General features: G+C 43.1%; 55 protein-coding genes (1 of these 55 running past the window's edge). 35 read left to right on the top strand and 20 right to left on the bottom strand.

Annotated elements, in window-relative coordinates:
• Both slyD and ygfZ read right to left on the bottom strand, forming a co-directional pair.
• Nucleotides 1-445, bottom strand: the 5' portion of a protein-coding gene (gene slyD, locus HJG39_RS14405) for a peptidylprolyl isomerase (protein ID WP_268410083.1). It extends 35 nt beyond the left edge of the window; 445 of the gene's 480 nt are visible here — the first part of the coding sequence; its start codon is at nucleotides 443-445; its stop codon lies beyond the left edge, outside the window.
• Nucleotides 446-520: 75 nt separating this feature from the next.
• A complete protein-coding gene (gene ygfZ / locus HJG39_RS14400) occupies nucleotides 521-1,459 on the bottom strand; it encodes a tRNA-modifying protein YgfZ (protein WP_268410082.1) in 939 nt (312 codons plus the stop codon).
• 96 nt (nucleotides 1,460-1,555) lie between these two features.
• On the opposite strand from ygfZ, the gene HJG39_RS14395 reads away from it, so the two are divergent.
• Both HJG39_RS14395 and HJG39_RS14390 read left to right on the top strand, forming a co-directional pair.
• Nucleotides 1,556-1,807 (top strand): FAD assembly factor SdhE, encoded by a 252-nt coding sequence (locus tag HJG39_RS14395; RefSeq protein ID WP_268410081.1) that lies wholly within the window; start codon nucleotides 1,556-1,558, stop codon nucleotides 1,805-1,807.
• Nucleotides 1,779-2,282 carry a protein YgfX gene (locus HJG39_RS14390; protein ID WP_268410080.1) on the top strand — a complete coding sequence of 168 codons (504 nt, stop codon included), beginning with the start codon at nucleotides 1,779-1,781 and terminating at the stop codon, nucleotides 2,280-2,282. The genes HJG39_RS14395 and HJG39_RS14390 overlap by 29 nt, the downstream gene beginning before the upstream one ends.
• Before the next feature lie 31 nt (nucleotides 2,283-2,313).
• On the opposite strand, the gene nadB is transcribed toward HJG39_RS14390, so the two are convergent.
• Nucleotides 2,314-3,927 (bottom strand): L-aspartate oxidase, encoded by a 1,614-nt coding sequence (gene nadB / locus HJG39_RS14385; protein WP_268410078.1) that lies wholly within the window; start codon nucleotides 3,925-3,927, stop codon nucleotides 2,314-2,316.
• Between the two features lie 643 nt (nucleotides 3,928-4,570).
• On the opposite strand from nadB, the gene rpoE reads away from it, so the two are divergent.
• The 10 genes from rpoE to HJG39_RS14335 all read left to right on the top strand — a co-directional run bounded on the left by rpoE (nucleotide 4,571) and on the right by HJG39_RS14335 (nucleotide 13,382).
• Nucleotides 4,571-5,149 carry an RNA polymerase sigma factor RpoE gene (gene rpoE / locus HJG39_RS14380; protein WP_268410076.1) on the top strand — a complete coding sequence of 193 codons (579 nt, stop codon included), beginning with the start codon at nucleotides 4,571-4,573 and terminating at the stop codon, nucleotides 5,147-5,149.
• 48 nt (nucleotides 5,150-5,197) lie between these two features.
• Complete coding sequence (locus HJG39_RS14375; protein ID WP_268410074.1) at nucleotides 5,198-5,881, top strand: sigma-E factor negative regulatory protein; 684 nt, start codon at nucleotides 5,198-5,200, stop codon at nucleotides 5,879-5,881.
• Nucleotides 5,808-6,866 (top strand): MucB/RseB C-terminal domain-containing protein, encoded by a 1,059-nt coding sequence (locus HJG39_RS14370; protein WP_268410073.1) that lies wholly within the window; start codon nucleotides 5,808-5,810, stop codon nucleotides 6,864-6,866. The genes HJG39_RS14375 and HJG39_RS14370 overlap by 74 nt, the downstream gene beginning before the upstream one ends.
• Nucleotides 6,863-7,348 (top strand): SoxR reducing system RseC family protein, encoded by a 486-nt coding sequence (locus tag HJG39_RS14365; protein WP_268410071.1) that lies wholly within the window; start codon nucleotides 6,863-6,865, stop codon nucleotides 7,346-7,348. The genes HJG39_RS14370 and HJG39_RS14365 overlap by 4 nt, the downstream gene beginning before the upstream one ends.
• Before the next feature lie 209 nt (nucleotides 7,349-7,557).
• The gene (lepA, locus tag HJG39_RS14360) at nucleotides 7,558-9,354 is read left to right on the top strand and encodes a translation elongation factor 4 (protein ID WP_268410070.1); all 1,797 of its coding nucleotides are present in this window, start codon (nucleotides 7,558-7,560) and stop codon (nucleotides 9,352-9,354) included.
• The gene (gene lepB / locus HJG39_RS14355) at nucleotides 9,354-10,295 is read left to right on the top strand and encodes a signal peptidase I (protein ID WP_268410067.1); all 942 of its coding nucleotides are present in this window, start codon (nucleotides 9,354-9,356) and stop codon (nucleotides 10,293-10,295) included. The genes lepA and lepB overlap by 1 nt, the downstream gene beginning before the upstream one ends.
• Nucleotides 10,295-10,981, top strand: a complete 687-nt coding sequence (gene rnc / locus HJG39_RS14350) for a ribonuclease III (protein ID WP_268410065.1) — start codon at nucleotides 10,295-10,297, stop codon at nucleotides 10,979-10,981. Before lepB ends, rnc begins: the two co-directional genes overlap by 1 nt.
• Complete coding sequence (gene era, locus HJG39_RS14345; protein WP_268410064.1) at nucleotides 10,971-11,897, top strand: GTPase Era; 927 nt, start codon at nucleotides 10,971-10,973, stop codon at nucleotides 11,895-11,897. Before rnc ends, era begins: the two co-directional genes overlap by 11 nt.
• 36 nt (nucleotides 11,898-11,933) lie before the next feature.
• A complete protein-coding gene (gene pdxH, locus HJG39_RS14340; RefSeq protein ID WP_268410063.1) occupies nucleotides 11,934-12,584 on the top strand; it encodes a pyridoxamine 5'-phosphate oxidase in 651 nt (216 codons plus the stop codon).
• Between the two features lie 3 nt (nucleotides 12,585-12,587).
• On the top strand, nucleotides 12,588-13,382 hold the full coding sequence (locus HJG39_RS14335; protein ID WP_268410062.1) for a TatD family hydrolase: 795 nt from the start codon (nucleotides 12,588-12,590) through the stop codon (nucleotides 13,380-13,382).
• A 26-nt stretch (nucleotides 13,383-13,408) separates the two neighbouring features.
• On the opposite strand, the gene HJG39_RS14330 is transcribed toward HJG39_RS14335, so the two are convergent.
• A complete protein-coding gene (locus HJG39_RS14330) occupies nucleotides 13,409-14,035 on the bottom strand; it encodes an AhpA/YtjB family protein (RefSeq protein WP_268410061.1) in 627 nt (208 codons plus the stop codon).
• Between the two features lie 153 nt (nucleotides 14,036-14,188).
• Here HJG39_RS14330 and serB point away from each other — a divergent pair, with 153 nt between their 5' ends.
• Nucleotides 14,189-15,256: a phosphoserine phosphatase SerB gene (gene serB, locus HJG39_RS14325; RefSeq protein ID WP_268410060.1), complete on the top strand. Its 1,068-nt coding sequence runs from the start codon at nucleotides 14,189-14,191 to the stop codon at nucleotides 15,254-15,256.
• Between the two features lie 60 nt (nucleotides 15,257-15,316).
• Here serB and HJG39_RS14320 read toward each other — a convergent pair whose 3' ends face one another.
• Entirely contained in the window at nucleotides 15,317-15,907 is a 591-nt protein-coding gene (locus HJG39_RS14320; protein WP_268410059.1) for a Yip1 family protein, read from the bottom strand.
• Between the two features lie 389 nt (nucleotides 15,908-16,296).
• On the opposite strand from HJG39_RS14320, the gene miaE reads away from it, so the two are divergent.
• Entirely contained in the window at nucleotides 16,297-17,058 is a 762-nt protein-coding gene (miaE, locus tag HJG39_RS14315) for a tRNA isopentenyl-2-thiomethyl-A-37 hydroxylase MiaE (protein WP_442781030.1), read from the top strand.
• Nucleotides 17,059-17,280: 222 nt separating this feature from the next.
• On the opposite strand, the gene lpxH is transcribed toward miaE, so the two are convergent.
• Both lpxH and HJG39_RS14305 read right to left on the bottom strand, forming a co-directional pair.
• Nucleotides 17,281-18,030: a UDP-2,3-diacylglucosamine diphosphatase gene (lpxH, locus tag HJG39_RS14310; RefSeq protein WP_268410147.1), complete on the bottom strand. Its 750-nt coding sequence runs from the start codon at nucleotides 18,028-18,030 to the stop codon at nucleotides 17,281-17,283.
• A gap of 72 nt (nucleotides 18,031-18,102) precedes the next feature.
• A complete protein-coding gene (locus HJG39_RS14305; RefSeq protein WP_268410058.1) occupies nucleotides 18,103-18,597 on the bottom strand; it encodes a peptidylprolyl isomerase in 495 nt (164 codons plus the stop codon).
• A 190-nt stretch (nucleotides 18,598-18,787) separates the two neighbouring features.
• On the opposite strand from HJG39_RS14305, the gene cysS reads away from it, so the two are divergent.
• Complete coding sequence (gene cysS / locus HJG39_RS14300; RefSeq protein WP_268410057.1) at nucleotides 18,788-20,167, top strand: cysteine--tRNA ligase; 1,380 nt, start codon at nucleotides 18,788-18,790, stop codon at nucleotides 20,165-20,167.
• 223 nt (nucleotides 20,168-20,390) lie between these two features.
• Here the strand turns inward: cysS and dxs are convergent, their stop codons facing one another.
• Genes dxs through HJG39_RS14285 form a run of 3 tightly spaced genes read right to left on the bottom strand, consistent with a single transcriptional unit; the run spans nucleotide 20,391 to nucleotide 23,433 of the window.
• On the bottom strand, nucleotides 20,391-22,265 hold the full coding sequence (dxs, locus tag HJG39_RS14295) for a 1-deoxy-D-xylulose-5-phosphate synthase (RefSeq protein WP_268410056.1): 1,875 nt from the start codon (nucleotides 22,263-22,265) through the stop codon (nucleotides 20,391-20,393).
• A gap of 20 nt (nucleotides 22,266-22,285) precedes the next feature.
• Nucleotides 22,286-23,170, bottom strand: coding sequence for a (2E,6E)-farnesyl diphosphate synthase (gene ispA / locus HJG39_RS14290; RefSeq protein WP_268410055.1), 885 nt, complete (start codon nucleotides 23,168-23,170; stop codon nucleotides 22,286-22,288).
• Nucleotides 23,170-23,433 carry an exodeoxyribonuclease VII small subunit gene (locus HJG39_RS14285; RefSeq protein ID WP_268410054.1) on the bottom strand — a complete coding sequence of 88 codons (264 nt, stop codon included), beginning with the start codon at nucleotides 23,431-23,433 and terminating at the stop codon, nucleotides 23,170-23,172. Before HJG39_RS14285 ends, ispA begins: the two co-directional genes overlap by 1 nt.
• 351 nt (nucleotides 23,434-23,784) lie before the next feature.
• Here HJG39_RS14285 and pomA point away from each other — a divergent pair, with 351 nt between their 5' ends.
• The 3 genes from pomA (at nucleotide 23,785) to thiI (ending at nucleotide 27,045) form a co-directional block, all read left to right on the top strand.
• A complete protein-coding gene (gene pomA / locus HJG39_RS14280) occupies nucleotides 23,785-24,552 on the top strand; it encodes a flagellar motor protein PomA (RefSeq protein WP_268410053.1) in 768 nt (255 codons plus the stop codon).
• A gap of 2 nt (nucleotides 24,553-24,554) precedes the next feature.
• Nucleotides 24,555-25,487: a flagellar motor protein MotB gene (locus tag HJG39_RS14275; protein ID WP_268410146.1), complete on the top strand. Its 933-nt coding sequence runs from the start codon at nucleotides 24,555-24,557 to the stop codon at nucleotides 25,485-25,487.
• Between the two features lie 88 nt (nucleotides 25,488-25,575).
• Nucleotides 25,576-27,045, top strand: coding sequence for a tRNA uracil 4-sulfurtransferase ThiI (gene thiI, locus HJG39_RS14270; protein ID WP_268410052.1), 1,470 nt, complete (start codon nucleotides 25,576-25,578; stop codon nucleotides 27,043-27,045).
• Nucleotides 27,046-27,155: 110 nt separating this feature from the next.
• Here the strand turns inward: thiI and HJG39_RS14265 are convergent, their stop codons facing one another.
• From HJG39_RS14265 to HJG39_RS14250, 4 genes are all read right to left on the bottom strand, one after another.
• On the bottom strand, nucleotides 27,156-28,070 hold the full coding sequence (locus HJG39_RS14265; RefSeq protein ID WP_268410051.1) for a ketopantoate reductase family protein: 915 nt from the start codon (nucleotides 28,068-28,070) through the stop codon (nucleotides 27,156-27,158).
• Nucleotides 28,048-28,437 (bottom strand): hypothetical protein, encoded by a 390-nt coding sequence (locus tag HJG39_RS14260; protein WP_268410050.1) that lies wholly within the window; start codon nucleotides 28,435-28,437, stop codon nucleotides 28,048-28,050. The genes HJG39_RS14265 and HJG39_RS14260 overlap by 23 nt, the downstream gene beginning before the upstream one ends.
• Before the next feature lie 230 nt (nucleotides 28,438-28,667).
• Nucleotides 28,668-29,369, bottom strand: a complete 702-nt coding sequence (locus tag HJG39_RS14255; protein WP_268410049.1) for a TIGR01621 family pseudouridine synthase — start codon at nucleotides 29,367-29,369, stop codon at nucleotides 28,668-28,670.
• Between the two features lie 3 nt (nucleotides 29,370-29,372).
• Nucleotides 29,373-29,915, bottom strand: coding sequence for an Hpt domain-containing protein (locus tag HJG39_RS14250; protein WP_268410048.1), 543 nt, complete (start codon nucleotides 29,913-29,915; stop codon nucleotides 29,373-29,375).
• Between the two features lie 276 nt (nucleotides 29,916-30,191).
• On the opposite strand from HJG39_RS14250, the gene HJG39_RS14245 reads away from it, so the two are divergent.
• The 3 genes from HJG39_RS14245 (at nucleotide 30,192) to HJG39_RS14235 (ending at nucleotide 35,661) form a co-directional block, all read left to right on the top strand.
• Complete coding sequence (locus HJG39_RS14245; RefSeq protein WP_442781029.1) at nucleotides 30,192-33,071, top strand: M16 family metallopeptidase; 2,880 nt, start codon at nucleotides 30,192-30,194, stop codon at nucleotides 33,069-33,071.
• Nucleotides 33,072-33,328: 257 nt separating this feature from the next.
• On the top strand, nucleotides 33,329-34,915 hold the full coding sequence (gene gshA / locus HJG39_RS14240; RefSeq protein ID WP_268410046.1) for a glutamate--cysteine ligase: 1,587 nt from the start codon (nucleotides 33,329-33,331) through the stop codon (nucleotides 34,913-34,915).
• 161 nt (nucleotides 34,916-35,076) lie between these two features.
• A complete protein-coding gene (locus HJG39_RS14235; protein WP_442781028.1) occupies nucleotides 35,077-35,661 on the top strand; it encodes a transglycosylase SLT domain-containing protein in 585 nt (194 codons plus the stop codon).
• A 4-nt stretch (nucleotides 35,662-35,665) separates the two neighbouring features.
• On the opposite strand, the gene smrB is transcribed toward HJG39_RS14235, so the two are convergent.
• Nucleotides 35,666-36,223, bottom strand: a complete 558-nt coding sequence (gene smrB, locus HJG39_RS14230) for an endonuclease SmrB (RefSeq protein ID WP_268410044.1) — start codon at nucleotides 36,221-36,223, stop codon at nucleotides 35,666-35,668.
• Between the two features lie 192 nt (nucleotides 36,224-36,415).
• Between smrB and prmB the strand changes: the two genes are divergently transcribed.
• From prmB to HJG39_RS14215, 3 genes are all read left to right on the top strand, one after another.
• Nucleotides 36,416-37,333: a 50S ribosomal protein L3 N(5)-glutamine methyltransferase gene (gene prmB / locus HJG39_RS14225; protein ID WP_268410043.1), complete on the top strand. Its 918-nt coding sequence runs from the start codon at nucleotides 36,416-36,418 to the stop codon at nucleotides 37,331-37,333.
• Between the two features lie 79 nt (nucleotides 37,334-37,412).
• Complete coding sequence (aroC, locus tag HJG39_RS14220; RefSeq protein WP_268410042.1) at nucleotides 37,413-38,510, top strand: chorismate synthase; 1,098 nt, start codon at nucleotides 37,413-37,415, stop codon at nucleotides 38,508-38,510.
• A gap of 39 nt (nucleotides 38,511-38,549) precedes the next feature.
• Nucleotides 38,550-39,701, top strand: coding sequence for an MFS transporter (locus HJG39_RS14215; protein WP_268410041.1), 1,152 nt, complete (start codon nucleotides 38,550-38,552; stop codon nucleotides 39,699-39,701).
• Here HJG39_RS14215 and HJG39_RS14210 read toward each other — a convergent pair.
• The 3 genes from HJG39_RS14210 to HJG39_RS14200 form a co-directional block, all read right to left on the bottom strand.
• Nucleotides 39,690-40,871, bottom strand: a complete 1,182-nt coding sequence (locus tag HJG39_RS14210; RefSeq protein ID WP_268410040.1) for a retropepsin-like aspartic protease family protein — start codon at nucleotides 40,869-40,871, stop codon at nucleotides 39,690-39,692. The genes HJG39_RS14215 and HJG39_RS14210 overlap by 12 nt on opposite strands.
• 134 nt (nucleotides 40,872-41,005) lie before the next feature.
• The gene (locus HJG39_RS14205; protein ID WP_268410039.1) at nucleotides 41,006-41,722 is read right to left on the bottom strand and encodes an FFLEELY motif protein; all 717 of its coding nucleotides are present in this window, start codon (nucleotides 41,720-41,722) and stop codon (nucleotides 41,006-41,008) included.
• 34 nt (nucleotides 41,723-41,756) lie between these two features.
• On the bottom strand, nucleotides 41,757-42,476 hold the full coding sequence (locus tag HJG39_RS14200) for a nitroreductase (protein WP_268410038.1): 720 nt from the start codon (nucleotides 42,474-42,476) through the stop codon (nucleotides 41,757-41,759).
• Between the two features lie 243 nt (nucleotides 42,477-42,719).
• Between HJG39_RS14200 and HJG39_RS14195 the strand changes: the two genes are divergently transcribed.
• The 6 genes from HJG39_RS14195 (at nucleotide 42,720) to HJG39_RS14170 (ending at nucleotide 46,951) form a co-directional block, all read left to right on the top strand.
• The gene (locus HJG39_RS14195) at nucleotides 42,720-43,274 is read left to right on the top strand and encodes an elongation factor P hydroxylase (RefSeq protein ID WP_268410037.1); all 555 of its coding nucleotides are present in this window, start codon (nucleotides 42,720-42,722) and stop codon (nucleotides 43,272-43,274) included.
• Entirely contained in the window at nucleotides 43,267-44,421 is a 1,155-nt protein-coding gene (locus HJG39_RS14190; RefSeq protein ID WP_268410036.1) for an ATP-NAD kinase family protein, read from the top strand. The genes HJG39_RS14195 and HJG39_RS14190 overlap by 8 nt, the downstream gene beginning before the upstream one ends.
• 47 nt (nucleotides 44,422-44,468) lie before the next feature.
• The gene (locus HJG39_RS14185) at nucleotides 44,469-44,753 is read left to right on the top strand and encodes a YfcL family protein (protein ID WP_268410035.1); all 285 of its coding nucleotides are present in this window, start codon (nucleotides 44,469-44,471) and stop codon (nucleotides 44,751-44,753) included.
• Nucleotides 44,754-44,852: 99 nt separating this feature from the next.
• On the top strand, nucleotides 44,853-45,482 hold the full coding sequence (locus tag HJG39_RS14180) for a FlgO family outer membrane protein (RefSeq protein WP_268410034.1): 630 nt from the start codon (nucleotides 44,853-44,855) through the stop codon (nucleotides 45,480-45,482).
• A 16-nt stretch (nucleotides 45,483-45,498) separates the two neighbouring features.
• A complete protein-coding gene (locus tag HJG39_RS14175) occupies nucleotides 45,499-46,272 on the top strand; it encodes a FlgO family outer membrane protein (RefSeq protein WP_268410033.1) in 774 nt (257 codons plus the stop codon).
• 1 nt (nucleotide 46,273) lies between these two features.
• Nucleotides 46,274-46,951 carry a FlgO family outer membrane protein gene (locus HJG39_RS14170; RefSeq protein WP_268410031.1) on the top strand — a complete coding sequence of 226 codons (678 nt, stop codon included), beginning with the start codon at nucleotides 46,274-46,276 and terminating at the stop codon, nucleotides 46,949-46,951.
• On the opposite strand, the gene mnmC is transcribed toward HJG39_RS14170, so the two are convergent.
• Nucleotides 46,948-48,996 carry a bifunctional tRNA (5-methylaminomethyl-2-thiouridine)(34)-methyltransferase MnmD/FAD-dependent 5-carboxymethylaminomethyl-2-thiouridine(34) oxidoreductase MnmC gene (gene mnmC / locus HJG39_RS14165; RefSeq protein WP_268410029.1) on the bottom strand — a complete coding sequence of 683 codons (2,049 nt, stop codon included), beginning with the start codon at nucleotides 48,994-48,996 and terminating at the stop codon, nucleotides 46,948-46,950. The genes HJG39_RS14170 and mnmC overlap by 4 nt on opposite strands.
• A 140-nt stretch (nucleotides 48,997-49,136) precedes the next feature.
• Between mnmC and fabB the strand changes: the two genes are divergently transcribed.
• On the top strand, nucleotides 49,137-50,348 hold the full coding sequence (gene fabB / locus HJG39_RS14160) for a beta-ketoacyl-ACP synthase I (protein ID WP_268410028.1): 1,212 nt from the start codon (nucleotides 49,137-49,139) through the stop codon (nucleotides 50,346-50,348).
• 100 nt (nucleotides 50,349-50,448) lie between these two features.
• On the opposite strand, the gene HJG39_RS14155 is transcribed toward fabB, so the two are convergent.
• Nucleotides 50,449-51,147, bottom strand: coding sequence for an SOS response-associated peptidase family protein (locus HJG39_RS14155; RefSeq protein ID WP_268410027.1), 699 nt, complete (start codon nucleotides 51,145-51,147; stop codon nucleotides 50,449-50,451).
• Nucleotides 51,148-51,418: 271 nt separating this feature from the next.
• On the opposite strand from HJG39_RS14155, the gene HJG39_RS14150 reads away from it, so the two are divergent.
• The 4 genes from HJG39_RS14150 to HJG39_RS14135 all read left to right on the top strand — a co-directional run.
• A complete protein-coding gene (locus tag HJG39_RS14150; RefSeq protein ID WP_268410026.1) occupies nucleotides 51,419-52,822 on the top strand; it encodes an alpha-amylase family protein in 1,404 nt (467 codons plus the stop codon).
• Between the two features lie 156 nt (nucleotides 52,823-52,978).
• Nucleotides 52,979-54,124, top strand: a complete 1,146-nt coding sequence (locus HJG39_RS14145) for a 4-phosphoerythronate dehydrogenase (RefSeq protein ID WP_268410025.1) — start codon at nucleotides 52,979-52,981, stop codon at nucleotides 54,122-54,124.
• Entirely contained in the window at nucleotides 54,124-55,140 is a 1,017-nt protein-coding gene (locus HJG39_RS14140; protein ID WP_268410024.1) for an aspartate-semialdehyde dehydrogenase, read from the top strand. Before HJG39_RS14145 ends, HJG39_RS14140 begins: the two co-directional genes overlap by 1 nt.
• 412 nt (nucleotides 55,141-55,552) lie before the next feature.
• Nucleotides 55,553-57,671 (top strand): FimV/HubP family polar landmark protein (locus HJG39_RS14135; RefSeq protein ID WP_326849263.1); only part of this gene is annotated, 2,119 nt, incomplete at its 3' end.

Below are 57,671 nucleotides of genomic sequence, written 5' to 3'. Positions count from 1 at the left end.
CGTGTGAAACTTCTTCGTCTGTGGCTTCGCGCACAGAGACAATTTCCACATCAAACGTTAACGGATGACCAGCAAGCGGATGGTTTCCATCAACGACAACATGGTCGTCGTTTACATCAATAATAATAACCGTTTGATCACCGTCGTCGGTGGATGCTCTAAACTGCATTCCAACCTGTGGTTCCATGCCTTCGAACATGTTTTTAGGTACAGCTTGAACTAAACCATCATGACGCTCACCATAAGCTTCTGAAGCAGGCACTTCAATGTGCATTTTTTCACCTGCTTCTTTGCCTTCAAGCGAGCTTTCTAAACCGCTAATTAACTGGCTATAACCATAGATAAATTGAAGTGGTTCGGCCTCCGCTGTGCTGTCGATTTCAACACCTTCGTTGCTAGAGACGGTATAATGGATGGCGACGACGGTGTCTTTTGCGATTTTCATGATAGTTTCCCGTTTTCGTATGTGTGCATGTAAGTGTAACTCATGCAGCTTGAGTTTTTTGGACTAATTTAGGCACTAGTCCAAGACGTAGGGCAGTTTTTGCAATGTAAAAACTGCCTCTGGATGATTCTGTAATCTAATATTTGAATCAGCTTCTAAATCGTTAGGCGTTACAGCAAACGCCCATGTTTTCCCGTGAGCTGATGCGCCATAAAGGCATGTGCCAATGCGTCGCCAGTTTTCACCAAGCTGTAGCTCAAAGGTATCACCTGATTCAATATTTACTTCTGACTCACTCAACAAAATAGCCCCCGCGCGTTTGTTTTTACCAAGATACTTGGTGCGAGCAACCACTTCTTGCCCCATATAGCAGCCTTTATTGAAGCTGATGGCATTAAGGGCTTGCAGGTTCATCATCTGAGGCACGTATTCTTCACTTTGTGCTTGTGCCAGTTTTGGGATACCCGCTTGAATATCCATGATGTCCCATTCATTTTCGGACATTATTGCCTGTTTTTGTAGTTCTGTGATTTCAGGTGCATCGTTTTCTAACAAGAATAGCCAACGAGATTCCGGTACATCAAAGCGAGTGACAGCACTATTATTGCAAATAGTGCTTTGTAAATGTGTTGACGGAAGCGGGGTAACTGATTCGGGTAATTCATCGCCGCTAACGCCAATAAGCTGATACTGATCGCTGACGTCATCAATAACGACTTTAGAAAACACCGCGTATTTTTTTAACTCTCGTAAGCTATTTTCTACGCAGCCAGAGTCGGTAATAAGAAGGTATTTTTCAGGGAACGCAATCACGTGGAATATTGCCAGCGTTTTGCCTTTCGCGTTGCATTGACACGCGAATTGACTGGTGCCAATTTCTAATTCATCAAGGTTAGCGGTTAATTGACTTTGCAGAAACTTTTGGCTGTCTTCGCCGGATATTTGAATAATAGATTTTTGGGTAATTGGGCAATGCATGAGTGTTCCTGATCTCGGATTTCGACGTATTGACATTGGTAACTGCTAGATATGGGGCTATAATCGCGACTCTCAACGGGTATTCCCTAAAATGCTGTTTAATAGTACAAATTTTGATAAGCGAAACCTTACATGTTGGATAAAAAAAGAATTGCCCGAATGCGTTGGGCCTGCCGCCGCGGAATGTTAGAACTGGATGTGTTGCTAGAGCCGTTTTTTGAAGAAGCCTTTGATGCGTTAAGCGATGATGACAAAATTCTGTTTGAACGCTTATTAACCAGTGACGACCCCGACTTATACGCTTGGTTTATGGGACATGCCAAGTGTGAAGATGAAGAATTAGCAAGGATGGTTAATGTTATTATCTCGCGCGTTAAAGTATAACGTTCGTATCAAACCTCGATTATATCGATTCACTTTTGTTAGTTTAATGGAGCTGATTTTCCTCGGCTCCGTTTGGACTTGGCAATTCAATTGGTTTACCGGGCAAGAATGGATTCAACTGCTTCTTACCCTATGCGTATTGTTGCATTGGTTTCAATCTTATCGTCACCAATTACATCATGCTGTTTCTGTGACGTTAAGCGAAGATGGACGTTGGGTGTTTGCGCCTCAAACAAAGCTGGCTTCAAGTGCTATAAAACATGGACACAAACACAGTCATTATTCAGGATTGCCAAGAGGCGAGCCCTTGCGTTTGTCGCGCTATTCAAAGGCAACAAGTTGGTTGTTGTGGATACATATTAAATACAATAAAAAACAACATTGGTTTTGGGTGTTTCGAGATGAGGTTTCAGACCATGATTATCGGCGCTTGTGCTTAGCTATCCGCTATTGTCAGCATCATAATGTCACGTAGCGGATAGGGCGCTAAATAGCGCAATTATGGCTTAAACATTTTTCGACTTTATTTCTTCGGGAGATAAAATCGTTGGGCTAGCGTTTTCCAGTTGCTCTGGATAATCCAGATTATAATGCAAGCCTCGACTTTCTTTGCGCTGCATCGCACTACGCACAATTAATTCAGCAACGGTGAGCAGATTACGCAACTCCAGTAAGTTATTGCTGACTCTAAAGTTCGCGTAATAATCCTGAATTTCTTGTTTTAACAACTCAATTCGGTGCATGGCGCGCTCTAAACGCTTGTTAGTACGCACAATGCCAACGTAATCCCACATAAATAGGCGTAGTTCGTGCCAGTTATGCTGAATAACCACTTCTTCATCTGAATCAGAAACACGGCTTTCATCCCACGGTTGAATGGTTTCTTGTGTGAGTGTTTCGTCTAATCGCGATAAAATACTATTTGCCGCTGAATGTGCAAAAACAACGCACTCAAGCAAGGAGTTGCTCGCCATTCGATTTGCGCCGTGAAGCCCTGTGTAAGCCACTTCGCCGACAGCATAGACATTGTTTAAGTCTGTTTTAGCGTTTAGGTCGGTCATCACGCCACCACAACTATAGTGCGCTGCGGGAACAACCGGTATGGGATCTCGGGTAATATCAATGCCTAGCGTTCGACACTTTTTATAAATATTGGGGAAGTGCTTGATAACGAACTCTGCTGGCTTGTGACTGATGTCTAAATACATGCAATCTGCACCTAACCGTTTCATTTCATAGTCAATAGCTCGAGCAACAATGTCGCGAGGTGCGAGTTCTAAGCGCTCATCAAAACGTTCCATAAAACGTGTGCCGTCAGCATGACGTAGGTATGCTCCTTCGCCGCGCAGTGCTTCCGTAATCAAAAAGTTTTTTGCTTGTGGATGATATAAGCAGGTCGGGTGGAATTGGTTAAATTCCATATTGGCTACACGACAACCCGCTCGCCATGCCATAGCAATACCATCACCACTGGCAATATCGGGGTTTGACGTATATTGATAAACCTTGCTGGCGCCACCTGTGCACAGTGCTGTAAAGCGGCTACGGATCACTTCAACTTGCTCAATTTCACGATTCCAAACGTAGCAACCTAAGCATTGCTTTTTGTCGTTTTTACTTGTGATTAAATCTATCGCATTGAAGCGCTCGAATAAGCGAATATTGGGATGCAACTGCACTGCATCAGAGAGGGTATATTGGACAGCTTTGCCTGTGGCATCGGCGGCATGTAAAATGCGTCGATGGCTATGACCGCCTTCACGCGTTAAATGATACTTGGTTTCACCTTTTGCATTAGTTTCTTCGTCAAAGTCAACGCCAGTATCAATCAACCATTGCATGCTATCTCGGGCGTTTTTCGCGGTAAATTCCACAACCTTGTGTTCACAAATACCCGCACCGGCTTCCATTGTGTCGGCAACATGAGAATCAATGGAGTCCGATTCATCGAATACCGCAGCAATGCCACCTTGAGCATATTTGGTGGAACCTTCTGATATTTTGCTTTTGCTTAAAACAATAACCTGACAATGTTTTGCGAGTTTCAAAGCGAGGCTTAAACCCGCCGCGCCACTGCCAATGACAAGCACATCGCAATTATATTCTGTGGTTTGCTTCATGTTTGGGAAACGTTTCCTTGGGGCGTATCATCATCCACGCCGTTTATATGCCGCCGATTTCGCTTGCTTCCTTTAATGTTAAGGCAACCAACACTTTTCCCCCTCAAGGGTCGCAAGGTAATATGTTATTTTCAGTTATTAACTATTACTGTTTATAGCGTTAGCGCACAAGGCAACGGCACTTTTAACGAACGCGCAATATTACCTTTAGAAATGGCAAAAGAAAAATTTATTACAAAGGGATGCGTTTAATGCACAAAAGCGCGTTTGAAAACCACTGTATACCTGTTCAAAACGATTCGTCACCTGTAGACATCCAAGCATAACTATTTCGCTTCGCGCTGTTTTATTTGCATGAAATCAACTTAAACCGAAAATTAATGCAATTTATTTTTACATTTTTCCGAACTTTCTGAAAAACACGTAGTCTACTAGATTGCTTACTTGAGCCAAACCACCTAAAAATAGAGTTAAGTCGCTGATAAATGTTGTGGTATGTGCCGGGTTAAACGTTGTAATGCGAGGGTTTTTAAATATACACTTCGCGCTACTTCCGATAGCTGTTCATTTTTGGTTTCAGCGACGATTTATTTTTCATCTCTATATCTTTGGGTGTACGAGTAACGAAGGAGTTTTGGCTCGAATGAGCGAGCATTTAACAGATCAACAGATTGTTGAAAAGGTACAAGCTGGAGATAAAGATGCTTTTGGCCTATTAGTGTCCAAGTATCAACATAAAGTCGTCCATATTGTATCGAGGTATGTAAAGCATTCCGGTGATGTCGCAGATGTTACTCAAGAATCCTTTATTAAAGCGTACCGAGCGTTGGCAAACTTTCGTGGGGAAAGTGCTTTTTATACATGGTTGTACCGCATTGCGGTCAATACGGCGAAAAATTATTTGACGTCGCAAAGCCGTAAAGCACCCACAAACGATGTTGACGCAGAAGAAGCAGACTTCTACGATGGAAGCGATTCGTTAAAGGAAAACTCGACACCTGAACGAATTCTACTGTCGGATGAAATAAATAGGCTATTATTTGCAACAGTGGAAAAGTTACCGGAAGATTTACGCATGGCGATTACCCTGCGTGAAATGGAAGGGATGAGCTACGAAGAAATTGCAAGTGTGATGGATTGCCCTGTAGGAACGGTTCGTTCGCGAATATTCCGCGCAAGGGAAGCCATCGACAAAGTAATTGAACCATTGCTGCAAAGGTAGGTTTTGTGTGCTAGATAATAAAAGTAAGAGCCGTAGCAACGAGGTATTATGACGCAACGTAAAATCGAGAGCTTGTCAGCGTATATGGACGGTGACAATCAGGACGAAGCTTTTCTCGAAGAAATTAAAAACGATGTCGATTTACAAGAGAAGTGGCACCGCTATCACATTATTAGGGATGGCTTGAAACAAGAGTTACCAACCGAGTTAAATTTAGATTTATCTGATAAAATCGCCCAAGCACTGGAAAGCGAACCTGCTCTTACGTCACCAACCGTGACGCCAGAAGTGTCTAAGCTGAAACCTGCCAGCCCAATTTCCTCTAAATTGAGAAAATGGTTGGGAGTGAAAGCGAGCAACGATGGTGCTGAAAAACGTTCTCCGAAGGTTCAGCAAACTGGGCAGTTTGCCATTGCTGCATCCGTTGCTATTGCGGTTATCTTAGGTTATCAACAATATAATCAACCCGTTGCTGAACAGCCATTCAACGCTGCTCCAACGATTCCTGTTACTGGAATTCAAGGTGGATTATCACCAGTGAGTTTAGAACAAACTCGCACTGTGCCTAGGACCGATGTTGTCGAACAAAGGCGTCGATTAAATGCGTATCTTAGTGATCATACGCAGCAAGTCCGTCGTAAGAATAATGTGGAGCCAAATGACAGTTCAACATCAGGGCATTCAGTCGACCAAAGGACTGAGCAGGATTCTCAAAACCCTGACAATAAGTAATCCCCGAATAAGGGCGGGCCTGCTCCTCGTTGTAGGTCTGCTCTTTGCTTCTCCGTCGTTTGCCAATGCCTCGGATTTAAACACATCCTCTTCGGCAACCGACTGGTTAAATCAGATGCGCGATAGTTTGCGTACCTTGAATTACCGCATCTCTTTTGTCGTCTCCCAAGATGGCGCACAAGCTGAACCTTATTTATGGCGGCACGGCTTAGTCAGTGGCATTGAAATGGAGCATTTGAGTTTGCTCAATGGCCCTGGGCGAGAAGCCTTCCGCGTAGGTGGGAAAGTCAGTTACTTTGAACCTGCAACCCCGCCTTATAGTATTCGCTCTCATTTTATTAATGGTCCTATTCCTTCGCAGTTTTTCATTGACCCAGAACAACTTGGTCATGCCTATGACATTGTATTAGTGGGGAAAAGCCGAGTTTCAGGTCTAGCTGCTCAGCAAATTCGTATTATCAGTAAAGATAACAGTCGTTACAGTTTTGTGGCGTGGTTAGATCAACAAACGGCATTGTTACTAAAGCTTGATATGCTTGATCTTGAAGGCAAACTGCTTGAACAAATGCAAGTGACCTCTTTACATCTTAGTGATGAAGCTGATGAATATTTCCATAAAATTGAGCAGGATAAGTTACCTGATATTACCATGGTGGGAGCCAACGAAATTGTTCGTCACCAATGGTCAATTAACTGGTTGCCTGCTGGCATGAGAGTGGTCAAGCGTGATGTGCATCGTTTGCCCGTGACGGGGCATGCTGTCGACTATGTGTTGTTAAGTGATGGTATGGTTGATGTGTCCGTTTATGTTCATCCTATTCAAGGCGCGGGCGCTGAAAAAGGGTGGTTAAGGCATGAGTCTACCACGCTGCTATCTTTGAATAATGGTAATGTCGAAGTGGCTGTGGTGGGCAAAATTCCACCTGAAACCGCCAATGCTATTGCCACTTCGATTCGGCCGAATACGAGGCAAAGAAGTCGATGATAGAAGAAATCGGAACGGTTAAGCAGGTGGATTCTGAGCATATTGTTGTTCAAACCCAATTGAAAAATGCGTGTCAGGCTTGTTCGCAAAAAAGTCAGTGTGGCACGGGCGTAATAGCTAGAGCCGTAGCGAAAAAACACAGCGACATTGCTTTTAGTGCCGAGGAACAAACACACCTTTATCAAGCAGGAGAGCAGGTAAGATTAGGCGTGAATGAGGAAAGCTTGTTAGCTGCGTCAGCCATTATGTATGTTTTTCCATTGATGGCACTCATACTGGGTGCTTTATTGGGTCAGTTGGTTTTGCCAGTTCTTGGCTTATCTGGCGAGGGGTTTATCATTGCCTTGGCGTTTCTTAGCATGTTAGGCGCTTTTAAGATAGTAAAAAAATGGACGCGACGTCAGTGTGCTGGTCGTTTTCAACCCATACTACTCGGTAAATTTAAGGAAAAGGAAGAAGCTTCAACGTTACCTCATACTTAATGTTCGAAATCCGCGCAGGTGAATAATTAACATTTTGTTTAGAAAACCTCTCACTAAAAACAGGATTCTTACTAGATGGTTGTCGCTTTGTTGTGCATAACCTAGTAAAATCGCCGCCATCCTTGCAGGGGTCGAACGCTATTAGAAGACCATCAAACAACTGCAACCATTATCGAATTTAAAGTATTTAGTCGGAACCCACTGAGTTCATGCAACATAAACATATACGTAACTTTTCTATTATTGCCCATATTGACCATGGTAAATCCACGTTATCTGACCGATTAATCCAACATTGCGGCGGTTTAGCCGAACGTGAAATGGCAGAACAAGTATTAGATTCCATGGATTTGGAACGTGAGCGCGGCATTACCATCAAAGCGCAAAGCGTTACCTTAAACTACACCGCTAAAAATGGTGAAACTTATCAATTAAACTTCATCGATACCCCGGGGCACGTTGACTTCACATATGAAGTTTCACGCTCATTAGCCGCTTGTGAAGGTGCGCTACTCGTTGTGGATGCCGGGCAGGGCGTGGAAGCGCAAACATTAGCGAATTGTTACACCGCGATTGAAATGGATATGGAAGTTGTTCCTATCCTTAATAAAATTGACTTACCCCAAGCAGACCCAGAACGTGTAGCAGCAGAAATTGAAGATATTGTTGGTATTGATGCCATGGAAGCGGTGCGTTGCTCAGCTAAAACGGGTGTCGGTATTGACGACGTGTTGGAAGTTATCGTAAATCAAATTCCTCCACCAGAAGGGGAGTTGGATGCGCCACTTAAAGCATTGATCGTGGATTCGTGGTTCGATAATTACCAAGGTGTTGTGTCTTTGGTGCGTGTAAAAGAAGGCATTTTACGCAAAGGCGATAAAATTAAAATTATGTCTAATGGTCAAGTACATCAGGCTGACCGCGTAGGTATTTTTACACCTAAAGCAACCGATTCGCAGGAGCTGAAAGCCGGTGAAGTAGGCTTTATTGTTGCTGGCATCAAAGAAATTCACGGTGCACCTGTTGGCGATACCATAACGCTTGCAAGATCACCCGCTGAAGGTGCTTTACCCGGATTTAAAAAGGTGAAACCTCAAGTATATGCTGGGGTTTTCCCAATCAGTTCTGATGATTACGAAGACTTCCGTGATGCGCTAGCAAAGCTTAGTCTCAATGATGCGTCTTTGTTCTTCGAACCAGAAAGTTCGGCAGCATTAGGTTTTGGTTTCCGCATTGGTTTCCTTGGCATGCTGCATATGGAAATCATCCAAGAGCGCTTAGAGCGTGAGTACAACCTTGACCTAATTACTACCGCACCAACGGTAGTTTACGAAGTTGTTACCACTGATGGGCAAACCATAAAAGTGGATAACCCTTCTAAGTTACCACCGGTCAACGAAATCGAAGAAATTCATGAACCTATTGTTGAAGCTAATATTTTGGTGCCGCAAGATTACCTTGGTAATGTTATTACTTTGTGTATCGAAAAACGCGGTGTTCAAAGCAATATGGTGTATCACGGGAATCAAGTTGCGGTAACGTATGAATTACCAATGGCAGAAGTGGTGCTGGATTTCTTTGACCGATTAAAATCAACTAGCCGTGGTTTTGCTTCGCTGGATTACAACTTCAAAAAATTCCAAACAGCAGACATGGTGCGCTTGGATATTCTAGTGAATGGTGAACGCGTTGATGCATTGGCAGTCATCACCCATAAAGATAACGCACAGTATCGTGGTAGAGAGCTTGTTGAGAAATTGCGTGAGTTAATTCCAAGACAAATGTTCGATATTGCGATTCAAGCGGCTATTGGAAACCACATTGTTGCGCGAAGCACGGTAAAACAATTGCGTAAGAATGTAACCGCGAAGTGTTACGGTGGTGACGTTAGTCGTAAGAAAAAGCTTCTTCAAAAACAAAAAGAGGGCAAGAAGCGGATGAAGCAAGTAGGTAATGTTGAATTACCGCAGGATGCTTTCCTAGCTGTTCTCAAAGTGAGTAAATAATGGCAAATTACTTTTCAATCTTATTGGTGATCGTAACGGCTGTAACGGGGTTAATCTGGTTGGCCGATGCGTTTTTGTGGGCGCCTAAGCGAAAGGAAAAAGTGGCAATTGCATTGGCTAATACCAATGGTGCGGTTGATGAGCAAACTCTCAAAGAAATCGCACCCTTGCCGTATATAGTTGATACTGCACAGCAAATATTTCCAGTTATTGCGTTTGTATTGGTGTTACGTTCCTTTTTATATGAGCCGTTCCAAATTCCCTCAGGTTCAATGAAATCGACGCTGCTAGTTGGCGATTTTATCTTGGTTGAAAAGTTTACTTACGGATTAAAAGATCCCGTCGCACGTAATAAATTTATTGAAGTGGGTGCGCCAGAGCGCGGTGATGTTGTGGTATTCAAGTACCCAGAAGATCGCAGCAAAGACTACATTAAACGCGTGATCGGCATGCCTGGTGACCGTATCACCTACAAAGATAAACAAGTGACAATCCAGTCTAACTGCGAAAATAATCGCTGTCAGGAAGAGTGGGTTGCTGACTTGGAATACGTAGATAACGGCACATTTACACAGATGTTGCAGGTTTCGGCAACGGAAATTCGGGAGTTTCCGTTAGAACGCTCTATTGAAGATTTAGGTAATGTTAAACACGAAATCTTACGCAACCCAGTCATTCCAACGCAAAGTCAGCGTTTTTATCGTCAAGATGGACAGCCGCTTGGCACTTGGGTTGTACCTGAAGGGCAATACTTTGTGTTAGGTGATAACCGCGATAACAGCCGTGACAGCCGGTATTGGGGGTTTGTCACCGATGATGACTTAGTCGGCAAGGCCGTTGCCATTTGGATTAGTTTTGAATTTGAGCGACCCAGCGATAGCATCTTGCCTTCTTGGGTTCCTTCTGGCGTTCGGTTTAATCGTATAGGCGGGATTGGTTAGTGGACTCTTTGCGTCCGTATAAGGCGTTATGTGATCGAATTGGTTATCAATTCAATGATCTAGAAAACTTAAAATTAGCGCTAACGCATCGAAGTGCGGGTAGCAATCATAATGAGCGCCTAGAATTCCTTGGCGATGCCGTATTGGGTATGGTTGTTGCCGATATTCTCTATCACAATTTTCCTAAAGTGCCGGAAGGTAAACTCACTCGAATGCGTTCGAGTTTGGTGAAAGGCGAAACCTTAGCTAAGCTTGCTAAACGGTTTGATTTTAGTGATGTATTGCAATTAGGGGCTGGTGAGCTAAAAAGTGGTGGCTTTTCCAATGAGTCAATCTTAGCAGACGCACTTGAAGCGATTATTGGTGCAATCTATTTAGAAGCTGGCATCGATACATGCTTCAAACTCATCAATACGTGGTTTACTGAACATCTCAATAATCTCGACCCTGATTATCATCCTAAAGACAGCAAAACGCAGCTTCAGGAATACCTTCAGGGCAGACAGCTACCTTTACCGGAATATATCGTGACCGATATTAAAGGCAAGGCGCACGAACAAACCTTTTTTGTTACTTGTAAAGTTGAAGGGGTAGCGAACTCTGTTCAGGCGACTGGGCGCAGTCGTAGAAAGGCGGAACAAGAAGCCGCTCGCTTAACCCTCGCGGAAATAATGAATGTCGAATAACATATCGGAAAATGAAGTATCCCATTGTGGCATGATAGCCATCGTGGGCCGTCCAAATGTGGGCAAATCTACACTTTTGAACCAAATCTTGGGCCAAAAAATCAGTATTACCTCTCGTAAACCTCAAACCACTCGACACCGTATTGTTGGTATCGATACTGAAGGTGCAAAGCAATCTGTTTATGTGGATACGCCGGGGCTACATAAGGAAGAAAAGCGGGCCATCAACCGTTTAATGAATCGTTCTGCTTCCAGCTCTTTGGGCGATGTCTCCTTGGTACTGTTTTTGGTTGAAGGTACACGTTGGACAGAAGATGATCAGTTGGTATTGGAGAAAGTAAAAGCATCGAATTTACCTTGTTGGTTGATCGTAAATAAAACCGACAAAGTAAAAGAGAAAGACGAGCTGTTACCGCATTTACAATGGTTAGGTGAACAAGCTGCTTTTGATAAAATTATTCCATTGTCGGCAAAACAACGTATTCAAGTGGAACGTTTGCGTCAGCAAGTTTTTGAAGTATTGCCAGAGTCAGAGCATTATTTCCCAGATGATTATGTCACAGACCGTTCGTCACGCTTCTTAGCTGCGGAAATTATTCGTGAAAAGCTGATGCGCTTTACCGGCGATGAGTTGCCTTATTCCGTCACGGTAGAAATAGAACAATTTAAACAAACCGAAAATGGCGTGTTTCGAATCAATGGATTAATTCTTGTTGAGCGCGAAACGCAAAAACGCATGGTTATCGGGAAAGGCGGCGCTCGCTTGAAAACAATTGGACAAGAAGCGCGTAAGGACATGGAAACCATGTTCGATACCAAAGTCTTTTTAGAGCTTTGGGTGAAAGTGAAAGCCGGTTGGGCTGATGATGAACGAGCCTTACGTAGTCTCGGTTACATGGATGATGGCAATCTTTAACGTCACCTATTGCGCCTTAATTTGGGAATTCCATTTATGATTGATAAACAAGCACTAGCTAATATTCGTCGTGAGTATACCAGAGGCAAGCTAAGTCGAAGCGCTTTACAAGGCGACCCATTAGTGCAGTTTGATTTGTGGTTAAAAGATGCGATTGACGCGCAGCTTCCGGATCCAACTGCCATGACCATTGCAACGGTTGATGCTAACGGACAACCATCCCAACGTATTGTTTTATTGAAAGATGTAAATAATGGCGGCTTTGTTTTTTACACTAACTTAGGCAGCCGAAAAGCGCTTGAGATAAAATCCAATAATGCCGTTTCATTGCATTTTCCGTGGCATTATATTGAGCGTCAGGTAAAGATTTGTGGGAAAGCTGAACCGCTTTCTATTGCCGAAGTGACTAAGTATTTCTTATCTCGACCCAAAGAAAGTCAATTGGCTGCTTGGGCTTCTCAGCAAAGCCACCCCATTTCTACTCGACAGATGCTCATTAGCAAGTTCGAGGAAATTAAGCAAAAGTTCAAAGATAAAGACATGACATTGCCAGAATTTTGGGGAGGATATCGCGTTATCCCAACTGAAATTGAATTTTGGCAGGGGGGGGAACACCGCCTGCATGATCGTTTTATTTACAGCAAAAACGCACAAGGCGCTTGGGAAATTGAGCGTTTGATGCCATAAATTATGATAGATAGCCATTGCCATCTTGACTTTTCAGCCTTCGATGGCAATCGGGAAAGCCTATTACACGATTGCGCGAAAATAGGCTTTACTCGCCTCCTTATTCCTGCAATTACGCTTGCAGGCATGCCCAATTTGCTAAAAATTCAGGCTTCCGTTGCCCAAACAGCAAAACTACCCCTACACATTGATTTGGCCTTTGGGTTGCACCCCTATTTTTTAAATTCAGAAACAGAATTACAGTTGCCACAACTGGCTGACTACATAGAACAACATCAACAACACATCCTTGCTATTGGTGAAACCGGTTTAGATGGCGCGATAGCTGATAAAGTTGAGTGGGATTTACAAGAGCGCATATTTATCTCGCAAATAGAGATAGCCAAGGCGTTTGAATTGCCATTAATTGTGCATCATCGGCAAAGTCATAATGAGTTAATTCGGTTGTTAAAGCAGCAGAAGTTCAATAATGGTGGCATTATTCACGGGTTTTCCGGCAGCGAACAAGTGGCAAGACAATATATCGACTTAGGATTTTTGCTTGGCATCGGCGGCACGATTACCTATGGCAGAGCTCGGAAAACACGCAAGGCTTTGCAGGCGCTGCCACTCGATAGTTTTGTATTGGAAACCGATGCGCCTGATATGCCAATGCAAGGTCGGCAAGGAAAGCCTAATAGCCCTTTGTATTTACCTGATGTTATTCGGCATTTGAGTGACTTGTTATCTTTATCACCACAAGAGGTGATTACCCAAACCACTCATAATTACGTGTCATTTTTTAAGTTAGGCGCTTAAATTTAGCTGTCTTTATTCTGGCCTGCTTATAGCCTTTTCTGAGTTTTGATCTTCAACGATTTCATTCGCCATTTATAAAAACTCCGTGTTAGCACAATGCCTGACAATAAAGCCAATAACATGATAACGAGAGTGCGACTCAAAAACGCATGCTCCATTTTTTCGATATTGTTGTTGGCCAACTTGGCATCCATTACTAGCCGTAAGTACCCTAATTGTGATGCATCGGCTTTATCGGGATGAATTAATTCACTCATAAAGGTAAGGGGTGTGACGGATGAACCCTGCTCATGTAAATGCACAAAGTCTTGGTATTGAGGCTGTTGAGCAATCACTCTACCTGATGCATCAAACACACTGGCGGTAATAATCTGAGGGTCATTAACGATAGCCGACAAAATAGTGTTAATGCGATCGAAGTCCCGTTTAGCAACTGGCATTTGTAAAATGCGTTGATATTGCTTGGTTAAACCTTTACCTATTTCGTCGGCCTGAGAGAAATAATGGGTGTTCATTGAAGCGTGACTAGAGAGCCATACATAAAGCGTGCTGAAGACAACAAGCAGAGTCAGCACCAATAAAGCAATGCGCTTAAAAACTGAATATCGACTAGGCAATTCGAGTAACTGCTGTGGGGGTGAGTTTAACTTCATAACAAGCGTAAGTTACGAGAATTTTGCTTTAAACTCAACGAGAAACTTCATAATGTGCAAAAAGGCTTGATGTGTTTTGGTGAGTTCGAATAAGTGATTTAGCACTGTAAATTCCCAGTATTTGCTTTACAATTCTTAGCCATTATTTCTCAAATGATCAATGGCTGTATGTTGTCTTCTTTATCCTTTCCTTTACCACTAAGTGAAGCGCAATATTTCGATACTTGTTTTGCTCATCTACTAGCCGATGAATCTATTTGTTTTCGTTTTACGACAGTGCCTCCATCTTCTAACCTAGTGTTAAATAAAACAGAAATAGAGCATAAAACACAAGCTTGCATTGTTGTTAGTTGTGAAGCGCTAAACATAGAAAAGTTACATCAAGTTGAGCAGGCATTAGCGCAAACACTTGCGTTTCAATCTTGGTTAATTTCCGTATCTCGCAGTGCTAAATCAAATCGATTAGTGGCGAAGGCCAAGGTGGAATTACTTAATAAGCAAGAGCGCTTTTCTTCAGTGAATGTTTTATTGGAAGAGGTTTCGCAAGAGTTACAAGTTGAAGTCGCTTTTGTCGAAAGTGCGCCAATCTTATCTGAGCCGGGCTTGTTGGTAATGGATATGGACAGCACTGTGATTAACATCGAGTGCATCGATGAAATAGCTAAGTTAGCAGGTGTTGGCGATAAGGTGTCGGAAGTGACAGAGTTGGCAATGCAAGGCAAGTTGGATTTTGCACAGAGCTTAACGAGCCGTGTTGCATGTTTGCAACATGCCGAAGAACGTTTATTAAAGACGGTTCGCGATAAGCTACCTTTGATGCCGGGGATTGAAAACTTGGTAACAACATTAAAGCACCATGGTTGGCGGTTAGCCATTGCATCAGGCGGTTTCACTTATTTTGCTAATTATTTAAAGCAGCGTTTAGGCTTAGATTATGCGATTTCAAATGAACTAGAGATTGTCGATGCGAAGCTGACAGGTAAAGTGTTAGGCAATATTGTGGATGCGCAAGTGAAAGCACAAACAGTCGAGTCGTTGGCACAGCAGTTTTCCATTCCGATGTCACAAACTGTTGCATTAGGTGATGGTGCTAACGATTTAGTGATGATGCAAAAAGCAGCGCTTGGCGTCGCGTATAAAGCAAAACCTATCGTTCGGGAACAAAGTCAAACGAGCATTCGTTTCGGCGAGTTAGATCAGTTGCTTGATTATCTGCGATAAATGAAAAAAGCGAGCACAATATCCTATGTGCTCGCGAAGCTTTACAGCTGAGAGGTAAAGTTATATTGGGTGGAAAATCCAGCTACCAACAATCACAGAGCCCACCATCATAACAACTAAAAAGATGAGCCCAACAGTAACCACCGAACTGGCGTAAACGAAACCTTCTTCTTCGGGGATTTTCATTACAATAGGAACGCCTGTGTAGAGCAAGTAAACAGAGTATGAGATCCCTGCCAAACCGACTAACATAATAAACCATAATTCAGGGTAGAAACCTGCTAAAGCAACCATAAATAAAGGTGTGGCCGCGTAAGCTGAAATTTCTAGGGCCTGAGTAAAGGTGGGGTTTGAGTCAAACGTTTTAGACATCCACTGAATCATGTAAGCCAGTGCAAACACGCCAATAGCCAAGCCGAAATACAATCCTATTCCTAAAATAAGTCCTTCATTGTGTGTTAGGTGAATACGATCACCGACACCGATACTCCAGCCAAAATAGACGGCAGAAAAGTAAGCCATCAGAGCAGGAATTAAAGAAATAATTAAAATATGCGACAGACTGAACTTGAAACCTTCATGTCGCCTCTCTATTACATGCCACTCTTCCTTAGGGTGGGTATAAATACCCCACAGATGATTCAAAATCATAGACACCTCTCATTTTTTTGAGCAACTTGGTTATCGTTACCCTTTTACAAAAATGGACTTAAAAAAGTCAATTCACCGTTAAAAACAACATCTTATCTTGGAGTGGACTATATGTGCCTAAGTATACGAACCTTTTATAAGCCTTGATTTTCCCTATGTGGCGTCCCCAGACAGGCAACGAATAATTCACTACAAAAATGTATCCCTAAACTTAGGTATAGTCGAAAATTTACAGTGGTCAATATTAAGTCGATATTTAGCCATCGGACGTGATTGAATTTCGAAGCAGAATAGAGAACCGTGTTATCATTGCTCGCGTCTAAAATGCAGCTCTAATAGCTTGCAGTTTGGGCGTAAAAAATCGAAATTGCTTTGAAGAGACTCTGACTTTGGAACAGCTACTTGCCCCGATAAAATCATTTCTAATGTGTGAAACACCCGATATATGGATTGCTCAAGCGAAGCGTAAAGAGAATTTGCCTGTGGTATTGATTGACCATTTAGTTTGTGAATTAAAAGCCGCCCAGTCAGCCATGTTTTTAATACGCAAATATGCAGTAGATAAAGCAAGTGGTGATGCACTATTGGCGTGGCTACAACCATATGAAGATTTTGCCTATCGTCAAATAGGTGATTGGCGGACGCTAGCTAATCATAAGCTAGCAAAGTCGATGATTCCAAAGTCTAATACACCTTACGGTCAGGACTTGGTTGATAAAATGGTGTTGTTAATTAAAGAAGAATTGCATCACTTTTATCAGGTATTGGAGATCATGGATGAGTGCGGTGTCGCCTACGATAAAATTACCTCAAGTCGCTATGCCAAGGGGTTGTTACGTCATGTACGCACCTATGAGCCTGCTGCGTTAATCGATAAATTAATTTGTGGCGCTTACATTGAAGCTCGCTCTTGTGAGCGTTTCGCTAAACTAGCGCCTCATGTGGATAAGCGTTTAGGTGATTTTTATGTGTCTTTGCTTCGCTCCGAAGCCCGTCATTACCAAGACTACCTAACACTGGCAGAAGACATTGCCGGCGAAGACATTAGCGCGCGCATTGCTCAATTCGGTGAAATTGAAAGGGAGTTAATATCGTCTAAGGACCCTGACTTTAAATTTCATAGCGGAGCGCCTATGGTTGTATTAAGTTAAATAGAAAATGAAACACAATTGGCCGCAGGGTGAGTTGATTAAGGAGTTATTTTTATGGCGTTGGATCAAGCGATGCTGGAGAAAATTGTCATTGCTGGGCCACTAGATTCACTAAGGCACCTAGCCTATTTGTTTGAGCAGTTTCGTTAGTAAGAACCGAGAACGACACCGACGGGCAACAAAACCATCTGTGTAAATTGCACATGTCAGGTTTAGTTTGTGTTATTCAAGGTGTTGAAACTGACGGCTTTCCAGCTCAATGTGCGATGCCGATACTTTCAAAACACTCCCTTGTGTGTACCAATCTCCCAACACAATACGTTGCGCCTTCTCACTTTTTCCCGCTAAATGAACAGATATGTCATGTATTGCAGGGCGGTGCGTATGGCCGTGTATTAAGCGTGTTACATTAGCTTCTTGCATCGCTTTGACTACCTCTTCTGGAGTCACATCCATAATTGCTTGTTGTAAGTTCGATGTATTAGATTGGCTTTTCTCCCTGCCTTTCTGGGCAATTTCACGACGCTTCCACAATGGGAACAATAGCATCAATCTTGGCCACCACCATCCTCGTGCTTTTTTCCTGAATTTTTGATACTCCACATCACGCGTACAAAGTTCATCACCATGCATAATCAATGTGGGCGTTCCGTATAAGTCAATGACGGTACGTTCAGGCAATAGGGTAAATCCGGCGCGTTTGGCAAATGCTTCGCGGATCAAAAAATCCCGGTTCCCGTGAATAAAGTAAATGGGCTTACCTGTTTCTGAAAACTGCTTGAATGCATCAGCAACGTGTGTGGTAAATGGGTTGATGTCGTCATCACCTATCCAAGCTTCGAATAAGTCACCCAACACGTACAAGGCATCGGCTTGAGGTGCATCGTTGACTAAAAATTTAACTAAACATTGAGTGATGTCGGGACGATCAGCGCTTAAATGTAAATCGGCAATAAAATAAGTAAAAGCCATAGAAGGGGAGTGATTCAATCGGGTTGAAGTAAAAAGGAGCACAGATGTACTCCTCTTGATAGGGAAATCGAATTATTCCGTGATTTCCGCTTTTTCAATGATGACGTCTTCAACCGGCACGTCTTGATGGAAGCCGCTGCTACCTGTTACAACACCTTTTATTTTATCTACAACGTCCATACCTTCAACGACTTCACCGAATACACAATAGCCCCAACCATCAGCGGTTTCGCTACGGAAATTTAAGAAGTCGTTATTAGAGACGTTAATGAAAAATTGCGCGGTAGCTGAATGTGGGTCGTTAGTACGCGCCATAGCAATAGTGCCAACTTTGTTTTCTAGCCCATTATTCGCTTCATTTTCAATCGGATCTTTGGTGGTTTTTGCATTCATGCCAGGCTCCATACCGCCGCCTTGAACCATGAATCCGTTAATTACTCTGTGGAAGATAGTGTTGTCGTAAAAACCATCTTTAACGTAGGACAAGAAGTTCTCAACCGTTTTAGGGGCTTTCTCAGCGTCTAGTTTCAGGGTGATTTTTCCAAAATTGGTGTGCAGAGTAACCATTGTTATACCTTGTTTATTGTCTTGTAAAAGGGGCATTCTAACTAAAGTCCAGTCGCTTAAAAAGTGCATTGCTCACCTAATAGCTTAAGTTTTTAGGTGAATTGTTAAATTCAGGCTAATCAAATGCACATTTGCTACGTATAATAGCGAGCACATTAGTCAGTAAAATTAGAACAAATTAGGATCGTAAATGTTAAAAATATACAACACGCTAACGCAGGAAAAACAAGAGTTTAAACCCTTGGTGCCCGGAAAAGTCGGCATGTATGTGTGTGGAATTACCGTTTACGATTTGTGTCATATGGGTCATGCCCGTACCTATTTGAGTTTTGATTTAATGGTTCGTTATCTACGTCATAAAGGTTATGACGTGAAGTATGTGCGTAACATTACTGATGTGGACGACAAAATTATCAAACGTGCTAATGAAAATAATGAGACTGTTGACGCATTAACTGAACGCACTGTAGCCATGATGCATGAAGACTTTCGCGCAATTAATCTACTTGATGCTGATATTGAGCCTCGTGTTACCACTCACATGAATGAAATCATTGATGTCATCCAAAAATTGATAGACAAGGGGTACGCTTATCAAGCTGAAAATGGCGATGTGCTGTTTGAAGTGAATACGTATAAAGAATATGGCCGTTTAGGCAAGCAGGACTTAGAACAGTTAAATGCAGGCGCGCGCGTGGATGTTGAGCAGCACAAACGTGCGCCATTGGACTTTGTCTTGTGGAAGTCAGCAAAACCAGATGAGCCAAGCTGGGAGTCGCCTTGGGGGAATGGTCGTCCGGGATGGCACATTGAATGTTCAGCCATGAACCATAAACATTTAGGTGAACACTTTGACATTCACGGCGGCGGTTCGGACTTGATATTCCCGCATCATGAAAACGAAGTGGCGCAAAGTTGCTGTGCGTTTGATACGCCCTATGTGAATTATTGGGTTCACACTGGCATGGTGCAGGTAAACGAAGAGAAAATGTCGAAGTCTTTAGGTAACTTCTTCACCTTGCGTGATGTACTAAAAGATTACGATGCAGAAACGTTACGTTATTTCTTAATGTCTGCGCATTATCGTAGCCAGCTAAATTACTCCGAAGAAAACCTTAAACAAGCTCGGTCCTCACTTGAGCGTTTGTATACCGCATTACGAGATGTTTCTGCGGATACCTCTGTTGATATCCATCATGGCGGCTATTTGGCGCGCTTTGAGCAAGCCATGGATGACGACTTTAATACGCCGGAAGCCTTCTCTGTTTTGTTCGAGCTTTCTAAAGCGATAAATAAAACAGAAGACAACGCAGAAAAAGCGGCTTTGGCTGGTGTGTTAAAGCAGCTTGGTGCTGTGTTAGGTTTGCTGCAACTTGACCCAGTGGCTTACTTGCAAGGTTCTGTATCGGGTGATGACGATACAGCAGAAATCGAAGCCTTAATTCAGCAACGCAATGATGCACGTAAAAACAAGGATTGGGCCGCTGCGGACGATGCTCGCGATAAACTGCAAGCCATGAATATTGTGTTGGAAGATGGTCCAGAAGGCACAACGTGGCGTAGAGCTTAAGTCTGTTTCTAGTAAAGACGACATTGCCAACTAAAAAGAAAAATGCCAGTCAGCTTAACTGACTGGCATTAGCCAAGCGGCTCCTTTTTAATGTTTATCTTACTGCTTGTTGATTTGCCGCCTCTACATATCAGTTCCAGATTATTGGTCACTTGTAGAGAGTGAGGAACCTATATGGATGTTAGCGATAAATCTTTATGCGGTGACTGACAATTAAACACAGCTATTTAGTGAACCCGTTTACTTGATCAACAATACCTTGCGTATCCAGTTTCAATTCGGCATACATTTCTTCTTGCGTTCCTTGCATAATAAATTCATCGGGAAGGCCGATCATAAGCAGCTTACTAGCATACTGTTTACGCAACATGTATTCACCTACGCCGCTGCCTGCGCCGCCTGCAATTGCGTTGTCCTCAATGGTGACAAGTAAATCGTGGGACTGCACAAGGGAATCAATAAGATCTGTATCCAGTGGTTTAACAAAGCGCATGTCAACTAAGGTTGCATCGAGCGTTTCTGCCGCTAGCTTTGCATACGGCATAAGAGTACCGAAATTAAGCAGAGCAACTTTGCCGCTTGCTTTAGCGCTTTCACGCAAAGTCACGCCTTTACCTACTTCAATGGTGTTCATGGTGTCGGTAACATCAATACCTGACCCTGAACCTCTTGGATAACGCACCGCAGCAGGCGTTTGCATTAAGTGACCAGTGTATAACATGTCACGACATTCTTGTTCGTCGGATGGTGTCATAATTGTCATGTTAGGAATACAGCGCAAAAAGCTGATGTCATAAGCGCCCTGATGTGTTGGGCCGTCGGCACCAACAATGCCAGCACGGTCAATCGCGAAAAGCACGGGTAGGTTTTGCAAAGCAACATCATGAATAAGCTGGTCATAAGCACGTTGTAAAAACGTGGAATAGATGGCAACAACAGGGTTTAATCCTTGAGTGGCAAGACCCGCACCAAATGTAACTGCGTGTTGTTCAGCAATGGCAACATCGAAGTAACGATCAGGGAAGCGTTGCGAAAACTCGACTAAACCCGAACCTTCGCGCATTGCGGGTGTGATCCCCATGAGCTTTGGATCTATTGTTGCCATATCGCAAATCCAATCACCGAATATTTTGGAGAAAGTCGGTTTGCTGTTTTGGCTTTTGGGCAGAGTTTGTTCTTTTATATCGAACTTTGGCACTGCATGGAATTTGATAGGATCTTTTTCGGCAAGTTCGTAGCCTTTACCTTTTTTGGTGACAACATGCAGTAACTTCGGACCAGACATTTTGCGCATATTAGACAGCGTTTCAACCATGCTAGTGACGTCGTGTCCATCGATTGGGCCAACATAGTTAAAGCCAAGCTCCTCGAAAATCGTTCCCGGCGCAACCATCCCTTTGATATGTTCTTCCGCTTTGCTGGCTAGCTCTTTAATTGGAGGTACATTGCTTAATAATTTCTTGCCACTGTCTCGGATGCTGTTAAATAAGCTTCCTGTTAATAATTTCGCCAAATGTGTATTGAGTGCTCCCACATTTTCAGAAATTGACATTTCGTTATCGTTAAGTACAACCAACATGTCTTTATCCATGTCGCCGCCGTGGTTCAACGCTTCAAAAGCCATGCCTGCTGTCATGGCTCCATCGCCGATAACCGCTACCACTTTGCGGCCCTGTTTTTCTTTTTCCGCAGCAACCGCCATCCCCAGTGCGGCACTTATGGAAGTGGATGAGTGACCCACTGCAAAGGTATCGAATTCGCTTTCAGGTGGCCAAGGGAAGGGGTGCAGTCCGCCTTTTTGGCGAATGCTGGTAATGCGATCCCTGCGACCAGTTAGGATTTTATGAGGGTAGGCTTGGTGTCCCACATCCCAAATAAGTTGGTCAAACGGCGTATTGTAGACGTAATGCAGTGCTACCGTGAGTTCAACTGTACCCAATCCAGAGGCGAAATGGCCGCTACTTTTACTTACGCTTGCAAGTAAAAACTGACGTAATTCATTGGTGAGGTCTTTTAGTTTTTCTTTTGGGATACGACGTAAAGCTTCCGGCGTGTCAGCCATACTAAGCAAAGGGTAATGGGCTAAATCAAGTGTCATTATTATTGTTACATCCAGAGTTAATGCTCACGTTGCACGACGAAGTCACTAAAAGCTTTTAAAAGCTCAGTGTTGTAGGGTATCGCGTTTAGAGCATTCAAGGCTTGCATATGCAATTCGTTTAAATAATTCTCAGCGCCTTCTAAGCCCAGCAAGCTTGGAAATGTGCTCTTATTGGCTTCTTCATCTGAGCCTTGAGGCTTGCCTAAAGTTTCTGTGTTGGCGGTTATATCAAGAATATCGTCTTTTACTTGAAAAGCGAGACCAAGGGCGCGCGCATATTGTTGAAATGTGTTTCGATGCTGCTCAGGCAAATCAGCAAAAACACAGGCCATTTCCATGCTTGCACTGATTAATGCACCGGTTTTAAGTTCATGAATTTGATGCAGCGCATCCAGTGAAACCTGCTGGTTAGTGGCTTGTAAATCTAAGCTCTGACCACCACACATGCCTTGATTCCCAGCCGCTTTTGACAAGATGCTTACCAGATGAATTCGTTCGACGGTGGCGGGAGCAGGGTAATCAGCTAATACATTAAATGCGAGGGTTTGTAACGCATCGCCGGCTAAAATGGCGGTCGCCTCTCCATAAACAATGTGACAAGTGGGTTTCCCTCGACGAAGATTATCATCATCCATTGCGGGTAAGTCGTCATGAATTAAGGAGTAGCTGTGCACGCATTCTAATGCAATGGCGCACATATCGAGATTCTCTTTATTAATGTCGAGCATCTCTCCCGTTGCGTAGATCAGAAACGGGCGAATTCGTTTGCCGCCATTGAGAAGGCTGTATTGCATGGCGGGAAGGAGCGCTGAATCTTGCTGCGGCTGTAGATTGATAACCTGTTCAAGAAGGTGCGACATACGAGTTGCTACCGTTTCTTGAAACGATTGCCAAGTGCTCACTAGAAAAGATCCTTGTGTTGTTCTTGTTCGTTTTCAAAATCGACGAGCGCCTGCTCTCCGCTTTTCTCAAGGAGAACTTTGACTTTATGCTCGGCTTGCTTCAATTTTTGCTGACTTTGATTGGCAAGTTGTACACCGCGTTCGAATGCACCTAACGCTTGCTCTAATGGCAAATCACCTTGCTCCATAGTCGAAACAATCTGCTCAAGTTCCTCAATTGCCTGCTCAAAAGACAAGTTTTCTGGCTTTTCTTGCTGGGTCATGGAATTCAAATTCTTCCTGTCATTTTGTGATGCAGCACATTAACCGAGGAAAACGGGGGGATCAAGTCAGGATAGGCGCTGAATTGCAATATTTATGTATTTTTACCGTGATATATCATAACTATTGAGCATGATTATTGCTTTAGAAAAAATTGCGTATGTCGATACAATGAAAAGTAGCACTTTCAGTAACATAAGTTTGGCTTACAATGTTATCTTTAAGCGCTCTCTTTTACATATGTTGCTTATTCAATCAAAGTAGTGCGGTAAAAAGCCAGATTGAGTGAAAATTTTAAGAGTTAGATTAAACTAATCGTTGAGTTAACAATGAAGGTGGAATAGGGGGATTATGTGGATTTAGCAACCTTGATCGGCATGGTTGGTGCCATTGGTTTCGTTGTGATGGCGATGGTCCTTGGCGGTGATGTAGGAATGTTTATTAACGGTCCTTCGGTACTCATCGTATTTGGGGGCTCCATTTTTGTTGTTTTATCTCAATTCACTCTGAATCAGTTTTTCGGCGCCGGAAAAATCGCAGCCAAAGCGTTTATGTTTAAAATAGAAGCGCCGGAAGAGCTTATCCAAAAGATTGTGGAAATGGCAGATGCCGCACGTAAAGGCGGTTTCTTAGCACTTGAAGAAGCAGAAATTGACAATGCTTTTATGCAAAAAGGCGTTGATATGTTGGTCGATGGCCACGACTTAGACGTAGTGCGTCAAACACTGGCAAAAGATATAGCAATGACTACTGAGCGTCATGATTTTGGGGCCGGTATCTTTAAAGGATTAGGTGATATTGCGCCAGCAATGGGAATGATAGGTACGCTTATTGGTTTGGTGGCAATGCTTTCCAACATGGATGACCCCAAAGCGATTGGTCCGGCAATGGCTGTTGCCTTGTTAACAACCCTATACGGTGCCTTTTTCGCCAATGTTATTTGTTTGCCGATTGCGGCAAAATTGAATGTTCGTATGGGTGAGGAAAAAGTCAATCAACAGTTGGTATTAGATGGCATCGTCGGCATTGCTGACGGTCAAAATCCCCGAGTGATTGAAGGTATTTTGAAAAACTACCTAGCTGAAAGCAAACGAGGTGGTACGGATGATGCCGAGGGATAATGATGGAAGAACAAGATTGTCCTAAATGCCCGCCCCCCGGGCTACCACCTTGGATGGGCACTTTTGCCGACTTAATGTCGCTGTTAATGTGCTTTTTCGTTTTGCTGTTGGCATTTTCGGAAATGGATGTGCTTAAGTTCAAGCAAATTGCGGGTTCCATGAAGTTCGCATTCGGTGTGCAAAACAAAATTGAAGTAAAAGATATTCCAAAAGGCACGAGCGTTATTGCCATGGAATTTCGCCCGGGCAGACCTGATCCAACGCCAATCGAAAATATCCAGCAACAAACCATTGAAATGACACAGCAAATGTTGGAGTTTCAGGCAGGGACAGAAGATAGCGCGGGCGGGCGTCAACGACAGCGTGGGCAGCAACGCGGTGGTAGCGCTAATCAAACCTCTACCGATCAATCGACCTCCAGTTCACAGCAGGCGAGTCAGGAGTCGGTAAATGAACAATTGAAGAAAATTGCTCAAAAACTGGAAAAACAAATTATTGATGGTTCTATTGAAATGGAATCATTAGGCCAGCAAATTACCATTCGCATTCGGGAAAACGGTGCTTTTTCAGCAGGATCAGCGTTTTTACAGCCACAATTTGTACCGGTTATTCGAAAAATTGGCGAATTACTGGTTGATATGCCGGGCGAGTTAGAAATTTCTGGACATAGTGATAATCAACATATTGCGAATGAACTTTATAGTTCTAATTGGGATCTATCTTCCCAGCGAGCCGTTGCGGTTGCCGAGGTGTTACGAGGTGTTCCTAAATTTGATGAAAAACGTATGGAAGTCGTGGGGCGAGCTGATACCGTTCCGTTGGTGCCTCATGATGAACCAGGCGCAGCGCAACGTAATCGTCGAGTAGAAATTGCTATCAATCAAGGCAAACCGAAGTTCACCAAGCCAATTTCAGTGATTGAAGACCAGCCGTAAAGTGATATGATCCCGCGCCATATTTGGCCAAGAAAAACACAGGGGTAAGTTGGGCCGTTGTTGTCGCTTATCCCTTGTTATTTTACCTATGAAATTTATCGTTAAATTACACCCTGAAATTACTATCAAGAGTAACTCGGTACGCAAGCGTTTTACGCGCCTACTTGAGTCCAATATTCGCAATGTGTTTGTTAATCGCGATGTGAATGCAGCGATTAAAAACAGTTGGGATAAATTGGAAATTCGCCCGCGCGATTTAACCCCCACACATATTGCTCGTTTACGTATTGCCTTAACCAACATTCCGGGAATTGAGCAAGTTCTAGAAGTGAAGGAAACGGAATATCAAGATTTTGAAGATATTTACCAGCAGGTCGCTGCCGTTTGGGGAGAGCGCTTAGTTGATAAATCGTTTTGTGTTCGCGTTAAGCGCCGAGGTAAACACGATTTTACTTCGGTAGATGTTGCTCGATACGTAGGGGGAGGTATTAACCAGAATTACCCCACCGGCGGCGTGAATTTACATCATCCCGATGTCGAAATTCAGTTAGAAATTGATAAGACTCATTTACTGCTCATTGAGAATCGCTTCAAAGGCATGGGTGGGATGCCACTTCCAACACAAGAAGATGTTTTATCGTTAATTTCAGGTGGATTTGACTCTAGCGTGGCGAGCTATGAATTTATTCGTCGCGGCGCTAAAACTCACTATTGTTTCTTCAACTTAGGTGGGCGTGAACACGAAATAGGTGTGCGCCAGATCAGCTATTATCTGTGGCAAAAATTTAGTGCGTCACATCGCGTGAAATTCATCTCGGTCGACTTTGCTCCAGTAGTGAACGACATCGTTGAAAACTGTGCATCGGGTTATATGGGAGTTGTCCTCAAACGAATGATGCTACGCGCGGCCGAAATTGTAGCCGACAACCTTCAAATCAACGCCTTGGTAACAGGCGAGTGTGTAGGGCAGGTTGCTAGCCAAACACTGACGAATTTACATGTTATCGATCAGGTGACTAACAAATTGGTGTTGCGTCCATTAATTTGTATGGATAAGTCTGACATCATCGCAAGAGCTCGGGAAATTGGTACTGGCGAGCTTTCCGCAACCATTCCAGAGTATTGTGGTGTCATTTCGCGCAGCCCTAATGTGAGAGCCGATTTAGCGCAAACTATCGAGGAAGAAAGCAAATTAGATTTGAGCTTGATCGAAACGGCGGTGCGTAATAGTAACGTGTTAGATATTCGCAATATCAACAAATTCGAGCAAGAAGAAAGCACCGAAGTGATGGCGACCGCAGAATTGCCAGAAGGCGCAGTGGTTCTTGATGTTCGATCTCCAGAGGAAGAAGAAGCTAAGCCGATGGAAGTGGACTCTCACTTAGTGAAACACTTACCGTTTTATAAATTGGAAAGGCTATTCTCGACGTTAGATCCGAATCAGCAATATTATTTATATTGTGATCGCGGCGTTATGAGTAAATACCATGCAATGCTTCTGCGTGAGCGAGGCTTTGAGAATGTACATCTGTATCAGCCTGTGAAAGAAAAAAAATAGTGTAATGTGGTGTCTGCTAAATGAAAATAAAGAAGCGCTCAGAGTATTGTTCTAGCGCTTCTGTTACTGCATTTGGTGGGGTTAACTTTGAAGCTGATATTCTTTGAGATCTAGGAGACTTCTGCTTCAGACTCTAGCGCCTTGATCTTTTCGTATATGCGTTGGTGATGAGGCAGAGCGATATTGTGGCGCTTTCCAACCTTCAGTAAATAGCCTGTGATCATATCTATCTCGGTTTTGCGTCCTCGCAAAACATCTTGATGCATGGAAGATATGTTTTGCGCAGTGCCAGCTACCACACTATTAATGATATTACTAAGCGTGCTTGATGTGATGTGTACACCTTCGGCATTCATCACTAAACGCAATTCATCAATAAGGTGTGTCATCAGCGATTGGTAACGCGGCGTGGCTAATTTGCCATTGGGAACTTTGTATAATGCGGTTAACGGATTAATAACAGCATTGATAGCGAGTTTTTGCCATAAGGGAAGTCGGACATCCTCATGCCAAGTAAAGGGGGCCATAACCGCATCAAAGAGTTTTTCTAATTGGGTTAATATGGCTTTTTCCTTGAATTTCTCTGGCGCCACAAGCCAGCCGCCGGCGCTATTCCCTGTTCCTGTTTCCTCCACAATATTAAACTCGGGTCTGTAGGCGCCATAGCTTGTTAGCACGGCAACAACCGGATTACCCGGGAACATATCAGCAATGTTTTCGTGTGGACCCATTCCGTTATTCATCAGCACAATAATGGTGTCTTCCGAAATGGTATTTTTCCATTGCTCCAAGGCGGCTTCAACATCGTAAGCTTTGGTGGCAACTAATAAAATATCAAATTGCGTATCAAAAACCGGTCCCAAATATTCTGGGGTAAAAGAGCCTTTTTGCCCATCAGCAAATTGGTATTGCATTGTATTGATATGAGGCTGGCGAGAAAGCAAAGTAAATTGAAACCCGCTAACGTGACATTTTGCTGCTAATAGAGAGCCGATGGCTCCGTTACCTAGGATACCCAGATGCATAATGTTTATTTATCCATTGAATTAAGCTTGTGGCGACAATCGCGGTGATCATTCCTACAGCGATTCCGATTAAGTTTGCTTGGAAATCAAGCATACTTCCAGTTCGATAAGGGCTAAGCTCCTGAATGAGTTCGGTTCCACCCGCAATTGAGGTCATTAACATGCTTAAGCGGAAGGGACTTAAGCTCAAACAATAGCGGCTGATAAGTGTAAACAAAGTGAAAATAGCGATATGGTTATTTTTGTCTTCTGCGCGAGGAAAGGGCATCAGCATTTCTGGGAGTGATTGTGTCGGCAACATCAAGGTGATAACTAGGCCGACAACAATGAAAAGGAAAAAACATGTGAGTTGCGTTGATTTAAACATACTTCATTTGTCCGGTACGGTACCCTCTTCAGAGTGTGAATCCTTGCGGTTATATTTGAACATCCTGATAACCTTTTCAAAAGCCACTTAGTGCAAGATCTACCTTGTGATTGCTTTTTGGTCAAGTGTTAACATTAGAACCGAGTCTTATAAGCGCTTAAATATGCGCGGATTATGAATGAAAAACAAGAACATAAGACAAATTATATTAGGGTGAAATTATTCGCACTTTACGGTTTCTGTGTGCTTCCTTTTTGCGGCCAAGGCAAGGTGTTTGGTGTTAAGTATTCTGAGTATAAAGCGGTTTGAGCCTGATCGAGAAAATGCTCACCCGTTTGAGGCATTGTTGAAATTGTCATGCTCTCATTTTGATAAACGAAAGACAGGGCATATGCATGTAGGTAAGCTCTATCCGAGGGTGAACCTGTATACGCCGTGTCTCCTAATATTGGGCTGCCAAGACTTTTCATTGCGACTCTGAGTTGGTGGGTTTTCCCCGTTGCAGGTTTAAGCACAAACAAGCGTAGGCCAGATACTCCTTTACTAAAGAACTGGGTGATAGCTGGGTTTTGCTTGCTATGGGTTAATTTGAACAGCCCATTTCGGCTTTTTTCCATATCGCCAACAATGCTACCTTGTTTCTTTTTTGGCTTTTTGTCCGATAAAGCAAAGTAGTATTTTTGTATGGCTTTTTCCGAAAATAACGCTGATAACTGTGCGGCGGCGTGGCTGTTGAGTGCAAGAATAAGCAAGCCAGAAGTGACCTTATCCAAGCGATGCACTAACCAGAGCTTGTTGAACCTGTGCTGTGCTTGCACGAGTTCAATAATTCCCGGCGCGTTACCTTCTCGATGTACTCCAATACCTGCTGGTTTATTAATAACAATAAAATCATTGTGCTTATAAACAATAGGTACCGAAAATGGGCTCATAAACTATAGCAATGACAGAGCAGTGGGGTAATCAAGATCGTTAATCGCTTGGCTAATTTTCGATTTCGTAGCAGGTGAGTAATCTGAGTTTGCAAGAAAAGCGGCGAGATCGTCTTTTGATATGAACTCATTTTCTCTTAACAATTGTTTCAAACGATCAACGCCCTGTGCGAGATCATCGTCTGAAGTATTCTCATGTACACCTTCTATCAACTCGTTCATCTCTCCAATGGTCGCTTCTAATGTTTCCTTAAACGGTAACAGGTGAGAGGCAATATTTGGATCATCCGTTTTTGCAGCCTCTTCAAATTCTTTGCTGACATAATACAACGCATTCATGCCTAAGTTACCTGCAACGCCTTTAATCGTGTGGACCTTTTGTCTCAATAGGTGAGTATCGTTTGTGGCAAGCAGTTCATAGAGCTCATCCGCGAATTGAGCATAATCCGAACGAAAACGCTCGAACATTTTGATAAGCAACTCCTTGTTACCGCTTAATTGGCTTAGGCCAAAGTCCAGGTCAAGAATAATATTTTTGTTTGTCAAAATTCTATTTCCTCTCGCTCGCCAAGAACAGAAGTAGCTTACTCAATAACGCCTGTTTTCGCTACGTAACTTACCTTAACTGTAAAAAATTAGGCATCGTATAGCCGTGTTCATATTAGCTTAGCTGAGTCATGATGTATTCGCTTACACTTTGCTACTTTGTTAGACTTTTTTCTCATGATAAAACCTGTGGTTGCATCATGAAAATATTTCATCTAATTTGGCGCTATACAGCCATGACCTCATCAAATTCAATTTTACATCAGTGAAAACAACATGTTCCGACTACCTTCTTTTTTGCGCGTCAGCTTTGTTGCTGTAGCCACGACCACCATTATAGCATGTCATACGTACCCCCACCCGAAACAAAACAAAGTTGCACTTGCGTCGGGTATGACTCAAATTACTTCGCATCAGAGTCGCTCCAATAATATTGGTATAGATTACCAAAAATTTAAATTAGACAATGGTTTAACAATATTGCTACACGAAGATCATAGTGATCCGCTTGTGCATGTTGACGTCACTTATCATGTTGGGTCAGCGCGAGAAGAGGTTGGTAAATCGGGTTTTGCTCACTTTTTTGAACACATGATGTTTCAGGGCTCGGAGCACGTAGCGGATGAGCAACATTTTGAATTGATCACAGAAGCTGGTGGAACCTTAAATGGTAGTACCAACAGTGATCGCACAAACTATTATCAAACCGTCCCCGCCAATCATCTGGAAAAGGTACTTTGGCTGGAAGCGGACAGAATGGGATTCTTACTGCCCGCAGTCACGAAAGAAAAGTTCGAGATTCAGCGTGAGACCGTTAAAAATGAGCGCGCTCAACGTGTTGATAGTCAACCTTATGGTCGGTTAGATGAAAAAGTGGCAGAAGCTCTTTTTCCTGAGGGGCACCCTTACTCTTGGCAGCCCATTGGTTATGTAGAAGATTTAGATCGTGTGACGGTGGATGACTTAAAAGCTTTTTTCCAGCGTTGGTATGGGCCAAATAACGCCATTATTAGTATCGGCGGCGATATTGATGTTGAGCAAACACTGACGTGGGTCAAGAAGTATTTCGGAAATATTCCTAAAGGCCCGGATGTTAATAATCAACCCAAGTCATTAGTGACATTGCCTGAAACACGCTACATCACATTAGAAGATGATGTGCATTTACCTTTGGTACAGATTGTCTATCCAACAGTATATGTGCGTCATGAAGATGAAGCTGCATTGGATGTGCTATCTGATATTCTAGGAAACGGTAAAACATCAATTATTTATCAAAACTTGGTGCAAAAGGGAGAAGCGGTTCAGGCAAGCGTATCTCATCCTTGCCAAGAGCTTGCATGCCAATTCAAAATCACTGCACTACCGAATCCACAGTCATCATTATCGTTACAGGCGTTGGAAAACAAACTTCGGGCCACGCTTGATGTATTTGAGCGTCAAGGTGTGAGTGATGATGATATTGCTCGGACCAAAATGGACATGCGCGCTTCCACTATTTTTGGCCTCCAAAGTGTTGCTGGTAAAGTCTCCACATTAGCGTTTGATGAGTATATGAGTGGTGAGCCGGATTTAGTCGAGAGTGACTTGTTGCGTTACGATGCGGTAACGAAAGCGGATGTAATGCGCGTATTTAAACGTTATATCAAGGGTAAGCCATCTGTTGTAGTGAGTGTGGTACCAAAAGGGCAAACCGAGCTTGTTGCCAGCGCTCAAAACTTTGAATTTACGCGTGATATTAAGTCTGTTGAGTCGCAAACGTACATTGCTAAAGTACCACCAGAAGATGACTTTGATCGCAGTCAAATCCCCCCGCCACAAAAAGCGCCGATAGTTAATGTCCCTACGTTTTGGCAAACTAAATTTAATAATGGCATGGAAGTGTGGGGACACAAAACCGATGAAACGCCCACGACGTTGTTGCGGATTAGTTTGGAAGGCGGGCCTTTGCTGGATCCCAAAGACAAAGCTGGTTTGGCGAGCTTAACTGCCAGTATGATGAGCGCTTCAACACAGCAGAAAACGGAAGTTGAAATAGCAAATCAACTATCGTTATTAGGCAGTCGAATACAGTTTTCTGCCTCTGGTCGTAATACGGTGATTGAAGTAAGCAGCCTGACAGAAAATCTTGATGAAACATTAGCTCTTCTCAAAGAACGATTGTTCCAACCCGCGTTTTTAGCCTCTGAGTTTGCACTCAAGAAACAGCGCATTAGTCAAAGTTTACAGCAACGAGCGAAGCGTCCAAATGCACTAATGGCACAAGCATCATTGCAGTTATTGTACGGTGAAGATAATCGTATGGGTATTGATGACAGTGGAAATAGTGAAACTTTTAATCGCATCACGTTGGAAGATGTAAAGGCTTTTTATCAACAATATTACAGCCCAAACCTTTCGAGCCTGATTAGTGTAACGGATTTAGATCAACAAGCTCTTCTATCGAAATTAAGCTTCTTGAAGTCTTGGCAGGCCAAGCCTTACCAAATTCCGCCTTATGAAGCGTTTCCTGAATTTTCAGCCGATAAACTCTTTGTTGTTGATAAGCCCGATGCTAACCAATCCATTATTCGTCTTTTAAAACCTTTCTTACCTTTTGATGCGTTAGGGGAGCAGTTCCGTTCAACCTTAATGAATTTCCCGTTAGGCGGCGCATTTAACAGTAGAATTAATCTCAATTTACGCGAGGATAAAGGCTACACCTATGGCGCAAATAGCCTTTTCATCGGTGGGAAAACACTTGGTTTATTTAGAGCAGGTGGTGCTATCAATCATGTTAATACGGTGAAAGCGTTAGAGGAGCTAATTAAAGAAATTAAGCGCTATCAACAAAAAGGTATGACGGAAAAAGAACTTTCATTTTTACGAGAAGCTTATATTTCCAGCGATGCTTTGAGTTACGAAACACCATCAAGTAAAGCAGCATTCTTACAACGGTTATATCATTATGGATTGTCACCGGATTTTGTTGAAAAGCAAAATCAACTCATTGAAAACATAGAGCTTGATGAACTAAATGAACTAGCTCGTCGACATCTAGATCTTAACTCGATGCATATTGTTATTGTGGGAGATCTCAATGCGTTAGCCCCAGAACTTATTGTATTGGCTTCCGAACTTAATCGGGAAATTCAATTGCTGGATGTAAATTTGTAACGAAAATTACGTGATTGGGTAGGTAAACTTTACCATGAAGTATTTCGAAACATTTTTAACGTATTCTTATTTAAAAATGTATCGAAAAATGAAATTTAAGCTGTAGCTTACTCATCTTAAATTTAGCGTTGAATGGGAATTCTTATTAAAGCGGTTATTTGAATTCCCAACTCAAGGCTTGAATTTGTTTTTATGAGCCTCATAATCATGTCACCATATCGATCTCGCTTAGTGATCAAAGAGAATTAGGATTGATTTTGCAACAATTTAGTCGGCAATTTAATGAACGTTTAAGTTTGTTCAATAAGGATGCGTTGTTGTCCTCCCTTACTGGTATTCAACGTGGCGTAGAGCGAGAAACTTTGCGCATTAATTCAGATGGTAGCCTTGCGCAAACGAATCATCCCCAAGCTCTTGGTTCGGCGTTAACCCATCATTTTATTACAACGGATTTTGCAGAGCCGCTGTTAGAGTTTATTACACCGCCAGAAACACTCACCAAAACAACCTTGGCTCAGTTAGAAGATACACATAAATTTGCCATTGAAAATATCGGTGATGAACGCTTATGGCCTATGAGCATGCCTTGCTATATTTCTCGTGAAGATGATATTCGGTTAGCCGAATACGGTTCCTCGAATGTGGGGCAAATGAAGCACTTGTATCGCAAAGGCTTGAAAAACCGTTATGGCAGTATGATGCAAACCATCTCGGGTATTCATTTTAACTTTTCATTACCTGATGCTTTTTGGCAAGCATACCTACCCGAAGTGTCTGATGCTGGCACCGGGCAAAATGTCATTTCTGCGGCCTATTTCGCACTCGTACGAAATTATCGTCGTTTTTGCTGGTTGTTGCCTTATTTATACGGTGCTTCACCAACGATGTGTAGTTCGTTTTTGGGTTCAAAGAATTCCAATATGAATTTTGAGAAGTTCGGTAAAGGTAGCTTGTATTTACCGGATGCCACCTCGCTAAGAATGAGTGACTTGGGCTACACCAATAACGACCAGTCGCGTTTGCGTATTTGCTATAACCATTTGGATACCTATATTGCAGCATTACGAAAAGCGATTAACACGCCTTCTCCACAATATGAAGCCTACGGCGGTAAAGTTGACGGGCAATTCCGTCAATTAAATAGCAATATACTGCAAATTGAGAATGAGCTGTATTCGCCTATTCGCCCTAAACAGCCAACCATCAGTTTGGAAAAACCGACAGATGCATTGGAGAGCCGTGGAGTCAGTTATATAGAAGTCCGTGTAATGGATGTAAACCCATTTTCCCCGGTGGGAATTAGTCAGCAACAAATGCATTTCCTTGATGTCTTTTTATTGTACTGTTTGTTAAAACCCAGTGATGAATTTGATATGCCGGGATATGAAGAAACAGAGCGCAATCTAAAACGCGTTGTTGTCTCTGGTCGACGTAAAGGGTTAATGCTAGAAAAAAATGGTGTGGAAATCGGCCTAAGAGAGTGGGGCAATGAAATGCTCGATGAGATGGCGGAGATTGCAAGCTTATTGGATAAAGCGAATCAGACTCAGGTTTACACTCAAGCGTTAGCGAAGGAAAAACAAGCGGTTAACGATGCTTCATTAACACTTTCTGGGCAAATTGTTGAGCGTTTATTTGCGACCGGCGAGACCTTGGATAATGGTAAATTTGGGTTAACGTTAGCTGATCAATATCGACAGAACTTCCTTAAATCAAATTATCAGATTTTAAATGAGGCTTTCTTTAAGCAGCAGGCAGAACTGTCGTTGAAGCAGCAAGCTTTGGTTGAATCAGAAGATAAAGTAGATTTTGATACCTTTATGCATCAAAAATTTGGCGTTTAACCGTGTTTGCTTCCAAAAAAAATGCCCAGTAAAAACTGGGCATAAACGGATTTCCAGGGAAACACATAAATAGAACACACGATCATATGACTAGCCCAATGACCCGAAAGTTCCCCATTTTTTTAAAAAAATTAAAAATGGTTGTTTTTCCAGCCATTCTCATGACGACACTTTCCGGTTGTGCGACAGCCCCACCTAAAAATGCACACAATATTTGTGAAGTCTTTTTCGAGAAACGTGATTGGTACGATGCCGCTTCTGACATGAAAGCACAGTGGGGCGTTCCCATTCATGTACCCATGGCGATGATGTATCAGGAAAGTTCATTTCGGGACGATGCACAACCACCTCGTGACTACATTTTTTTCGGTTTAATCCCTTGGGGAAGAGTCAGTTCTGCATACGGTTATTCGCAAGCAAAAACGCTAACGTGGGATGATTATATTCGAGAGAGTGGAAACTCTGGTGCAGATAGAGATGATTTTGATGATGCCATTGACTTTATGGGATGGTTTATCGCGAAAACCTATAAAATTAATGGCGTTTCCAAGTGGGATGCGTACGCACAATACCTGAATTATCACGAAGGTTGGGGTGGTTATAAACGTCGAACTTATAATCGCAAGCCGTGGTTGAAAAAAGTCGCTAAAAAAGTGAAAAACCGCGCTTATATGTACAGTAAACAGTTAAAAGGTTGTCAGGAAGATTTGGATAGCAGTTGGATTTGGCGATTGCTTTTCGGTTAAGTGATTAGCGTAAAAATTCAGGAATACAGTCCAACAACACCAATAATGCGCCATCCCCACCAAACTCTAATGGTGCATTATGAAAACCCAGTACAAATGGATGTTGCACTAACCAGCTTGGTATAGCGCGTTTTAATACCTTACTGCCAATACCATGCACAATACACACGCAGAATATGTGGCGCTTCTCCGCACGTTGTAACAATGCCGCAATTTCTAATTTTGCATCTTGTCGATTGAAACCGTGTAAATCTAAGATAAGTTCAGGGGGGTACTCTCCGCGTCTTAAGCGTTTAATGTCGCCTGAAAACTCCTTTGAGCGAACCCATTTTATCGGACCTGTTTCCGGGAAGTGAGCTTCAAATCCATCAGAAAATTCGAATGCCGCTGCCGCTTGTTTACGTAAGCGTAATTCAGCCGCATTTTTTTGATTAATTGCTGGTTTTTTCTTGCTGCGAGAAGCCTCAAACGGTATTTTGTCTTGCTCTAACGCCTTGACACCCGAAATGGCCTCGCGGAAAAGTTGACTATCTTCTTCGTTCAATGCTGTTTTCTTTTTCACAGTATTCTTTACCGGCTTTTTGAATGCTTTGAATAACAATACGACATTTCATCATGCCGTGCGGGGGCATTATTCCTATCCTGCACGCGCAAATCAATGAAAACAGGTCACAATATAAGGTCAGGGCAATTTAACAGAAGCATAAAGCCGCAGATAAACACAATTAATTCCAAGCTGGATAGAGGTAAAAACGTGGAGCACGTAGAAATTGATGAGGCTGTTGAGCAACTACACACCATATTAGATGTCGTGCGTTGGAGTGTTAGCCGTTTTAATGAGGCTGGCTTATTTTTCGGACACGGTACTGACAATGCGTGGGATGAAGCGGTAAGTTTGGTGTTACAGTGCTTATATCTGCCTCAAGAGGTGAGTGATCAGCTATTTCAAGCCCGGTTAACCACAGAGGAAAAGCAACACATACTTTCGTTAGTTAACCGTCGTATTCATGAGCGTATTCCCGTTGCCTATTTAACTCAACAGGCTTGGTTCTGCGACCTTCCTTTTTATGTTGACGAGCGCGTTTTAGTGCCTCGTTCACCGCTTGCTGAGTTGATACAGGCTAAGTTTGATGGCTTCTTAAACAATGAGCCTCAGCATATCCTAGATTTATGTACAGGCAGTGCTTGTATCGCTATTGCCTGTGCTTATGCTTTCCCTGAAGCACAAGTAGATGCCGTGGATATTAGTTTAGATGCGTTAGAAGTGGCCTCTATCAACATTGAGGAACATGATTTACTTGAGCGAGTGTTCCCAATAAATTCAGATGTGTATTCGGCACTCAATGAACAAAAGTACGATTTGATTGTGACAAACCCTCCTTATGTGGATGCGGAAGATATTGCTGATATGCCTGAGGAGTTTCATATTGAACCAGAAATTGGTTTAGCGGCGGGAGAGGATGGTTTAGATATAGTTCACACCATTTTGCAGCAGGCTCCGCAACATTTGAATAAAGGAGCTTGGATTATTGTTGAAGTTGGGAACAGCTTAGTGCATGTACAACAGCAATACCCTGACCTTGATCTCAAATGGATTGAGTTTAAAAATGGTGGAGATGGTGTGTTTGCTGTTCAAAAAGAAACACTGGAAGCTTATTTCGGTAGCGAATAAAGTCAGTTTTGCCCATAAACTTTTGTCAGTGGGCTAGAAAGTCAACTGGTCACTCAAGAATTACAATCGGAAAACAAAGATGTCTGGGAATACCTTCGGAAAATTATTTACATTAACCAGTTTTGGTGAAAGTCACGGAGTGGCAATTGGTGGCGTGGTAGATGGGTGTCCGCCGGGGCTTGCTATTTCTGAGGAAGATATTCAAATAGACTTGGATCGCCGCAAACCGGGAACATCTCGTTATACCACGCAGCGCAGAGAAGACGATGCTATTCAAATTCTTTCTGGTGTCTTTGAAGGAAAAACAACGGGTACACCCATTGGTCTACTGATCCAAAATACTGATCAACGCTCAAAAGACTATTCCAAAATTAAAGATATTTTTCGTCCCAGCCACGCTGACTATACCTACATGCAAAAGTATGGTGTGCGAGATTATCGTGGCGGCGGCAGAGCATCCGCACGGGAAACTGCCGTACGTGTAGCCGCAGGGGCCATTGCTAAAAAGTATTTAAAAGATGTTTGTGGCATTGAAGTTTACGGGTATTTGTCGCAGCTTGGACCGGTAAAGATGCAACAAGTTGATCGTAATATCATCAACGATAATGCATTTTTCTGCGCCGATGCCAGCAAGTTAGACGAACTTGACCAATACATGCGTGAACTGAAAAAAGAAGGGGATTCGGTAGGGGCAAAAGTGACGGTTGTGGCGACCAACATGCCCGTTGGTTTAGGTGAACCGGTTTTTGATCGTCTGGACGCCGATTTAGCCCATGCAATGATGGGGATTAACGCTGTGAAGGGCGTAGAAGTGGGCGACGGTTTTGGTGTCGTTACACAAAAAGGCAGTGAACACCGCGATTTACTGACTCCTGAAGGTTTTTCATCAAACAACTCTGGCGGCGTGTTAGGGGGAATTAGCTCGGGGCAAGACTTACGTGTTAATTTGGCACTAAAACCAACGCCAAGCATCAGCGTGCCGGGTGAAACCATTAATGTCCGTGGTGAATCTGAAGAAGTCATTACCAAAGGGCGGCACGACCCTTGCGTTGGCATTCGTGCTGTGCCGATTGCAGAAGCAATGTTGGCTCTAGTGGTGATGGATCATCTGCTACGCCACCGTGGTCAAAATGCGAACGTTGTTTCTGAAACACCGATGATTCCTAGTCAAAAATAACCTAATGGTAAAGTTAATAATGAACAGTGCTTACTTTTCATGCGGTTGAATATCGTTTTTCTTTGCTTGACCTACCTTTTTTATTTCGGACATATGGGCGTAATAGCCCCTTATCTTGGTGTGTTTTTGGATGGACGGGGGCTGAGTTCTGGCGATATAGGTTCTTTAGTCGCTATCATCACAATCGCGCGGCTTATTGCCCCTAATCTATGGGCGGCCTTTGCCGACAAATCCGGTAAAAGCCTTGTCATTATTCGAGTTGGTGCCATGTGCGCCTTTGTTAGCTTTCTTAGTTTGTTTTGGGCTACAGGCTATGTTGGTATTGCCTTGGCATTGGCGATTAGCGTCGGATTTTGGACGTCTATTGTTCCGCAATTAGAGCAAATTACCTTAAAAGCTATTCAGGGTGACTCCGCCTATTACAGCCGTATTCGCATGTGGGGAAGCATCGGCTTTATTCTGATGTCGGTTGTTTGTGGCTGGTTAATGGATTATTACGGCTCGGAAGTTACCTTGTTATGTAGCGCTGCCATGTTATTGTCGCTATGTGTGGCTACCTTTTTGATAAAGGGCGAAGCCTCGATACAGCATCAACTAAATACCGCCTCAATTAAAAATAAAGTGTTAAGTCGGCCTTTTTTGGTCTTTATCGCTGTGATGATGATGTTACAGATGAGCTTTGGCGCGTATTACAGCTTTTTTGCGTTGTACATGCGGGATCTCGGCTTCGATGGTAGAGAAACGGGGTGGCTGGTGTCGTTGGGCGTGGTAGCGGAAGTTGTCATTTTCGTTTGGGCGGGGAAAATCACTCAAGCAATTGGTATTCAACGCTGCCTAGTCATATGCTTAATCATGACAGCGTTGCGTTGGGGGATTTTAGCCGTTGCACCACAAGTATTAGTGCTGTTGCTGGTAAGTCAGAGCATTCATGCTTTTAGTTTTGCTTTGGCGCACACCGCTGCAATCAAGTTTGTGCATGAGCACTTTGGAGAACGGTTCCAAAGTCGAGGGCAAGCGCTTTACGTGAGTATTAGTTTCGGTTTTGGTGGCGCTGTTGGTAGTTTTATTGCTGGGCAATATTGGCAGCAGGGAGCAGGTGCTCAAACCGCGTGGCTTATCTCTGTTGCTATGGCAGCAGTCGGTGCATTTATCGCATTGTGGCTCCCCGTAAAACACCCATTAACGCGCTAACGGCGATAAAATCAACTCACTTTTGCCTTGGTCAATCTCAAATCGAAAGGCGCGCAAAAAGTTCATTCCTAGTAAACCATCAGCGCTAAAGTGCTCCAGCGGCATGACCACAATTGCAATATTTTTTACGTAAAAGTCGCCTACTGAAAGCTGATTAAACTGATACACAGGGGATTGCACTAAGCCATTAGCGGTACTGATATTGTAGTTACCTATGAATTCAGGTTTTACATCGCTTGGCAGTGCGTCGAAGACTTGTTGACTCACAACCGTGGTTGAAGCTCCGGTATCAATCATTAAATGGGCGTTAAAACGTTCGTTGAGCAAAGCATTGACAATGTAATGGGAATTGACTTTTTTCAGTGCTACAGCCGATGGATGAGATGCGATTTCAGGTTCATCATGGGGATTGTTTTGTGTTTTTTCCTGAGATAAAGACGATTGAAATTCTCGTAGCGCGATAACCCTCTCATGATCTTTTGGTAAATAAATTAATACTCCTTCCATTAAATCAAACGCTCGTTGCATGGCATAGGCGTGCGCTAAATCCAGCATCATATTGGTGTCATTAGGAGCCATGTTTAATAGCGACTCCAACATAATGGCGAGAATGTCCCACGCTTCAAGTCGCTTGAGTTTATCGGTTCTATCGCGGTAGATATCTGCAATACGCTGTGTAATGAGCCCTTTTAAATCTGCACGCATGGGAGAGCGTTTTAAGTGATATAAGTCTAATAGGGTTTCGGTACTGGCATTTTTCAAGTGAGCAAATTCAATCTCTAAGTACAGAAAATACGGGTCGTATGGATAAGCTTTTAAGAATTCTTCAACAAAAACATTATCTTTTTGTGTGGCTGTATGCTGATACAAATGCGTTTTAATTTCTTCAAACCATTGATTTTTCGTTACCTCTAACATCTCCGGTAAGGTGTTCTCGATAAGTGACAAATTGAGAAGCGCATTGTCGGCATCTCGCTGATTAAAAGCATAGTTTGCGGCAATTACCAGCGGGTGTGGTTGTCTCTCTGGTTTTACTTTGATGGCATTCTTATCGGTATTTTTGGATGCGCTTAGCTGCGCTTTGAGGAGTTCCAATTCTGCGTAGAGGTAACTATTTACCGCAGCAGACAAAGCCAAAAGAGCCGATAAAGCTAGAAGAAGTATACGCAAGGTTTAGTAACCTGTTTTCGCAGAAGTTGAGTTAACTTTTAACTCAACTTATCGGTAAACTCAACTTTATATGGAAAATATTTGACCATTTTGTTGCTGTTTTCAGTCTACGGACTCATTTCTTTTTCTGTACTTTATAATGGCGGAAGTACATCTTCCCCACGAAATAATGCTTCAGAAATGCGGCGTTCTTCGGTGATAATCGGCACCATGAAGTCTTCCACTTTGCCAAGCTTTTTAAAGGCACTAAAGCCATCTTCCAAAAACTGTTGGAGCGATTCAACTCCTATGGTTTTAGCGGGTGTTCTTGCCATTTTTAAAATGCTGGAGATTCCCGGAATTTTAACGACTTTAGCCAAATCTGCGCCGAGCTTTTCAATATAATCAAGTTGAAGAGCACGTTCTCGAGGGTTATTACAGGCTTTGTAGGCTTGGGCATAAGCCGCAGCGTTTAGCGTACCTTTCTGACTTGGAATGATACCGAGCAGTGAGCCGAGCTGATCAAGTAGCGCTAAATCTAAATCTTGCGATAAGGTATTTAAATGTATGGCAACTTCTAAAGAGTGAAAGGCACGTTCAGGAAGCCACTTTTCCATCTTTGGAACCACTTTTGCAATATCCGCATCGCGTTCCGTAAAGTCCTTTGGTCCGTACAATTCATTGATGAAAAACGTGATTGCAGGCTGAAAGCGTTCGACTTCCCATAAATGATAATGGCTGGCAAGCAAGCGATCGCATTGCCATTCTTTTAGCGCGGCCAGAGCTGGTAATTTACCGGATGCCTCGGCGTCTTTATAAACTTGCGTGGCATGCTCAATATGTTCAATAACAAGGTTTGCAGATTGGCTCATTGTCAGGCCACCTCTATTCGTCGTAGTCGTCAGGTTATTTGGGGGTTATCAGTAAATCTTCCAAGCCCATTTTATCAGGACGGAATTGATTTACCTTATCATCTTCTGGATAACCAATGGCCATTCCACACACCAGCTTAAACTCAGATGGAATCGAAAAGTGCTTATCCAACGGGCCGCGCCAAATACCAAGCGCGCCTTCGGCACACGTGCCCAAGCCTTTATTTTTTGCACCAAGCATTAACGATTGCATGAAGATTCCTAAATCAACAAGCGCTGTGTGTGTCATGCGTGGATCGACAAAGAAAAACAATGCTACCGGAGCCCCGAAAAATGAAAAGTTCTTTTCCATGTTAGCGGCACGCGCTTTGTAATCATCCCGAGCAATGCCAATGGTTTGGTATAAGCCTTTGCCAGTCGCAACGCGTCGCGCCTGATAAATGCCTGGATACTTGCCTAAGATGGGCTTGTAATCGCTGTCTGGCATGGAGTCATCGGTTATAAAGGAGAGCAACTTGAGTGGCAGAGGCTTGCGCATGATTGCATTTGAACGGCGATATTTGTCGGTGAGTTCAGCACCGATTTGCTTGGCGGTATCGCCTCTTGCTATGGCAACTTTGAACGGTTGTGAATTTGAACTGCTAGGCGATTCCAGCGCCTCGTTGAGCAGGGTTGAAAGCAATTCCTCTGGAATGTCGTCAGATTTAAAAGCACGAATGCTGCGGCGTGACTGCATTAACTCACTAAATTCCATATACTTATTACCCTTATTTTCTGGTAAGACCATTGAACTAAAGCAGGATTCTTCTACGTCTATGCGTTGAAGTCAATCCTGTAGCGAGTAACAAAAGTATTCGATAGAGCTGTACAGTAATCAGTAGAAGACTTGAGCGAAAGTGGTATTTCTTTGACAGAGTGGTTAAGATGCGCCGCTATCAAACGGCGTCAAAACGCCATGGTAAAAAGCAACTCATACACGGCAAGTTTACGGTCATATATGTCTAGTCAACACAGCTATCAAACATTAATTCGCCTTTTCAATTCTACTTTTTATGCTAACTACAACACGCGTTTAGTTAAAGGTGAAGATGAACCGGTTTATTTGCCTGCTGATGCTAATTGTGATCATCACCGCATCATTTTCGCTCATGGTTTTTTTGCCAGTGCGTTGCATGAAACGGCGCATTGGCTGGTTGCCGGTGCCAAAAGGCGAGAGTTAGAAGATTTTGGTTACTGGTATTGCCCAGACGGGCGCAATGTTCAACAACAAGCCGAATTTGAATCGGTTGAAGTAAAACCACAAGCGATAGAATGGATGCTCAGTGTTGCCGCTAATTTTCCGTTTCAAGTCAGCGTGGATAATTTAAGCGGTGCTGGCAGTGATCGGTTTGCCTTTCAAGCGCGAGTGCAGCAGCAGGTTTTCCGCTATTTAGAAAATGGCATTCCAGCGCGAACCCAGCGCTTTATTGATGCACTTCGCATGGAGTACCAAACGCCGGAATTAAATAAAACAATGTTTGCTTGGCGTCCTTCGGAGATTGAATGTGTTTAAACTTGGTTTAGTGGTTAATCCGTTTGCTGGTATTGGTGGTGCTTTGGCTCTTAAAGGAAGTGATGGTACTGAAACGCGTGAAAAAGCAATGGCAATGGGGGCAGAGCAACGTGCATTAAGCCGGACTCACATTGCATTAGAAGTGTTAATTCCCTTACAACCCAAGCTTTGTATTTACACTGCTGAGGGTGATATGGGGGCATCAATATCACGCGAAATGGGCTTCGATACAAAAGTGGTTTACACCTGTCCCAATTTACAAACAGAGTCAGAGGATACAGAAAATACCGTTGCCGCCCTTATTCAAGCCAATGTCGATGTTATTTTATTTGCAGGTGGTGATGGTACAGCGAGAAATGTGAGTCATATTGCTGGTGATACTGTGCCGGTTTTAGGCATACCTGCTGGCTGTAAAATCCATTCGGGTGTTTATGCGGTAACGCCTCAAGCGGCGGGGCGTGTTGTTGCTTTAATGCTACAAGGGCAGGTTGTGACAGTACACGATGCAGACGTTATGGATATAGACGAAAACGCCTTTCGAGCAGGTACGGTAAAGGCCAGAAAGTACGGCGAAATGCGTGTTCCCGATGCGGTGCAATATGTACAAGCAGTCAAAGTAGGCGGGAAAGAATCCGAAGAATTGGTTTTGATGGATTTAGCTGCTCATGTTATTGAAGATATGGAGGACAGTGATCTTTATGTCATGGGCTCAGGCTCTACGGTCGCCGCTATCATGGATGAAATGGGATTAAACAACACATTGCTAGGTGTTGATGTCGTTCAAGGACACACACTTGTTGCATCAGACGTTACCGCGCAAACGCTATTGGATTTGTTGCAAGCCCACCATAAACAGTATCCCGAAGCAGCGCGTAAACTGGTTATTACCTTAATTGGTGGTCAAGGACATGTCTTTGGACGAGGAAATCAACAACTTAGTCCTGAAGTAATTCGTTTTATTGGCAAAGACAACATTATTCTGGTGGCGACGAAAACCAAGCTTAGTGAATTAAACGGGCGACCACTGATAGCGGATACCGGTGACGTTGAATTGGATCAGGCATTAGCTGGGTTTATGCCGGTTGTTACCGGGTATCATGACCAAGTGCTTTATCGTTTGGGTTGGCAAAGTGAAGGCGGTGAATAGCGTTCCATATTAGGCGCATCAATATAAATACAACAGGAGGAGCTAGCATGTTATCGGAAACTCATTTTCTTGATGCGATCGATCGATTACAGATGATGTTTGATGATGTTGTCGATTCTGGCAACGATCAAGAATTGTTTATAGCCGGCTATTTAAACGGACATTTTTCGTTGATAGCGAGCCAGTGCATTAATGCAAAAGCTTTTACCCTTGCAGCGCTCGATGAAAAGCTGCAACAAAGTTTAGATACAGCATTTGATAATAATGAACTAGAAATTGAGGATCAGACGCAGGTTAGAGCGTTTTGGTCCGAATGTTTGTCATCATTGTAATTTTCTGGCACAATATTTGCATATATTCAAACAATGGCGAAGGGGGAGTTTCGGTATTCCCGAACGACCTGTACTTGTTTTGAGCGCGATGGTTTGAATATGAAAAGAACAGACAAAATACATTTCCGGTGGTTAGTGGGCGTAATAGTGCTGGCGTTAACGTTAAGTGCTTGCGCAAAAGGTGTAACTCGTCACACCAATACTCTGAAAAGCACCCCGCCTCCTTTGGGTAATATTGAATATCACACCTCGGTGTTGGCTGATGAGTTGTTTGCAAATTTTCGGCATACCTCTGATCGTCAACAATATCGCTTTGCCGTAGCAGGTTTTGTGCCTGTGAAGTCATTACAACATCAGGTTAATAGTCAACATCCATTAATGTTATTAGGGCATCAGTTGGAGCAAGGCTTGATGACAGAAGCTTCTCGTCGCGGATTTATTCCTCAAGACTACAAAATTACAAACGATATTATTATTGAGAAGACGGCTGATAGAGTTTTAAGTCGAGATACACAGCATCTGAAAAAAGCAGGTCTAGGTATCGACTTTTATGTTACGGGAACCATTACGGAACAGAAAAATGGAGCCATTGTGAATGCCAGAGTCATTCATGTGAAAACGAAAGATGTGGTAGCGGCTGCAACTAAGTTTTTCCCAGACACTCTTTTCTGGGATAAAGAAATGGTTACTACCCGTGATGGCATGATTTACCGTACAAGCGCGAAATAATCTGGAGCGAACCAAAATGAATAAGGCAAAACAACTCAGTGCATTGATTGCAGCTAGCTATTTAACAGGTTGCGCGAATTTGTCAGATTGGAATTCGGCTTGGTATGAAACGCAAGAGCATATTTCTGAAGAATCAGTTCAAGGAATGCGAGTTGCTAATATACGTGAAGCTCAATCGATGCAGCAGTCGCAATCCATGTCCCTGAATAAGAAAACCGTGAATAACCAGCCTCATGTCGATAATTTTGGCGCTATGCTTCATGAACCAATGTATTCCACTGGGGAAGGGCTTCATCGAGGGCAACCATTAACTAAACATGTGGGTGATTATGTGCAAAATATGGCACAAGACTTAATCTCCAATATGGAATATCTTACCGATAAAACACCCGTGGGTGTCACGCATTTTGCCTTGATAGACAGTGACTTACAAAAAACCAATCTACTTGGATACCAACTCTCTGAGTCTTTCATGCATGAGCTACACAAGTTCCGTATTCCCGTCATTGATTTTAAAGCGACAAATTATATTCGTGTAACGCCAACTGGTGATTTCTTGCTATCGCGTGATTTTCTTGAGTTAAAAGAAAAAGTAGAAATTGAATACATTTTAACGGGAACCATGACCAAGCATCAGGGCGGGTATTTAGTGAATGCACGAATTCTTGGTCTTGAATCGAAAGCCGTGGTAGCCAGTGCTCAAATGATGATTCCGTTTTACATTGTGGATGCGTTGTTGCCCACCAGTGATGGTATGACCGATGGCGTCAAATTGATGCAAGGTGAATAGTATGAAACGCTCGCTATATCTGCTTTTATCAAGTGTGTTACTGCACGGGTGTGCGACCAACCTAATTACGATGCAACAACAACAGGCGATGCAATCCGCTATCACCATGCCTAAACCGATTCGCCACAAAGCGACGTCGCGTGTGGAGCCCAAAGTGGCGTTACACGAAAACATCAAACCCGTGCTTATCCCGCCCCCCAATAGTTATAAGCCAAAATACAGCCATAAAACCGTTGATGATTATGCCGAGCAAATTACGATGCAATTGATGCAACAAGCACGTTATTTGAATGCCGGCAGCCGTATTGGTGTGGCGAGCTTCGTTGCATTTGATCGCACTTTGCAAAGCACTGACGCACTCGGCAACCAACTCGCAGAAAGCTTTATCAAAGAGATTCAAGCTTATGGCCTGCCGGTTGTGGATTTTAAGATGATGAATGGCATTGAAGTTCGGCGCGATGGCGATATTGTATTCAGTCGTAAAACTCGTGACTTATCCAAGGTTGAAGTTGATTACGTATTGTCGGGAACCATGCATAAAAATGAAAAAGGGGTGCGTGTGAATGCGCGCATTGTTTCGTTAGATAAAAAAACAGTGGTGGCGACAGCGCGGGGGTTTATTCCCCATTTTGTTGTGAATGAAGTGATCCCAAGTCATGTTTGGATGTCGACGCCTTAGATTTCCCGACGAATGAGTTGCCGAATTAGAAAACGGTTTGGTGACAAAGCATTTAATTGAGCTTGTGACAGCGGCAAAGGTTTGCCGCTTATCTGGCAAGCTAATGCCTCTGCAAGTAGTGGCGCTGTGCAGAGTCCTCTTGAACCTAGTCCTGTTAACACAAACACATTATCGATATTAGTTGGATGCGCGTACTTATGGTTAGCGTAGGTTTTGTATATTTCTTTGTATTGTGCTTGTTGTTTTTCAAGATCTGGAAGCTGCCCCATTAATGGTAAGCGATCGGGTGAAGCGCATCGAATAGAAGCTCTACCAGTTTGTTTGCCAACGAGGTTCTCCACCCAAGGCATATTGGGAAGCGCGTGTTTTAGATTGTGTAAGTTTGCGGCTTCCTCGCTTACTCGATAATCCGTTGTTTCGTCATCTTTTCCAAAGGTCGCGCCCAGAGCATGCGTGTTGTTTAATGCCGGGGTAAGGTAGCCTTTATGGCACAAAACGGTTCTCAGATTGGCCAGTTCTCCTTGTGAGCTCATTGTTTCGACTTGGCCTCTGACCGATTGCAATGGCAGTCCATTTAAGGTTGGAAAATGCCTTGAATGATGACCTAGTGCTAGCACTACTGCATCGGTTTCCAAGGACGGTGCTCCCTGCGCCGATAAACACCATTTGTTCGCTTTGTTTTGGGAAAGATCCCGTTGCATGTCAGTAATTTTAGTACCCAATACTAATTCAAAATTAGCGTAGGCATAACACGCTTTCGATAATGCCTGAACTAAGGAATATGGGTTTATCCAACCACCCTCAGGGATGAACAAGCCTCCAAATGGTAGCTCAACATTCGCTATGTTCTTCGCTTGTTGTTGAGAAACTGAATCAACAAGTGTTTGAGGCCAATTCTGCTTTTCTACTAGGTGAGCATGACGTGCAGCTTGTTTATCATTAAAAGCAAGAAGTAGCACGCCGCAGGTATCGTGTTCGAAATGAAACCCTTGCTGCATCAATGTGCGGTAGTGACGCTTTGCGTACAAAAAGGCAAGGGCATAGATTTGGCTTGCTAGGGTAAAATCAATATTGAGGTTAGGGTAAAACCCGCCTTGCTGATTGCCTGACGCTCCGTTAGCGAGAGTTGGAGCCCCTTCGTAGAGGCTTACCGCATAACCGTGTTTGAGTAAAGCATGAGCTGTATTTAAACCCGCGAGACCGCCACCAATCACGGTAATATGACGCGTTTTTTGGCACACCGAACTACGATGCCAATATCTGGGCTCTGATTCGCGGCTCAATCGCGATGCATCGAAAGCGCCATGATTGGTGAAAGTGCCACGGAGCATGTCACGCTTCTTACCGAAACCTTTAACTTTTTCAATGTGAAAGCCCACATCTTGCAACCCTCTTTTTACGATACCTGCTGCGGTAAATGTGGCGAATGTGCCGTTAGGTGCGGTTAATTGAGCAATATATTGAAACAATTTTTCTTGCCACATATCGGGATTTTTGCTCGGAGCAAATCCGTCAAGAAACCATGCGTCTATACTTTGATTCGTCGTATTCGAAAACGTGGGCAGGAGTGTGTTTACATCGCCTAACCAAAGATCCAAATAAATCTCACAATGTGGAGCGTGGGTAAAGCTGAGTCGGTGGCAGCCGGCAATAGGAAGAGGATATTGGGCGAGTAGTTGTTTAGCTTCTTCCTTCAAAGAGGGCCATGCTTGTAAGGCGAGGGTTAAATCCTGCGCTGTGATTGGATATTTTTCAAAACTGATAAAATAGAGCTGACGTAGCGGATGGTCTGGGTTTTCATGCCTAAACTGAGTAAAAAGTTGAAGGGTTAACAGGAAGTTCAGTCCGGTGCCAAAACCTGTTTCAGCAATAACAAAGTGGTGTTGTTTACAAGTTTGCCAACGCTGTAATAAATGATTATTGTCAATAAAGACATAGCGTGTTTCTAATAATCCGTTGTCATTAGAAAAGTACACATCGTCAAACTGAGACGATACTGGGGTTCCAGTCTCATTGAATAAAATGTCAGCGGTATGAATCGGCACAAGTAAAACCCTTCTTTACTAGGAGCGCGCATATTACTGAAAGTGTCGGCGTTCGTCATGAATTTGCAATAAAAAAGCAGACCACTTTATTGTTTTATGGCGCTACAATGACGCTAACTTTTTATTAAAAGGTCAGAAAAATGAGAAGAGCTGTAATTACGGGGCTGGGTATTGTTTCCAGCATAGGTAACAACAAACAAGAAGTGCTTTCGTCTCTACGAGAGGGAAAATCGGGCATTACGCGCTCAGAGCAATTTGAGGAATTCAAGTTGCGTAGTTTGGTTTGGGGTGACGTAAATGTTGATACAAAAGCATTAATTGACCGTAAAGCACTTCGTTTCATGGGCGATGCATCAGCATATGCGTATATAGCGATGCAGCAAGCTATTGAAGATAGTGGTTTGTCTGATGGTGACGTCTCAAACCCTCGTACCGGTTTAGTTGCCGGGTCGGGAGGTGCATCGTCGCATTGGCAGGTTGAAGCTGCGGATATTTTGCGAAATCGAGGCGTCAGAAAGGTCGGGCCTTATATGGTTCCACGTACGATGAGCAGTACCGTTTCTGCTTGTTTGGCAACGCCATTTAAAATTAAAGGCATTAACTACTCTATGAGTTCTGCCTGTGCCACCAGTGCTCACTGTATCGGTCATGCCTTAGAGCAAATTCAATTAGGCAAACAAGATGTTGTGTTCGCAGGTGGTGGTGAAGAAGTTCATTGGACGCTGGCGATGGAATTTGACGCAATGGGGGCGTTGTCTACCGGCTTTAACGATACGCCTGCATTGGCTTCTCGTACTTATGATGCAAACCGCGATGGTTTTGTAATTTCCGGTGGCGGCGGCATGGTTGTCGTTGAAGAGCTTGAACATGCACTCGCTCGTGGAGCAAAAATCTATGCGGAAATCGTAGGCTATGGTGCAACTTCAGATGGTTACGATATGGTTGCGCCATCAGGAGAAGGCGCTATGCGCTGTATGCAACAAGCCTTGCAAGGCGTAGATGCACCTGTTCAATATTTGAATACGCATGGTACATCCACCCCTGTTGGTGACTTAAAAGAGCTATCAGCGATAAAAGAAGTGTTTGGTAATAACGGCCCGGCTATTTCTGCTACTAAAGCTATGACGGGGCATGCATTAGGTGCAGCCGGAGTTAATGAAGCAATTTACAGCATTTTGATGATGGAGAATGACTTTATTGCACCATCAATCAATATTGACGAACTGGACGCCGAAGCAGAAGGGTTGGATATTGTCACTCAAGCTCGTGATGTGAAGTTGGATACGGTAATGTCGAATAGCTTCGGGTTTGGTGGAACTAATGCCACGTTAGTGCTCCAACGTTATCGTTAATAAACGATTCTCGTTACCCCAAAGTAAACATTAGAACGGAAAACGCTGTCATTATTAGGCAGCGTTTTTTTGTGTTTAAAAACCCACGTAATCTATTGCTTCATATATCTTTTTCAATCACAAAAGCATCGCCAATAGCCTGATGGTAGGCGCTGGGTTTTGCTATTTGTTGAACTTTAAGGTTGTGACGGAGTTTAGATTGTAATAATCCATCAAATCTACGTGTGTCTGTGATACTTGGATCGAGCCAAGCATCCAGCCAGTCGCCTTCTTGAGGCAACATTAAGGGGATGGATTTAGAATGAATGTTGGCGAATTTAGGATGCGGGGGCAGCGTGATAACCGAGCAGGAAAATGTGGCTTCACCCGTTGTTGGATTTATCCATTCTTTGTAAAGCCCCCCAAATGCAATGGCTTCGTCAATGGCCTCTAAATCGTGACAGTGAATACGTCGCTTGTTGTTAAATTCGGATTCACCAAACCCTTTTGCCGGTATAACGCAACGACTCTCTCTGTAAGGAGTATAGCCTGCGCTTCTTGGGGTATTGAGTTTGTCATAACGAGTGTTAAATGAGGTATATTTAGAGGGCCGAAATCCTGTTTCCGATGTTTCTAAAAGTAACCACCAAATTGCATCATCTAATGAGCGGCCTTGTGTTGTTTCGCGGATAATAGAAACGGGACTGGCAGCGCCAATATATCGAGTGAAAATAGGCGGTTCCGACCAGATGTTAATGTCCAACATTTCACATAATGCCCGAACCGCTGGATCATCACTCACGTTCAATCGACCACACATAGTGTAAATTCTCCATACTTCTTGGAAGTCCAAAAATTTATCATAGATAGAGATGATTAAAAGCAGCTATTTGTATCGAAAAATATCGATATGCAAATTGTGAATATTTGGTGAATACGTATGCAAAAAGTTTAAAAAAATGTAAATCAAGGGGAGTATTAGTGCCAAATTTATTTCTAGAGTCAAACGGTTGCGCGGTGGTTAATGGGATGACGGCTTTTTGTGCTTACGTTTGATAGTGAACAATCACGCTTACGCGAGGAATAGAAGAATGTCATTAAAATCAAAATTAAAGGCCGTTGCTGTAGGGGTTACAGCCTCTTTCGCTGTTGTTAGTACCAGTAGTAGTGCTGATGTAATCTTACATGCCTTCAACTGGACATATGACGAAGTTGCATCGAAAGCATCAGAAATTGCCAATCTTGGCTATAAAAAAGTGCTTGTCTCGCCAGCCTACAAATCAACAGGGAGTCAATGGTGGGCGAGGTATCAACCACAAGACTATCGAGTTATTGATAACCCCCTTGGCGATACTAACGACTTTAAAGCGATGATTAACGCATTAAAGGCCAGAGGCGTTGATGTTTACGCTGATATTGTCTTTAACCACATGGCCAATGAGTCTGCTATCCGTTCTGATTTAAATTATCCGGGAAGTAATGTGTTGTCGCAGTATTCGAGCAGCTCAAGTTACTACAACTCCATTACGATGTTTGGCAATATTTCTAATAACTTGTTTGGTTCTGGGGATTTTCACGCGCCGGGTTGCATCTCTAATTATAGTGATCCAGGAGAGGTGCAATACTATCGTTTATGTGGTGGCAATGGTGATCCAGGTTTGCCTGATTTAGACCCAAATAATTGGGTGGTTCAGCAACAAAAATCCTATTTACAGGCATTAAAGTCTTACGGTGTTAAAGGATTTCGGGTTGATGCAGCAAAACATATGACGAATTACCATATTAATGCCGTGTTTGATTCCAACATTAAAAACGGAGTGCATGTATTTGGTGAAATCATTACCTCTGGTGGGGCTGGGACCAATGAATACGATGCCTTTTTGGCCCCATATTTAAATAACACGGGTCATGCGGCCTACGATTTCCCGTTATTTGAGCAAATCAGACAAGCTTTTTCGTTTGGTGGCTCTATGAATCGCCTTGTTGATCCCATCGCTTATGGGCAAGCATTACCGCCAAGCAAGGCAATTACGTTTAGCGTTACCCACGATATTCCTCTCAATGACGGTTTCCGTTATCAGATCCTTGATGCGACTGACGAAACGCTTGCCAATGCGTATATCTTGGGAAGAGATGGCGGGACGCCATTGATGTACTCTGATCATAACGAAAGCGGTGATAACCGTTGGAATAATTTGTATAAGCGTAGCGATATTACGAATATGATCCGTTTCCACAACGCAACTCAAGGGCGTAGCATGGAAGTTGTGGCATATAACGATTGCTACATTTTGTTCCAACGCGAGCATGTTGGGATGGTGGGTATTAACAAGTGTGGAAGTGGTCAAAATGTGTCGGTTGATGCAGACGCGGAAGGGTTATACTGGTACAGGAATTACACAGATACACTATCCGGTAACACTCAATACATAACGTCTAAGTTTCATAATTTCCATATTCCAGCGAGAAGTGCACGTATGTGGCTCTTACAATAGTTAAAATCTCGCGTTAACCTTTTAGGCTCCTGTCGTCTGGCAGGAGCAAATTTCCTGTATAAATTGACTTTTTCCCCCCTGTAATTTGTGGCATCCTTCGGTGCTATCTTATTAAATGTGCTGTAACGCAGTACCCAGTTTAGTTCCTGTCCAGTAATGAAAATTTTTTGTGAAGACACTTTGCTCTATGCCAAGTCTTTTTTTTCTGATGTTGGTGAATGTTACTTTTTTTCAGGTGCAACCGTTTCACCTGAGTTCATTAAAGAGGCAGACATCCTGTTAGTTCGCTCAACCACAAAGGTGAACGAATCACTGTTATCTCAGTGCCAGCATTTAAAATTTGTTGGCACGGGAACCGCCGGAACCAACCATATTGATAATACCTATCTTGCTTCCAGAGGGCTGAAAGCGATTAATGCAGGTGGTTGTAATGCCGCAGCGGTTGTTGAGTACGTGCTATGTTCAATGCTGAATTTGGCGTGCAAACGTCAAGTAAACTTGTTTGAGCAGAAGGTGGGCATTGTTGGGGTTGGGAATATCGGCTCGCTTTTGAATACGCGCTTAAACTCAATGGGGATCCAAACTGAGTTGTACGATCCTCCACTTCAAAATGCAGGGGATTCGCGGGAGTTTTCGTCATTTGAAGAAATATTAAAATGTGACTGGATTACGCTGCATGTTCCTTTAGTTATGGAAGGTGATTATCCAACCAACAATATGTTCTCTGAAGAAGTGCTAGCGCAATTAGCGGATCACCAAGTATTAATTAACGCTTGCCGTGGTGAGGTAGTTGATAACCAAGGTTTATTGAATTTAAAGCGAGGTGGGCGTCAATTTGGTTTAGTCATTGATGTATGGAATAACGAGCCCGACATCTTATTTGATTTGGTTGAACATACTGATATTGCAACCGCACATATTGCTGGGCATACATTGGAAGGCAAAGGCAAGGGCACTGAAATTCTTTATCAAGCCGTTTGCCAACAATTTGCCCTTCCCATGACACATAATCTGGTAAATTTTCTTCCTGAAATTGACAATAACCGGTTGTCCTTGAAAGGGACCGATGCGAGAATGTTAGAGCTGCATCAGCTTACCGCACAGGTTTATGATGTAGAAAGTGATAGTCAACATTTCAGAGGCATGGTTCGAAATGCCCAAGAATTTCAAGCTTACCGAAAGAAGTATGCTGTTCGACGAGAATTTTCATCCTATATAGTCCAGGAAAACGCAAAACTTAATGCGAGTATTCTTGCTGGTCTTGGATTTAGTTTAAACGAGAATGAGTGGAGTAAAAGTTAATGTCACGTGCTTACAATGTAGCAGTTTTGGGTGCCTCAGGTCTTGTCGGCAAACACATGATCGAGATCTTGGAAGAAAGAAACTTTCCAGTTGATACACTTTTCCCGCTTGCAAGCGCACGCTCAGCGGGAACCTCAGTGACATTTAAAGGCGAAGAATTAACCGTAGAAGATGCCGATCAGTTTGATTGGTCTCAAGTGACGCTCGCCTTTTTCTCTGCGGGTGGCAGTGTTTCTGAAAAATATGCGCCAATCGCCGCTGAAGCTGGTTGTATCGTTATCGATAACACATCACAGTATCGCTATGAACCTGATATCCCTTTAGTTGTTCCAGAAGTTAACCCTGAGGCGTTAGCCGATTATCGTAATCGTAATATTATCGCCAATCCTAACTGCTCAACTATCCAGATGGTTGCCGCATTGAAACCTATTCATGATGCAGTGGGAATTGACAGAATTAACGTTTCTACTTATCAATCTGTTTCCGGCGCAGGTAAAGAAGCAATGGACGAACTTGCTAAGCAAACGGCGGATCTACTCAACGGGCGCTCCGTCACAGCGGAGGCTTTCTCTCGTCAAATTGCTTTTAACTGTATTCCTCAAATTGATGTTTTCCTCGACAATGATTACACCAAAGAAGAAATGAAAATGGCATGGGAAACCCAGAAAATCATGGGTGATGATGGCATTTTAGTGAACGCTACCGCGGTTCGGGTTCCTGTATTCTTTGGTCATGGTGAAGCCGTGCATTTAGAAACACATCAGCCTATTGATGTTGAAAGCGTTAAAAGCTTATTACGTGAAGCGCCCGGTGTGACGTTGGTTGAAAACCGTGAGGAATTTCCTACACAAGTGGGTGAGGCAAGTGGAAAAGATGATGTGTTTGTAGGGCGAATTCGTCAAGATATTACCCATCCAAATGGCATCAATATGTGGATTGTGTCGGATAATGTGCGCAAAGGTGCAGCAACTAACAGTGTACAGATAGCGGAAGTATTGATTAAAGACTATCTATAATACTTCATTAGCTGCGTCAGGAAACTGTCGTAGCTAACACTTTTGTGTAGGAGGAAACCGACCTAATTCACCAAACTGAGTAAAGATTAGCTGTATTTAAGTCGATAACATGAGTGTCCCTAGTTTATGATAAGCTTGTGATGCGTAAAACCAGCAAATTTTGCGTGTAGATTCAGGTAAATATCTGGTTTATATTTAATTCTGGAATGTGTTTTGCTTGTAAACACACCTGGCAAAAACAGACTTTATAAAAGTTGACCGCCGACAACTAGATTTTTAGCGTTGGGTTGAGAGTCAATATAAAAATAACAAATTCAAGACGGCAAACAGTTAAGTGTTTAAGAACAGTTACGGAAATTTAATTCGAAAAACAAAGTTGAATGCCATTTCGCGATGGACTTTGCTTCTTATAATGTTGATAGGCAGCTCAACGGCGTATTTGTCTGCGCAAGAGTTTAATCGAGTCGAGATAAAGGGACCTAAAAACAGCACAGAGCAGTTTTCCGGTGTGACTTATGGCCCTATCGATGACGAAGACACATTATGGCGAATTGCCGATCGTTACCGTCAAAATAAAAATCTCTCCATTTATCAAGTCATGGTTGCTATTCAGCAACTCAATCCAAACGCTTTTTACAGCGACAATTTAAACCATATGAAAGATGGCGTGACACTAAAAATGCCATCGGAACGTTATATTGCCAGAATCAATGCAGAAGATGCGAAACTAAAATCAGACAGTGACGACGAGTCTTGGGCAAGTGAACTTAAGCAGAACAAAACCCTCAGAAACATAAAGCCTCCCTCAAAATTAGCCTCGCAAACGGATCTCTCTCAAACCAAACAAGAAATTGAGTCGAAACTGGATGCTATTGATGCCGATCAACGCAAACAGTTTGAAATGATCAGGCAACAATTTGCCGATTCCATTAACTCCGTACAAACCCTACTAGACGAAAATAAAAAGATTTATGACCGTCTCGATACGGTAAACCAAGATATTGAAGATTTACGGAGTCGCATAGGCAGTGAGGGTGAAGTACAGCGCCAAATGGACCAAATGCTGTCGTTGCAAAACGAATTGCTTGAGAACGCACGGCGTGCTGAGGAAGAAAAACAACGCTCCAACAACGACCTATTCGCCTTTGTGAAAGATCCGCTTTTCTTAATAGGGCTTACAACGCTGATTTCGCTAGGGGCATTAGTGGGCTTTGCAATGTGGTTGCTAAGGCGCCAGAACAAAGAACCTGAGGTTGAATCTGCACCGATTGAGGTATCTGAACCAGAAGCTCCGGTTGAATTAGATGATTTGTCTGATGTTTTATCAAGCGAATTGTCTGGTGAGGATGATTCTCTAGATTCAGATGACCTATTTGGTGACGATGACCTCTTAGATGATGTGCTAGCCGAAGAATTGGATGACTCACTCGATGAAGTGCTGGAAAGTGAACTAGGTGCATTCAGTGATCTTGATGATGACATGGTTATGCCTGAGGATGACGGCAAAGATGATGAATTAGAATCGTCTTTTGACGATATGTTATCTGGAGATGATGACTTATTAGCAGGCCTTGATGACGATCCTGATATTGAATTAACGGATAGTGACAGTGCAGATTCCGATCTAGATAAGGAACTTGAGGGTGTTACAGAAGAGATTGACATCCCCGCAGCAATTGAAGATGACTTCGATACTGACGACCAAACCGAAGATGAAGAAGTTGAAACACCGGAAACCTATGATCCAGAGAAAGACTTAGAGCTGGATGGTTCAGAGATTTTATCTGAAGAGGCTATCGACAAAGTTAGTGAAAAGCTAGGTGAAACAAATCGTGAGTTAAATGATTTAACTAAACAACTGATGAAAGACCTGAAAAAGGCTCCTGAAAAGGAAATTGGTGATCCCGAAATTGCCATAGAAGAGCCACAAGATGATTTTGAAGATTTTGATGGTGAAGTGACTGACGATTTACTCAGTAGCCTAGGGTTTGGTGATGAGGATTTCGCTTCCGAAGCTGAGGAACAAGCACCAGAAGAACAAGCATCAGAAGAAAACGCAGGCGTTCAAGATGATTTAGCAGATGAATTGTTAGCCGAGTTCGGTATTGATCCTAATGATACGGATAATGCTGAATCGGAAGATGGTGCTGAAATTGAAGATAAATCCGAACAGGATAACTTAGCAGACGAACTATTGGCTGAATTTGATATCGATGTTGATGATGAGGCACCGATAGAAGAAGTAAAAACGCCATCGGATGAATTAGCCGATGAGTTGCTCGCTGATCTTGGTTTCGATGAAGACTTACCTGAGGACCCTGAGAGTGAAGCCAACATTGAAGCAGAAGATAGTAATGAGCAACCTGATAATGCAGCACAAACCGATGAAGATGCGCTTTTAGCTGAATTAGGGTTTGATGATTTGATTGATTCGACTGATGCTGAAAAAGAGCCAGAGCCAGAGCCAGAGCCAGAGCCAGAGCCAGAGCCAGAGCCAGAGCCAGAGCCAGAGCCAGAGCCAGAGCCAGAGC

Origin of the sequence: Alteromonas sp. a30 (assembly GCF_026788005.1) — a bacterium.
GTDB lineage: Bacteria > Pseudomonadota > Gammaproteobacteria > Enterobacterales > Alteromonadaceae > Paraneptunicella.
Note: the sequence above shows the minus strand (reverse complement) of the source record. Positions and strands in the feature narration are given on the sequence as shown.

Coding starts and splice junctions, on each gene's coding strand:
- HJG39_RS14395 (WP_268410081.1), top strand. CDS start 1,556: ATGTTGGATAAAAAAAGAATTGCCCGAATGCGTTGGGCCTGCCGCCGC.
- HJG39_RS14150 (WP_268410026.1), top strand. CDS start 51,419: ATGTCATTAAAATCAAAATTAAAGGCCGTTGCTGTAGGGGTTACAGCC.
- lpxH (WP_268410147.1), bottom strand. CDS start 18,030: ATGGCTTTTACTTATTTTATTGCCGATTTACATTTAAGCGCTGATCGT.
- HJG39_RS14260 (WP_268410050.1), bottom strand. CDS start 28,437: ATGTTTAAATCAACGCAACTCACATGTTTTTTCCTTTTCATTGTTGTC.
- cysS (WP_268410057.1), top strand. CDS start 18,788: ATGTTAAAAATATACAACACGCTAACGCAGGAAAAACAAGAGTTTAAA.
- nadB (WP_268410078.1), bottom strand. CDS start 3,927: ATGAAGCAAACCACAGAATATAATTGCGATGTGCTTGTCATTGGCAGT.
- HJG39_RS14215 (WP_268410041.1), top strand. CDS start 38,550: ATGCGGTTGAATATCGTTTTTCTTTGCTTGACCTACCTTTTTTATTTC.
- serB (WP_268410060.1), top strand. CDS start 14,189: ATGATCAATGGCTGTATGTTGTCTTCTTTATCCTTTCCTTTACCACTA.
- HJG39_RS14330 (WP_268410061.1), bottom strand. CDS start 14,035: ATGAAGTTAAACTCACCCCCACAGCAGTTACTCGAATTGCCTAGTCGA.
- pdxH (WP_268410063.1), top strand. CDS start 11,934: ATGATTGATAAACAAGCACTAGCTAATATTCGTCGTGAGTATACCAGA.
- HJG39_RS14205 (WP_268410039.1), bottom strand. CDS start 41,722: ATGAGCCAATCTGCAAACCTTGTTATTGAACATATTGAGCATGCCACG.
- HJG39_RS14265 (WP_268410051.1), bottom strand. CDS start 28,070: ATGCATCTGGGTATCCTAGGTAACGGAGCCATCGGCTCTCTATTAGCA.
- HJG39_RS14285 (WP_268410054.1), bottom strand. CDS start 23,433: ATGACCCAGCAAGAAAAGCCAGAAAACTTGTCTTTTGAGCAGGCAATT.
- HJG39_RS14365 (WP_268410071.1), top strand. CDS start 6,863: ATGATAGAAGAAATCGGAACGGTTAAGCAGGTGGATTCTGAGCATATT.
- aroC (WP_268410042.1), top strand. CDS start 37,413: ATGTCTGGGAATACCTTCGGAAAATTATTTACATTAACCAGTTTTGGT.
- HJG39_RS14370 (WP_268410073.1), top strand. CDS start 5,808: ATGACAGTTCAACATCAGGGCATTCAGTCGACCAAAGGACTGAGCAGG.
- HJG39_RS14275 (WP_268410146.1), top strand. CDS start 24,555: ATGGAAGAACAAGATTGTCCTAAATGCCCGCCCCCCGGGCTACCACCT.
- HJG39_RS14305 (WP_268410058.1), bottom strand. CDS start 18,597: ATGGTTACTCTGCACACCAATTTTGGAAAAATCACCCTGAAACTAGAC.
- fabB (WP_268410028.1), top strand. CDS start 49,137: ATGAGAAGAGCTGTAATTACGGGGCTGGGTATTGTTTCCAGCATAGGT.
- HJG39_RS14255 (WP_268410049.1), bottom strand. CDS start 29,369: ATGAGCCCATTTTCGGTACCTATTGTTTATAAGCACAATGATTTTATT.
- HJG39_RS14185 (WP_268410035.1), top strand. CDS start 44,469: ATGTTATCGGAAACTCATTTTCTTGATGCGATCGATCGATTACAGATG.
- HJG39_RS14170 (WP_268410031.1), top strand. CDS start 46,274: ATGAAACGCTCGCTATATCTGCTTTTATCAAGTGTGTTACTGCACGGG.
- HJG39_RS14145 (WP_268410025.1), top strand. CDS start 52,979: ATGAAAATTTTTTGTGAAGACACTTTGCTCTATGCCAAGTCTTTTTTT.
- era (WP_268410064.1), top strand. CDS start 10,971: ATGTCGAATAACATATCGGAAAATGAAGTATCCCATTGTGGCATGATA.
- thiI (WP_268410052.1), top strand. CDS start 25,576: ATGAAATTTATCGTTAAATTACACCCTGAAATTACTATCAAGAGTAAC.
- HJG39_RS14235 (WP_442781028.1), top strand. CDS start 35,077: ATGACGACACTTTCCGGTTGTGCGACAGCCCCACCTAAAAATGCACAC.
- lepA (WP_268410070.1), top strand. CDS start 7,558: ATGCAACATAAACATATACGTAACTTTTCTATTATTGCCCATATTGAC.
- HJG39_RS14200 (WP_268410038.1), bottom strand. CDS start 42,476: ATGGAATTTAGTGAGTTAATGCAGTCACGCCGCAGCATTCGTGCTTTT.
- HJG39_RS14390 (WP_268410080.1), top strand. CDS start 1,779: ATGTTATTATCTCGCGCGTTAAAGTATAACGTTCGTATCAAACCTCGA.
- HJG39_RS14335 (WP_268410062.1), top strand. CDS start 12,588: ATGATAGATAGCCATTGCCATCTTGACTTTTCAGCCTTCGATGGCAAT.
- HJG39_RS14175 (WP_268410033.1), top strand. CDS start 45,499: ATGAATAAGGCAAAACAACTCAGTGCATTGATTGCAGCTAGCTATTTA.
- HJG39_RS14375 (WP_268410074.1), top strand. CDS start 5,198: ATGACGCAACGTAAAATCGAGAGCTTGTCAGCGTATATGGACGGTGAC.
- ygfZ (WP_268410082.1), bottom strand. CDS start 1,459: ATGTCAATACGTCGAAATCCGAGATCAGGAACACTCATGCATTGCCCA.
- HJG39_RS14180 (WP_268410034.1), top strand. CDS start 44,853: ATGAAAAGAACAGACAAAATACATTTCCGGTGGTTAGTGGGCGTAATA.
- HJG39_RS14320 (WP_268410059.1), bottom strand. CDS start 15,907: ATGATTTTGAATCATCTGTGGGGTATTTATACCCACCCTAAGGAAGAG.
- HJG39_RS14195 (WP_268410037.1), top strand. CDS start 42,720: ATGTCTAGTCAACACAGCTATCAAACATTAATTCGCCTTTTCAATTCT.
- dxs (WP_268410056.1), bottom strand. CDS start 22,265: ATGACACTTGATTTAGCCCATTACCCTTTGCTTAGTATGGCTGACACG.
- HJG39_RS14245 (WP_442781029.1), top strand. CDS start 30,192: ATGTTCCGACTACCTTCTTTTTTGCGCGTCAGCTTTGTTGCTGTAGCC.
- HJG39_RS14140 (WP_268410024.1), top strand. CDS start 54,124: ATGTCACGTGCTTACAATGTAGCAGTTTTGGGTGCCTCAGGTCTTGTC.
- HJG39_RS14155 (WP_268410027.1), bottom strand. CDS start 51,147: ATGTGTGGTCGATTGAACGTGAGTGATGATCCAGCGGTTCGGGCATTA.
- rpoE (WP_268410076.1), top strand. CDS start 4,571: ATGAGCGAGCATTTAACAGATCAACAGATTGTTGAAAAGGTACAAGCT.
- lepB (WP_268410067.1), top strand. CDS start 9,354: ATGGCAAATTACTTTTCAATCTTATTGGTGATCGTAACGGCTGTAACG.